This is a genomic window from Actinacidiphila epipremni, from assembly GCF_012034175.1.
Taxonomy (GTDB): domain Bacteria; phylum Actinomycetota; class Actinomycetes; order Streptomycetales; family Streptomycetaceae; genus Actinacidiphila; species Actinacidiphila epipremni.
The window spans coordinates 1-56,223 of record NZ_JAATEJ010000036.1 but is presented as its reverse complement, the minus strand read 5'-3'; the positions used below and the strand labels follow the sequence as shown (position 1 = coordinate 56,223).

Sequence of the window (56,223 nt, the reverse complement as noted above, 5' to 3'; positions counted from 1 at the left end):
CACCGACGGCCCGCTGCCCCGCTTCGCCGACGAATGGCACCCCGGCGACCGCCTCTACGCCCCCATGCACTCCACGCCGGGCGGCGGCGGCGAGCTCATCGGCGTCATATCCGTCGACAGCCCCTCCAGCGGACGCCACCCGGGACCGTGGGGCCGCGAGGCACTGCAGATGTACGCCTTCCAGGCCGGCATCGCCATCAGCAACGCCCGGCTGCGGGCCAACATGCAGCGCGCCCTGGTCCGGCTGGAACGCGACCAGCAGGCGCTGCGGGCCAGCGAGGAGAGCTTCCGGCAGGCCTTCGAGTACGCGCCCAGCGGCATGGCCATCGCCGAGATGGGCGGCGACCAGCACGGCAAGCTGCTGCGCGCCAACGACGCGCTGTGCCGGCTGCTGGGCCGCAACGCCTCCACCATGCGCCGCTACTCCTTCTCCGACCTCGTCCACCCCGAGGACGTCGGCACCCTGCTGCGCACCTCCGCCGAGGGCGGTCGCGCCGAGCTGCGGCTCGCCCGCCGCGACGGCTCCTACGTGTGGGTCTCGCTGCGCAACTCCGTCGTCGCCGACACCGCGGACGGGCCGCGCTTCCTGCTCACGCACGTCGAGGACATCGAGGAGCGCAAGGGCCGCGAGCTGCAACTCGCCCACCGCGCCAGCCACGACTCCCTCACGGGCCTGCCCAACAGCGCCGAGCTGCGCTCCCGGCTGTCGGCCCGGCTGTGCGGCCGGCCCGGCGACAAGGACGCCGCGGCCCTCGCCGCGGAGGCGCAGAGCCCCGACGAATTCGCCTTCAGCTACGGCTACGGGCCCGAGGAACTTGCCGCGCCGCTCGGCGCGATCGGCTACGACTCGCACGTCCACACCGTCGCGCCCGACGAGAACGACCCGGCGCCGGGCAAGGGCCTGGCGGTGCTCTTCTGCGACCTCGACGGCTTCAAGTCCATCAACGACCGCTTCGGCCACCACACCGGTGACGCCGTCCTCATTGAGGTGGCCCGCCGGCTGACCGGCGCGGTACGCGACGGCGACACCGTTGCCAGGCTCGGCGGCGACGAGTTCGTCGTCCTCGCCGACGGCCTCGCCCCCGCCGACGCGGCCGACCTCGCGATGCGCCTGCGCAACGCGATCATCCCGCCCATCCGCGTCGACGGCCGCGCCGTCCGCGTCGGCGCGAGCTTCGGCATCGGCTGGGCCGGCTGCGGCATGACCGCCGAGGAGGTCCTGCACTCCGCCGACCAGCGCATGTACATCGAAAAGCGCAGCCGCTCCGCCACCACCCGCTCCACCCCGCCCCGCCCCAGTCACCGCCGCGCGGGCTGAGGCCCGCCCGGAGGGCTGCGGGGAGCCCGGCGGCGTTAGGTTCGACGCATGAGCGACGACGACAAGGCCCGGCGGCTCGCCGCCCTCCGCGCGTGCACGCGCATCCTCGCCAACCCTCCCCGCGAGAACCTCGCGGAGCGCCTCGCGCGGCTCGTGAGCGAGAGCGCCGACGCCTACGACCTCACCGGCCCGCTGGACTTCTACGGCGACGAGGACGGCGTCGTCGGCGAGCTCGAACGCCGGGTCGCGGAGCTCCTGGGCACGCAGGCCGCCGCCTATTTCCCGAGCGGCACCATGGCCCAGCAAGTGGCCCTGCGTATCTGGGCCGCCCGCACCGGCAACCCGCTGGTCGCCCTGCACCCGCTCGCCCACCCCGAGCAGTACGAGCGCGACGCGCTCAAGGCGGTGAGCGGCCTGCGCACCGTCCACCCGACCAGGGACCCGCGCATGCCCAGCGCCGACGAAGTGCGCGACCTAGACGAGCCGTTCGGCACCCTCATGCTCGAACTGCCGCTGCGCGTCGCCGGTTTCGTGCTGCCCACGTGGGAGGAGCTGACGCAGACCGTCGCGGCGGCCCGCGAGCGCGACGCCGTCGTCCACTTCGACGGCGCCCGACTCTGGGAGTGCGCCCCGCACTTCGGCCGCTCCCTCGCCGACATCGCGGGCCTGGCCGACAGCGTCTACGTGAGCTTCTACAAGTCGCTCGGCGCCCTGTCCGGCGCCGCCCTCGCCGCCCCCGCGGACGTCGTCGCCGAGGCGAAGGCGTGGCGGCACCGCTACGGCGGCCAGATCTACCAGCAGTTCCCCGCGGCGCTGTCCGCGCTGGCCGGCCTGCGCAACGAACTGCCCAGGCTGCCCTCGTACGTCGCCCACGCCGCCCTCGTCGCACGGGCGTTGCGCGAGGGACTGGCGGAGGGCGGCGCGAACTGGCCGCGTACGTACCCGGACGTGCCGCACACCCATGAGTTCCAGGTGTGGCTGCCCTACCCCGAGGACGTGCTCAACGCCGCTGCGCTCGCGCAGGCCGAGGAGCGGGGCGAATCCCTCTTCGGCCGCGCCGAGTTCTTCGAGCCGCGGCTGCCGGGGCTGTCCATGACGGAGGTCTCGGTCGAGGCGGGCACGCTCGCCTGGACCGAGGCCGACATCCGCGCCGCCGCGGCCGACTTCGCCCGCCGCCTGCCGCCGGCGGCGTAACTCCCGTCAGGGGCGCAGCAGGAGCTTGCCGGTCGTCGTACGGGACTCCACCAGCCGGTGCGCCTGCGCCGCGTCGGTGAGGGCGAACTCCGCCGACACCGGCAGCTCCACGCCGCCGTCCACGACCGTGCGGAACGCCTCCTGGACCAGCTCCCGCAGCCGCTCGGGGTCCGCCGCGGCGAGCCCCATCAGCGAGAAGCCGGACACCGACAGCCCCGGCGGGTAGAGGTCGGCGGGCCCGATCTGCCAGGGCGCGGCCGAACCGGAGTTGCCGAACGACACCAGCCGCCCGAAGCGCGCGGTGACCGCGAGCGTACGGCGGAAGGTCTCGCCGCCGATCGGGTCGAGGGCGATGTCCACGCCCCGCCCGCCGGTCGCGGCGCGCACCTCCTCGTCGAAGTCTGCGGTGAGGAAGACCTGGTCGTAACCGGACTTCAGGGCGTGCGGCGCCTTGTCCATGCTGGAGACGACCCCGTAGACCGCGCTCGCCCCGCCGAGCCTGGCCAGTTGGCCCGCGACCGTGCCGACGCCGCCGGCCGCGCTGTGGACGAGCACGGTGTCGCCCTCGCGCAGCCGCGCTATGTCGTGCAGCAGCGCGTACCCGGTCGGCAGCACGCTCGGCAGCGTCGCCGCGGTCCGCAGGTCCAGGCCCTGCGGTACGGGGAAGGTCGTGGCGGCGGGCACCAGCGCGATCTCGGCGTAGCCGCCGCCGCGGACGAAGGAGGCGACCTCGTCGCCGGGTGCGAGTCCCGTGACGCCCTCGCCGACCGCCAGCACCCGGCCGGAGACTTCGAGGCCGGGGCGGAAGGGCAGCGAATCGACCCGGTAGCCCTGCGAACGGGCCAGGATGTCGGCGAAGTTGATGCCCGCGAAGGCGACGGCGACGGTGACCTCGCCGGGCCCGGGCACCGGATCCGGCAGGTCCACCGGGTGCAGCACCTCGGGACCGCCGAACTCGTCGAAGATCATTGCGCGCATGGCGCGTCCCCCTTGCTGGCCCGGTCCGGCGACCGCGGCCGACTGTTCAATGAGAAGCGAACACTCAACACTGTATGGTTTTGATCGAACACCCGGCAAGCCGGGTCCCATTCCGCCGCACCTCCGGGGAGACGCCATGACGGCACCGCGGGCGCACCACCGGGCAGCCCCGGATCACACCCACCCCGACGACGTACCCCTTCTGGCCGCGCTTAGTGCTCTTGCCGACCCCGTACGTCTGCGCCTGGTGCGCGAGCTCGCGCTGTCCGAGGAGTGGAGCCGCAGCTGCGGGTCCTTCGACGTGCCCGTCGGCAAGGCCGCGCTCAGCCACCACTTCGCGACGCTGCGGGCCGCCGGCCTGGTCGAGCAGCGCGACGCCGGGCCCCGGCGGCTCAACCGGCTGCGCCGCGCGGAGTTCGACGCGCGCTTCCCCGGGCTGCTGGACCTCGTCCTGGACGGGCCCGACCCGTCACGGCAGGAGCCGGCTCCACGGCAGGAGCCGGCTCACAGCCCGCCGCCGCCCGCCCGCACCAGCCCCGACTCGTAGGCCAGCACCACCGCCTGCACCCGGTCGCGCAGGCCCAGCTTGGTCAGGATCCGCCCGACGTGTGTCTTGACCGTCGCCTCCGACAGCACGAGCTTGCCGGCGATCTCGCCGTTCGACAGGCCCTGCGCCACCAGCATCAGCACCTCGCGCTCCCGCTCGGTCAGCCGCTCCAGCTCCTTGTGCCGCGGCTCCGCCTCCGGCGCCGGCAGCATCGGCGTGAACCGGTCCAGCAGCCGCCGGGTCGTACTCGGCGCGACCACCGCGTCACCGCTGTGCACCGCCCGGATCGCCGTCAGCAGCTCGTCCGGCGGCACGTCCTTGAGCATGAAGCCCGCCGCCCCCGCCTTGAGCGCGGCGAACGCGTACTCGTCCAGGTCGAAGGTCGTCAGGATCAGCACCCGCGGCGCCCCGTCCTCCCGGTCCCGCTCCCCGCCGCAGATCCGCCGGGTCGCCTCGACACCGTCCATCCGCGGCATCCGCACATCCATCAGCACCACGTCGACCCGGGTCGCCCGCAGCACCTCCAGCGCCTCCGCGCCGTCGCTCGCCTCCGCGACGACCTCCATGTCCGGCTGCGCCGCCAGCACCATGCGGAAACCGGTGCGCAGCAGCACCTGGTCGTCCACCAGCATGACCCGGATCCCCATCAGTACCCCATCCGCTCGGTGTCCCCGTCCTTCACGCTCTTACGTCCCGGCCCGCAGCGGCAGCATCGCGCTCACCCGGAAACCGCCGCCCGGCCGCGGCCCGGCCGTCAGCGTGCCGCCGACCATGCCGATCCGCTCCCGCATGCCGATCAGGCCCTGCCCGAGGCCGTCCCGGCCGCCCTGCTGGTACAGCCCGTCCGGGCCGCCCCGCCCGTCGTCCTCGATCAGCAGGTCCAGCGCGGCGTCCCCGAAGCCCAGCACGACGCTCGCGCTCGCCCCGTCCCCGCCGTGCTTGCGCACATTCGTCAGCGCCTCCTGCACGATGCGGTACGCCGTCAGCTCCACGCCGCTGGACAGGGGCCGCGCCTGCCCCGCGACCTCGAACCGCACCGGCAGGCCCGCGCCGCGCACCTGCTCGATCAGGTCGGCCAGCTGGTCCACGCCCGGCTGCGGCACGTACTCGCCGCCCGCGTCGTCGCCGGCCCGCAGCAGGCCCAGCAGCCGGCGCATCTCCGCCAGGGCCTGGCGGCCGGTGCTGGAGATCGTGCCCAGCGCCTGCCGCGCCTGGTCCGGGGCGGCGTCCAGGACGTACGCGGCGCCGTCCGCCTGCACGACCATCACCGAGACGTTGTGCGCCACGACGTCGTGCAGCTCCCGGGCGATCCGCGCCCGCTCGGCGGCCACCGCCGCCTTGGACTGCGCCTCGCGCTCCCGGTGCATGCGCTCGGCGCGCTCCTCCAGCTGGGCGTAATACGCCCGGCGGGTGCGCAGCCGGTCGCCGATCACCCAGGAGAGGGCGAAGATCACCGTCAGGAAGAACGTCTGGATCAGCGTCGTCCAGATCGTGGAGTATTCGCTGTCCGGGGGCCAGCGCACCATGGCGATCGGCGTCGCCAGCAGCCCCGCGGTCAGGGCCAGCCGGGAGGACCAGCGGGCGCCGTTCGAGGCGCACGTGTAGATGACCACGAGCATGGCGGCGTCGCCGGGGTTCGGCGCCTTGACGTTCAGCACGAGCTGGGCGACGCCCGTCGCGATCGCGACCAGCAGCATGCGCTCGGGCGCGCGGCGGCGCAGCGCCACGGTGACGGCCAGCGCGAAGGACACCGGGACGGCGGCGAGGCGCGCCGCGGGTGAGGGGGAGTGGTCCGCGGCGATCCACGCGGCGCACGCGGCGAGCAGGACGGCAGCCCATGAGCTGTCGACCCACGTCGGGTGTCGGCGGAAGAAGTCGTAGACGCGCTGCACGTAATTCAGCGTAAGCAGCGTGTCGCTCCGCGAGGTCCCCCCCGCGGCTGATCCCCCCTCCCCCTCCAGGTGGACCCCACCCCCGGGGCCGCCCCCGGGACCCCTCCCGCTCCGGGCTGCCCCGCCCTGCCGTCCCGCGATCGTCCGCTGGTGGTGGGCTGGTCGCGCAGTTCCCCGCGCCCCCTTTCGCTTCGGGGGATGCCCCCTCATGCCCGTGACGCGACCTTCTGCCGGTGGTGGGCTGGTCGCGCAGTTCCCCGCGCCCCCTTCGCTTCGGGGGATGCCCCCTCATGCCCGTGACGCGACCATCCGCCGGTGGTGGGTTGCTCGCGCAGTTCCCCGCGCCCCTGGTTTGTTGACCTCGCGCGTATGCGTGGCGTCTGGTGCTTGCCCTGCGCCGTAGGCGCGGGCTCTGACCGGCGAGGGCACGCATACCCAGGGGCTGCGTGGGGGTACCCCCAGGCGAAGCGCTGGGGGAGAACGGAGCGACCAGCCGAGATGGACGGGAGGTCGCGGGACGGCAGGACGGGGCACCCCGAAGCGAGGGGCGCGGGGAACTGCGCGCGCAACCCACCACCGGCGGATGGTCGCGTCACGGGCATGAGGGGGCATCCCCCGAAGCGAAAGGGGCGCGGGGAACGGCGCGAGCAACCCACCACCGGGGGAAGGTCCGGGGACGGCAGGACGGGGCAGCCCCCGGGGGCAGGGTGCGAGGAGAGAGGCTTCGCGTAGGATTGACGAAAACCCCGAGCGGGAGGCGACATGGTGGAGGAGCGGCCCGGCCGGCTGACCGTGGGGGTCGTCGGGGCCGGGCGGGTGGGGCCCGCGCTGGCCGCGGCGCTGGGGATGGCGGGGCACCGCCCCGTCGCCGCCTCCGGCGTGTCGGAGGCCTCCCGGCGCAGGGCCGAGGCACTGCTGCCGGGCGTGCCCATGCTGGAGCCCGGCCAGGTCATGGCCGCCGCCGACCTCGTCCTGCTCACCGTCCCGGACGACGCCCTCCCCGCCCTGGTCAGCGGCCTCGCAGAGACCGGCGCCGTCCGCCCCGGCCAGCTCCTGGTGCACACCTCGGGCCGCTACGGCACCGCCGTGCTGGATCCGGCGCTGCGCGCCGGGGCGCTGCCCCTGGCCCTGCACCCGGCGATGACGTTCACCGGCACCCCCGTGGACGTCCAGCGCCTGGCCGGCTGCACCTTCGGCGTGACCGCGCCCGGCGAGCTGCGGCTCGCCGCCGAAGCCCTGGTCATCGAGATGGGCGGCGAACCGGAGTGGGTCGAGGAGGACGCCCGCCCCCTCTACCACGCCGCCCTCGCCATCGGCTCCAACCACCTGGTCACCCTCGTGGCGCAGGCCATGGACCTGCTGCGTACCGCCGGCGTCCAGGAGCCCGGCCGGATGCTGGGCCCGCTGCTCGGCGCCTCCCTGGACAACGCCCTGCGCTCCGGCGACGCCGCCCTGACCGGCCCGGTCGCCCGCGGCGACGCCGGCACCGTCGCCGCCCACCTGCGCGAGCTGCGCGCCCACGCGCCCGAGACCGTGCCCTCCTACATCGCCATGGCCCGCGCCACCGCCGACCGCGCCCTGGCCAACGGCATGCTCAAGGCCGAGTACGCCGAGGCGCTGCTGGGCGCCCTGTCGGACGAACCCACCCACCGAGACGGGGGCACCGCATGACCGAGCTGGTCCACCACGCCAAGGAGCTGCCGCCGGCATCGGCCGTGGTCATGACCATGGGCGCCCTCCACGACGGCCACGCCTCGCTGATACGCGCCGCCCGCGCCCGCGCGGGCACCGGCCAGGTCACCGTCACCGTCTTCGTCAACCCGCTCCAGTTCGGCCCGCACGAGGACCTGGCCCGCTACCCGCGCACCCTCGCCGCCGACGTCGAGCTCGCCGCCGCGGCCGGCGCCGACACCGTCTTCGCCCCGGACGCCGACGAGGTCTACCCCGGCGGCGAGCCGCAGGTGCGGATCAGCGCCGGGCCGATGGGGGAGCGGTACGAGGGCGCGTCCCGCCCCGGCCACTTCGACGGCATGCTCACCGTCGTCGCCAAGCTGCTGCACCTGACCCGCCCCGAGGCCGCCGTCTTCGGCCAGAAGGACGCCCAGCAGCTCGCCCTGATCCGCCGGATGGCCACCGACCTGAACTTCCCCGTCGAGATCATCGGCGCCCCGACCGTCCGCGAGCCCGACGGCGTCGCCATGTCCAGCCGCAACCGCTACCTCGCGCCCGCCGAGCGCACCGCCGCCCGCGCCCTGTCCCGCGCCCTGTTCGCCGGCCGCGACGCCGCCCCCGGCGGCCCCGCCGCCACCGTACGGGCCGCCCGTACGGTCCTGGACGCCGCCGCGGCCGGCGAGCCGCCCGTCACACCGGACTACCTCGCCCTGATCGACCCCGCCGACTTCACCGAGGCCGCCCCCGGCCACACCGGGCCCGCCGTCCTCGCCGTCGCCGCGCGGATCGGGACGACCCGCCTCATCGACAACATCCCGCTGGAATTCGGAGCCGAGCAATGACCGCATCGGGAGCCGGCACCGCCGGCGCAAGCACCGGCATACGACTGCACGCCCCCGCCCCCGGCTGGGCCCTCGGCGCCGACGTCGTCGTCGTGGGCTCCGGCGTCGCGGGCCTGACGGTGGCGCTGCGCTGCGCCGCGGCCGGCGCGAAGGTCACCGTCGTGACCAAGGCCCACCTCGACGACGGCTCGACGCGCTGGGCGCAGGGCGGCATCGCCGCGGCCCTCGGCGACGGCGACACCCCCGAGCAGCACCTCGACGACACCCTCGTCGCCGGCGCGGGCCTGTGCGACGAGAACGCGGTACGCACCCTGGTCTCCGAGGGCCCCGGCGCGGTCCGCCGGCTCATCGCGACCGGCGCCCGCTTTGACACCGACCCGGCCACCGGCGAGGTCCTGCTGACCCGCGAGGGCGGCCACCACCGCCGCCGTATCGCGCACGCCGGCGGCGACGCGACCGGCGCCGAGGTCTCCCGCGCCCTCATCGAGGCGGTACGCGCCGCCCGGATCGAGCTGATCGAGAACGCGCTGGTCCTGGACCTGCTCGACGACGCGGAAGGCCGCACCGCGGGCGTCACCCTGCACGTCATGGGCGAGGGCCGGCGCGACGGCGTCGGCGCGGTCCACGCACCCGTCGTGGTGCTCGCCACCGGCGGTATGGGCCAGGTCTTCTCCGCCACCACCAACCCCGCCGTCTCCACCGGCGACGGCGTGGCGCTCGCGCTGCGGGCCGGCGCCGAGGTCAGCGACATCGAGTTCGTGCAGTTCCACCCCACCGTGCTGTGGCTCGGCCCCGACGCCGAGGGCCAGCAGCCGCTGGTGTCGGAGGCCGTCCGCGGCGAGGGCGCGTACCTCGTGGACGCCGACGGCACCCGCTTCATGGTCGGCCAGCACGAACTCGCCGAGCTCGCGCCGCGCGACATCGTCGCCAAGGGCATCACCCGCCGCATGCAGGAGACCGGCGCCGACCACATGTTCCTCGACGGCCGGCACTTCGGCGCGGCCATGTGGGAGCAGCGCTTCCCGACCATCCTCGCCGCCTGCCGCGCCCACGGCATCGACCCGGTCACCGGGCTGATCCCGGTCGCCCCCGCCGCCCACTACGCCTCCGGTGGCGTGCGCACCGACCTGCACGGCCGGACCACCGTCCCCGGGCTCTACGCGTGCGGCGAGGTCGCCTGCACGGGCGTCCACGGCGCCAACCGCCTCGCGTCGAACTCGCTCCTGGAGGGCCTGGTCTTCGCCGAGCGCATCGCCGAGGACGTCATGGCGGCGCTCGCGGCCCGCGCCGGGGAGCCGGCCGTACCGCTCGTGCCGCCGCCCGGCGGCGCCCCGCTGCTGGCCTCCGAGGCCCGCTACGAGGTGCAGCGCATCATGACCGCCGGCGCCGGCGTATTGCGCAGCGCCGCGTCGCTGACGCAGGCGGCGGGCGCGCTGGAGCGGCTGCACACCGCGGCCGTCGAGGCGTACGACCGGGAGGGCAAGACCGCCGAGCCCTGCGTGGAGACGTGGGAGGCCACCAACCTCGGCCTGGTCGCGCGGGTCCTGGTCGCCGCCGCCCGGCGCCGCGAGGAGACCCGCGGCTGCCACTGGCGCGAGGACCGCCCCGAGCGCGACGACCGCGCCTGGCGCCGCCACCTCGCCGTCCGCCTCACCCCGCACCGCACCCTGGACGTGCGGCCCACCGAGGGCCATGACTTCCCGCCGGTACGCGGCGCGCGGAGCGGGCCCGGCGTCGGGGATGATGGGGCGGTGGGAGCGCCCGCCGGCACCGGCCAGGCCCCGTATGCACCCCTGAAGGAGCAGCAGTGACCAGCCCCGACCGCCCCTCCGTCGCCCTCCCCCTGCCGACGATCGGCCCGCCCCAGGAAGCGGCCGGCGGCTGCGGTGACGGCTGCGGCTGCGGCGGCGGTGACGACTACGAGCTGGACCCGCTGGAGTGCGGCCTGGACCCCGACCTCGCGGCGCTGCTCGTCGCGGGCGGCCTGGACCCGGTGCTGGTCGAGGACGTCGCGCACCTGGCCATCGAGGAGGACCTCGACCAGGGCGTGGACATCACGACGGTCGCGACCGTCCCCGAGGACTCCTTCGCGGTCGGCGACTTCACCGTCCGCGAGGCCGGCACGGTCGCCGGCCTGCACATCGCCGAGGCGGTGCTGTCGGTGGTGTGCACCGACGAGTTCGAGGTCGAGCGGCACGTCGAGGACGGCGACCGCGTCACCGCAGGCCAGAAGCTGCTCACCGTACGCACCCGCACCCGCGACCTGCTCACCGCCGAGCGCAGCGCCCTCAACCTGCTGTGCCGGCTGTCCGGCATCGCCACCGCCACCCGGGCGTGGGCGGACGCGCTGGAGGGCACCAGGGCTCAGGTGCGCGACACCCGCAAGACCACGCCGGGCCTGCGGGCGCTGGAGAAGTACGCGGTCCGCTGCGGCGGCGGCGTCAACCACCGGATGTCGCTGTCGGACGCGGCGCTGGTCAAGGACAACCACGTGATCGCCGCCGGCGGTGTCGCGCAGGCGTTCGCGCTGGTGCGGCAGGAGTTCCCCGACGTGCCGATCGAGGTCGAGGTCGACACGCTGCACCAGGTGCGCGAGGTGCTGGACGCCGGCGCCGACCTCATCCTCCTGGACAACTTCACGCCCGCCGAGACCGCCGAGGCCGTCGCCGTCGTGGGCGGCCGGGCGTTCCTGGAGTCCTCCGGCCGGCTCACCCTGGAGACCGCCCGCGCCTACGCCGAGACCGGCGTCAACTTCCTGGCGGTCGGCGCGCTCACCCACTCCTCCCCGATCCTGGACATCGGCCTCGACCTGCGAGCGGAAAGCTAGAGCCGGATGCTGCTCACCATCGACGTCGGCAACACCCACACCGTCCTGGGGCTCTTCGACGGCGAGGAGATCGTCGAGCACTGGCGCATCTCCACCGACGCCCGGCGCACCGCCGACGAGCTGGCGGTGCTGCTCCAGGGCCTGATGGGCATGCACCCGCTGCTCGGCGACCTCGGCGACGGCATCGACGGCATCGCGATCTGCTCCACCGTCCCCTCGGTGCTGCACGAACTGCGCGAGGTGACCCGCCGCTACTACGGCGACGTCCCGGCGGTGCTCGTCGAGCCGGGCGTCAAGACGGGCGTGCCGATCCTGGTCGACCACCCCAAGGAGGTGGGCTCCGACCGGATCATCAACTCGCTGGCGGCCGTCCACCTCTACGGCGGCCCGTGCATCGTCGTCGACTTCGGCACCGCCACGACCTTCGACGCGGTCACCGCGCGCGGGGAGTACGTGGGCGGCGCGATCGCGCCCGGCATCGAGATCTCGGTGGACGCCCTCGGGGTGCGCGGCGCCCAGCTGCGCAAGATCGAGCTGGCCCGGCCGCGCTCGGTGATCGGCAAGAACACGATCGAGGCGATGCAGTCCGGCATCCTCTACGGCTTCGCGGGCCAGGCCGACGGCATCGCCGAGCGCATGGCCCGCGAGCTCGCCGACGACCCCGACGACGTGACCGTCATCGCGACCGGCGGGCTGGCCCCGCTGGTGCTGGGCGAGGCGTCGATCATCGACACGCACGAGCCATGGCTGACGCTGATCGGCCTGCGCCTGGTGTACGAGCGCAACGTCTCCTCGACCTGAGACACCCGGACCTGGGCCCCGCGCCCGCACCCCGCACCTGGGCCCCGCGCCCGCGCCCGCACCCGGGCCTTGCGCCCGCGCCCTGCACCCGGGCCTCGCGCCCGCCCCGCGCCCGGGTGGCGGGCGACGCACCACGCCGCGGCCATTGCGGGGTATTTGTCCGCTTAGCACTTAAAGTCCATGCATGCCTACGCCACACGGAACCCGAGGCGGGCTGGCGTTCAGCGCGGACGAGGTCCGCGTGCTGCGTCGGGCGCTCGCGGAGGTGCTGCACCCCAGCAGGACCGCCGCGCAGGTCCCGCCGGCCGCCCCGCCCGTACCGCGCCCGGCCCAGCCGCCCGGCACCCCGCCCGCGCCGCGCGCCGCGGGCACGCCGTACGCGCGGGACTACCTCAGGCTGGCCGAGGCCCTGGACGACGCGGCCCGCGAGTCCGGCCGGCTGCGCGCCTTCCTGCGGGCGGAGGTGCGCCGCTACCGCGAGGCGCTGCCCGGCGCCGCGGCCGGCTACCTGGAGCGCCTGACGGCCGCCGTGGCCGCCGGCGACCCGCCCGGCGCCGAGGACCTGGCGGCGCTGCGGAGCCTGCGCGCGCAGGCCACCGGGAGCGCCGAGCACCACCGCAGGGCCGCGCTGCTGGCCCTCTGCGAAGACCTCGCCCGGACCGCGGCAGACCCCTTCGCCGGCCCCTTCGCGCAGGACCCGGCAGAGGCCGCGGCAGAAGTCCCGGCAGAAAACCTGGCACACGCCGACGTACCCCCGCGTCTGGAGGCCCACATGCCCGCGCCGCGCCGCCTGTTCACCTTCCCGGGCCCGTCCGCCGCAGAACCGGACTCCGCGCCCCGGCAGCCCGCTCCCAAGCCGGGCCCCAAGCCCGCCCCGCCGGCCCCGGAGCCGGGCCGCCGCACCCCCACCCCGGCGGAGATCTGGCCGCCCAACCGCCGCCCCACCCCGCCGCCCGCCCCGCCCAAGGACCTGCTCGCCCCGCGCCGGGCCGGCTGACCCGCCCGGGGCGGGCGGCGGCGTCCCTTTCCCCGGATATTCCCGCCGTATTCCGCCCGCCCCGCCCCGCGGGAGCGAAGGGGGCGCCTGTGGGGGCGCGGGATTCGCGCCCCCGCCACCCCCTATGGCACCCGTAGGGGATCGGCCGGCTTCGTTAAGGCAACCCGTATGCACGGGCGCCGGGAGACGTGGCTACTCTGGCGGCATGGACTACGTTTCCGCGATCGTGCCGCCGCTGGTGATGGCGATCCTCTTCACCTGTGTGATCATCACAATGATCAAACACCAGGGTGGGGCCAACAAGAGGGAGGACGCCGCCGTCGACGCGGCGTTCGCGCAGGCCGAGGCCGCCCGCAGGGCCGCGGCGCAGGAGCGCTGAGCCCGCAATCACCCGCCCGGACCGGCCACCGGTTCGGGCGGCTCCCCGGCGCGCAGCGCATTCCGGGCAATCGGCCATACCAGCGCTTAGTATTCCGAGTGTGCCCCGGCCATTGGGAGACCTGGAAGACGCGGTCATGACCAGGGTGTGGGAGTGGAACCGGCCGGTTACCGTTCGTGAGGTTCTTGAGGACCTTGCGCGCGACCGGACGATCGCCTACACCACCGTGATGACCGTAATGGACAACCTGCGCCAGAAGGGCTGGCTCCGCAGGGAGGCCGATGGCCGCGCTTATCGCTATGAGGCGGTATCGACGCGAGCGGCATACTCGGCCGCACTGATGAACGAGGCGTGGGCGGCCAGTGACAACCCGGCCGAGGCCCTGGTGCACTTCTTCGGCATGATGTCGCCGGAACAGCGGGAAGCCGTGCGGGACGCATTGCGCATCATCCAGTCCGTCGACCCCTCCGGCCCGCCGGAAGCCGAAGGGCGATAGCGTCCGTCCATGCCCCTCGTGTCGAATGACGTCACCATCCGCAGGGCCCGCACCCCGGATGTGCCGGCCGTCCGCCGCTTGCTGGACGGGTATGTCCGCGACGGCATCCTGCTGGACAAGCCGACGGTGACCCTTTACGAAGACATCCAGGAGTTCTGGGTCGCGGAACGGGACGAGGACGCGTCGGTCGTCGCGTGCGGCGCGCTGCACGTCATGTGGCAGGACCTCGCCGAGGTCAGGACCCTTGCCGTGGACCCGGCGCTGCGCGGCTGCGGCGTCGGTCACCAGTTGCTGGTGAAGTTGCTGCAGACCGCACGCTGGCTGGGTGTGCGCCGCATTTTCTGCCTCACGTTCGAAGTCGACTTCTTCGCCAAGCACGGCTTCCGGGAGACCGGCGGCACCCCGGTCGACCGCGATGTCTTCGGGGAGCTGCTGCGTTCCAATGACGAGGGAGTCGCCGAGTTCCTCGACCTGGAGCGAGTGAAACCGAACACCTTGGGTAACAGCCGCATGCTGCTGCAACTGTGACGTTCCGGTTTGTCCGGATCGCACTGGTCTCGCGCCGCCGTCTTCGTGCAAGGGGTTTGTGTTTTTCCCGGAAAGGCGCTTTGCTTTTACCGTTAATCCGTTTTCGATGAAAGGGAAGCCGGTGGCACAGAAGGTTCAGGTCCTTCTCGTTGACGACCTCGACGGCGGTGAGGCGGACGAGACCGTGACGTTCGCACTCGACGGTGTGACGTACGAGATCGACCTCACCACGGCGAATGCCGACAAGCTGCGCGGGCTGCTCAACCCGTACACCGACAGCGGTCGCAGGACCGGGGGCCGGGCCGGGCGCGGGCGTACCAAGGCGGCGCGCGGGGCCGGGACGTCGGGGCCCGACACCGCGAAGATCCGCGCGTGGGCGAAGGAGAAGGGCTACGAGGTGAACGACCGCGGCCGGGTGCCGGCCACGATCCGCGAGGCGTACGAGAAGGCCCACAGCTGATCCTGCGCACGCGCCCGCAGCGTGATCCGGTGGCAGGCGGTCGCCGCGGCGGCGACCAGGGCCGGGAGGCCGATGGGAACCCCCGATCCATCGGCCCCGCCGGTGACACGGAGCGCGGGCACGGTGGTCTCGACGTCGACGCCCGGCCGAGGAGGCCGCAGCCACACCGGTGCCGACCGGTCGTATGCGGCCTCCCGGCGGCCCCACTCGGGGTGCGCCGGCGCCCGCATCCGCCCGCCGGCGCCGAGGGCCGTCACATCCAGCGGGATGCCGCCCCACTCCAGCCACTCCAGCAGCCCGGGCAGCTCCTCCGCGGCCCCGGCCGCGACCAGCAGCCGTACCCGGTGCCCGTCCAGCGCCACGGGCCCCAGCTCGCCGGGCCGCCCGAAGCGGCCGAGCAGCGCCTTGCCCACGGCCGCGGGCACGTCCAGCGCGTCGAAGCGCACACCGGTGACCAGCACCGGCGGCTCCGCGCCGGAAACCGGCCAGCCCAGCTCGTCCTCGTACCAGCCCATACCCAAGCAACTGCGCCGGGCGCCCGCGGTTACGTGCCCGTACGTGTCAGGTGGTGCTGCTGCTGCGCCCAGTGGTGCGCGCGGGGGGCGCGGACGGTCACGCAATGCCCCCGGACGGGCACACTGCGTGGCCGGCCGGTACGCTTCCAGGTGACCGGGGGGTGTCCCGAACTGTTCGCCGGACCGCAAGGTTGTTCGCCCGTAGCGCACACCTGTCGGACATCCGGTGTGGACTGTCGGTCGCGCAGGGTAAGAAGTACCTAGTGGGAAGGGTTGGTGTCCCGGCAGGCGCCGCAGGCGTTCGCCATGGGCGTATTGCGGAAAGAGGTATTCGCCTGGCCTGCGGGAACATCCTCTCGCACCATCGAGGTTGTGGGATTGACGTCAGCCGGTAGCGCAGCTTTCCCCGTCGCAGCGGGGGTGGATACGTGAGCGGCGCCGCTGTGCGGGACTAGCATGCGGAAGGACAGGGAGGGGACCGACCCCTCACTGCCCTACCGCTCTGAGGAGCGATTAACGATGTTCGAGAGGTTCACCGACCGCGCGCGGCGGGTTGTCGTCCTGGCTCAGGAAGAAGCCCGGATGCTCAACCACAACTACATCGGCACCGAGCACATCCTCCTGGGCCTGATCCACGAGGGTGAGGGTGTCGCCGCTAAGGCCCTGGAGAGCCTCGGGATTTCTCTTGAGGCGGTCCGCCAGCAGGTGGAGGAGATCATCGGGCAGGGGCAGCAGGCCCCGTCCGGCCACATCCCCTTCACTCCCCGGGCCAAGAAGGTCCTGGAGCTGTCGCTCCGCGAGGCTCTTCAGCTGGGTCACAACTACATCGGCACCGAGCACATCCTGCTCGGCCTGATCCGCGAGGGCGAGGGCGTCGCCGCCCAGGTCCTGGTGAAGCTGGGCGCCGATCTGAACCGGGTGCGGCAGCAGGTCATCCAGCTGCTGTCGGGATACTCGGGCAGCAAGGAGTCGGCCACGGCCGGCGGGCCGGCCGAGGGCACTCCCTCGACCTCGCTCGTCCTGGACCAGTTCGGCCGCAACCTGACCCAGGCCGCAAGGGAGACAAAGCTCGACCCGGTCATCGGGCGCGAGAAGGAGATCGAGCGGGTCATGCAGGTGCTGTCCCGCCGCACCAAGAACAACCCGGTGCTCATCGGCGAGCCCGGCGTGGGCAAGACCGCCGTCGTCGAGGGCCTGGCCCAGGCCATCGTCAAGGGCGAGGTCCCCGAGACGCTGAAGGACAAGCAGCTCTACACGCTGGACCTCGGCGCCCTGGTGGCCGGCTCCCGTTACCGCGGTGACTTCGAGGAGCGCCTGAAGAAGGTGCTCAAGGAGATCCGCACCCGCGGCGACATCATCCTGTTCATCGACGAGCTGCACACCCTGGTCGGCGCCGGCGCGGCCGAGGGCGCGATCGACGCGGCCTCGATCCTCAAGCCCATGCTGGCCCGCGGCGAGCTGCAGACGATCGGTGCCACCACGCTCGACGAGTACCGCAAGTACCTGGAGAAGGACGCCGCGCTGGAGCGCCGCTTCCAGCCCATCCAGGTCGCCGAGCCGTCGCTGCCGCACACCATCGAGATCCTCAAGGGCCTGCGCGACCGGTACGAGGCGCACCACCGCGTGTCGATCACCGACGAGGCCCTGGTGCAGGCGGCCACCCTGGCCGACCGCTACATCTCGGACCGCTTCCTGCCGGACAAGGCGATCGACCTGATCGACGAGGCCGGCTCCCGGATGCGGATCCGCCGGATGACCGCGCCGCCGGACCTGCGCGAGTTCGACGAGAAGATCGCCGAGGTGCGCCGGGAGAAGGAGTCCGCGATCGACTCGCAGGACTTCGAGAAGGCCGCGTCCCTGCGGGACAACGAGAAGCAGCTGCTCGCGGCGAAGGCCAAGCGGGAGAAGGAGTGGAAGGCCGGCGACATGGACGTCGTGGCCGAGGTGGACGGCGACCTGATCGCCGAGGTCCTGGCCACCGCCACCGGCATCCCGGTCTTCAAGCTGACCGAGGAGGAGTCCTCCCGGCTGCTGCACATGGAGGAGGAGCTCCACAAGCGGATCATCGGGCAGAAGGACGCCGTCAAGGCGCTGTCCCGGGCCATCCGCCGCACCCGCGCCGGGCTGAAGGACCCCAAGCGCCCCGGTGGCTCGTTCATCTTCGCCGGCCCGTCCGGTGTCGGTAAGACCGAGCTGTCCAAGGCGCTCGCGGAGTTCCTGTTCGGCGACGAGGACGCGCTGATCTCCCTCGACATGTCGGAGTTCAGCGAGAAGCACACCGTCTCGCGGCTGTTCGGCTCCCCGCCCGGCTACGTCGGGTACGAGGAGGGCGGCCAGCTCACCGAGAAGGTGCGCCGCAAGCCGTTCTCCGTGGTGCTCTTCGACGAGGTCGAGAAGGCCCACCCGGACATCTTCAACAGCCTGCTGCAGATCCTGGAGGACGGCCGGCTGACCGACTCCCAGGGCCGGGTCGTGGACTTCAAGAACACGGTGATCATCATGACCACCAACCTCGGCACCCGCGACATCTCCAAGGGCTTCAACCTGGGCTTCGCCGCCCAGGGCGACACCAAGTCCGGCTACGAGCGGATGAAGAACAAGGTCAGCGACGAGCTCAAGCAGCACTTCCGCCCCGAGTTCCTCAACCGTGTGGATGACGTCATCGTCTTCCCGCAGCTCAGCCAGGAGGACATCCTGCAGATCGTCGACCTGATGATCAGCGCGGTGGACGAGCGGCTGCGCGACCGCGACATGGGCATCGAGCTCAGCCTGGAGGCCAAGGAGCTGCTCTCCAAGCGCGGCTACGACCCGGTCATGGGCGCCCGCCCGCTGCGGCGGACGATCCAGCGGGAGATCGAGGACGCGCTGTCGGAGAAGATCCTCTTCGGCGAGCTGCGCCCCGGCCACATCGTGGTCGTCGAGGTCGAGGGCGAGGGTGACACGGCGACGTTCACCTTCCGCGGCGAGGAGAAGGTCACCGTGGCCGACGCCCCGCCCGTCGAGACGCCGAACCTGTCCAAGGAGGGCTGACGCCGCACGGCGTACGGCCCGGCACGACCCACCAGGGCCCCGGCCCCGGACCTCCGCTCGGAGGTCCGGGGCCGGGGTTTTCGCTGCCGTGACCCGGGGGGCGTCCGGGGCTCGCAGCGGGCTCCCGGGTGAGGTGCCGCACGTGACGCGGGCCACGTACGAAGGGGATTAGTGCTGGGCGGTGCCGCGGAAAGGCGGCGAATGCGCGGCGGAAAGCGGTGGTAAGTCCGCTTTGCTCGGATCTACGGCCTCCGGTAGGAGGTGGGGTGTTTGTCAGGCCCGGGACCGCCGGGTTACCAATGTGGGGCACGGACCGCTCCGGTCCGACCGCAAACCCCCACCAGTGAGGTTGTTTCCTGCATGCGTAAGAACTCGACGATGAAGAACCGCACCGCCAAGTCCGTCATCCGCGGCCGGGCGGCCGTGGTGACCGGCGGGCTGGTCGCGGCGCTCGCGCTGGGCTCGACCGCAGCGTTCGCCGCGAGCGGTAGCGGGCACGAGGCGGCGCCGGCTCCGGCTGCCGCCGCGAGCGCGAACACCGGCTCGGTCGCGGACGTCCTGCAGAAGCAGGCCACCGCGCAGAAGGACGCCGCCGCCCAGGCCAAGGCCAAGGCGAAGGCGGACGCCGAGGCCAAGGCGAAGGCCAAGGCGAAGGCGAAGGCCAAGGCCGCCGCGGATGAGAAGGCGAAGATCGCCGGCTGGGAGACCCCGACCACGCACTACGTGCTCGGCGCGGGCTACCACCAGGTCGGCAAGCACTGGATCAACACCCACTCCGGCCAGGACTTCGTCGTGCCGTCCGGCACCTCGGTCCGTGCCGCGCACACCGGCACCGTCGTGACGGCGGGCTGGGGCGGCGCGTACGGCAACAACATCGTGATCAAGCACGGTGCGCACCTGTACACCCAGTACGGCCACCTGTCGAAGATCGGCGTGCACCTCGGCCAGAAGGTCATCACCGGCCAGGAGATCGGCAAGTCCGGCTCCACCGGCAACTCGACCGGCCCGCACCTGCACTTCGAGGTCCGGACCACGCCGTACTACGGCTCCTCCGTCGAGCCGCTGCACTTCCTGAAGGAGCACGGCGTCAACGCCTGATCGTCGCCACGCAGCCGGAAGCGAGCGTCACCCCGCGAGGGGCGGCGCTCGCTTCGGCGTTCGGGGTTCGGCGCTCGGTGACCGGCGGCGTCACCCGGCGAGCGGGGAGCTCGTCTCGGCCTGGGCCACCAGGTCCAGGGCGACCTCCAGGATCGCCGCGCGCTTCTCCTCCGGGTCGCCCTCGACGTTCTGCGTCACGAACATCCCGGCGTGCATCGAGAACAGCGCCGTCACGCTGCGCACCTGCGCGGCCATCGGCGCCGACGGGTCCTTGAGCAGGTTGCCGAGCGCGGCCATGCTCGTACGGAACGTCTCGCCGATCGACAGCTCCCGTACCGTCGCCTGGTTCTCCTGGATGAAGCGGAAGAAGTCCGCCGAGCCCCACAGGATGTCGCTGTAGCGGCGCAGCATCTCCTGCTTGGTCTCCAGTCCGGCCGGCCGGCTCTCGGCCCAGTCGATGAGGTCCCGGATGGGCTGCGCCAGGTCCTCGGCGATGCTGGTGACGATGTCTTCCTTGGTCTTGAAGTGGTAGTAGAGCGCCGCCTTCGTCACGTCCAGCCGTTCGGCGATCTCCCGCAGCGAGGTCTTCTCGTACCCCTGCTCGGCGAAGAGCTCCAGGGCGACCTGCTGGATGCGGCCCCGGGTGTCGGTCCGGCGCGCGTGCGGGTGGTGCTGCGGTGTGTCCATGGGACTGTCGCTCTCCTGCTGTGCCGCCCTCACCGGGGAGGGGACGTGGGGACGTATGGCCCTAAGCGGGGGGCCTGACTACGAGGCTACGCACTTACTTGACGCCCGGCTAGTAAGCAACGTACCTTGCTCATGAGTCAATGTGCTAGCCGGGCGGCAAGTAAGTACCCTGAACAGACCGCCCTCGCAACGGGGGAGGAAACCCGGTCATGTCCCAGACCGCAGCCACGCCCTCCGCGTCCGGGCCGCAGCCCGGCGCCGGAGCCGACGTGAAGGACGGAGGGCCCCGTCAGCGCAGCGTGCGCGTGGTGATGGCGGGCCTGCTCATAGCCATGATGCTGGCGATGCTCGACAACATGATCGTCGGCACCGCCATGCCGACCATCGTCGGCGAGCTCGGCGGCCTCAACCACCTGTCGTGGGTCGTCACCGCCTACACCCTGGCCACCGCCGCCTCCACCCCCATCTGGGGCAAGCTCGGCGACATGTACGGCCGCAAGGGCATCTTCCTGACCTCGATCGTGCTGTTCCTGGTCGGCTCGGCGGCGTCCGGCGCCGCGCAGTCGATGGACCAGCTGATCGCCTTCCGGGCCTTCCAGGGCCTGGGCGCCGGCGGTCTGATGGTCGGCGTCATGGCGATCATCGGCGAGCTGATCCCGCCGCGTGAGCGCGGCAAGTACCAGGGCATGATCGCCGGTGTCATGGCCATCGCCATGATCGGCGGCCCGCTCGTCGGCGGCTCCATCACCGACAACTGGGGATGGCGCTGGAGCTTCTACATCAACCTGCCGATCGGCGTGATCGCCCTCGCGGTCGTCACGATCGTGCTGCACCTGCCGAAGAAGCGCAGCCAGGGCCGGATCGACTACCTCGGCGGCGCGCTGCTGACCGTCTCCATCACCTCGCTGGTGCTGCTCACCACCTGGGGCGGCACGCAGTACGCATGGGGCTCCGCGCAGATCATCGGCCTGCTGGTGCTGGGCCTGGTCACGCTCGCCGCGTTCGTATGGGCCGAGACCCGGGCGCCCGAGCCGATCATGCCGCTGCGGATCTTCCGCAGCGCCAACTTCTCCCTCATCTCGCTCATCGGCTTCCTCGTCGGCTTCACGATGTTCGGCGCGATGACCTTCCTGCCGCTCTACCAGCAGACCGTGCAGGGCGCGTCCGCGACGAACTCCGGCCTGCTGCTGCTGCCGATGCTGCTCGCGATGATGGTCGTCTCGATGATCGCCGGCCGGGTCACCACCGCGACCGGCCGCTACAAGATCTTCCCGATCATCGGCGGCGCGCTCATCACGGTGGGCCTGTTCCTGCTGTCCACGATGGACGTGCACACCACGCGCTTCATGTCCGGCGTGTTCATGGCCGTCCTCGGCGCCGGCATGGGCTTCATCATGCAGATCACCATGCTGGTCGCCCAGAACAGCGTGGAGATGCGCGACATCGGCGTCGGCTCGTCGTCCGCGACCCTGTTCCGTACGATCGGCGGCTCCTTCGGCGTCTCACTGTTCGGCGCGCTGTTCTCGCACAAGGTGCAGCACGGCATGGAGGCCACGTCCGGCGGCGCCGCGGCCACGAAGGGCGGCGCCCAGCTCGACCCGGCGACCATCGCGAAGTTCCCGCCGGCCCTGAAGGACGCGTACTTCCACGCGGTGTCGTCCGGCACGCATGTGGTGTTCCTGTGGGGCGCGATCGTCTCCGTCCTCGGCTTCCTGGCGGCCTGGTTCCTGATCGAGACGCCACTGCGCGGCTCGGCGGGCAAGTCCAAGCCCTCGGAGCAGCCGGCGACGGACGAGCCACTGCTGGCCGACGCGCTCTGAGGCTTCCGCCGCCCCACGGGCTTTCCGACCGCCCGGGCCCCTGCCTGCCGTTGCGACTGCGCGGCGGGCGGGGGCCTTTGCCATGGCGGCGGGGCGAGAACTGGTCGGCGAGCGTGCCCGAGGCCCTACCGAATTCGGTGGTCCGCGTGTTCAGGGCCTGCGATCATGCGGCGCATGCTCATGCTTGAGGATGAACTCGGACATCTGGCGTATGACGTCACCGGTGACGGGCCGCCCGTCGTGCTTGTGCATGCCGGGGTGGCGGATCACCGGATGTGGGACGGGGTCGTGCCCGGGCTCGTGGGGCGGTACTGCCTGGTGCGGTACGACCTGCGGGGGTTCGGTGAGTCCGCCGTGCCCAGGGGGGCGTTCCGGGAGGCGGATGACCTGGGGCGGTTGCTGGATCACCTCGGGTACGAGCGGGTCCGGCTCGTGGGGGTGTCGTGGGGTGGGCGGGTGGCGGTGGACTTCGCGTTGGCGTACCCCGAGCGGGTGCGGGCGCTCGCGGTGTTCTCCGCGCCCTGGCCGGGATACGCCTGGTCCGAGGAGATGCTCGGGTACGACGCGGCCGAGACCGCCGCGTTGGCGGCCGGCGACGTGGACGCCGCCGTACGGATCAACCTCGACATGTGGCTGCGCGGCCCCGCCCGCGGCTGGGACGCCGTGCCCGACGGGCTCGCCGACCGGCTCCGCGGCCCGCTGCGGACCTCGCTGGTGAACCAGGCGGAGGTCGGCCGCCACTCCCAGGGCCCCGCGACCGGCGACCTCACCGCCCTCCGCGTCCCCACCCTCGTCGGCGCCGGGCGCCTCGACCTCCCCGACTTCCGGGCCATCGCCCGCCGCTACGCCGCCGAGATCCCCGGCGCCGAACTCGTCGAATTCCCCACCGCCGCCCACCTCGTCCCCCTCGACGCCCCCGCCGAGCTCACCGACGCGCTGCTCCCCTTCCTCGCCCGCGAGGACGAGGCTCAGGGCGACGCCTCCAGCGCCTCGCGGAGGGCTTCCGCCGGGTAGGGGGTGGCGTGGGCGCCGTCCAGGACGGAGCCGTAGAAGGCGGTCATCAGGGCGGCCACCCGGGCGTAACGGGTGAGCAGGGCGCGGGCCGCCGGCGGGGCGGGGGGCGGGGGTGCGCCGGAGGCCAAGGCGCGGATGAGGGACTCGCGGGGGGCGCGACGGTGGCCCCAGAGGGTGGTGATGAGGCGGTTCACCAGCCAACTGCGGGTGTAGCAGGCGTCGTACGCCTCGTGCAGGGCGAGGAAGGCGGACTCCTCGGCGCTCAGCGCGAAGTCCGCGGAGAGCGCGAGGCCGAAGTCCGTGAGGTAGAGGCGGTGGCCGTCGGTCAGGACGTTGCCGAAGTGGGCGTCGAAGTGGTGGAGGCCGCGGGCGTTCAAGAAGGCCACCGCTGACGCCAGTTCGCGGTCGATCAACGACCAGGCCCCGTCCACCTCCTGGGGTCCGGCCGCCGCCCGCGCGGTGAGCCGGTCGTCGAGGGAGTACGGGACGTGCTCCAGGAAGAGCGTCAGGCTCGCGGGGGAGTCGCGCAGCGCCTCGATACGGCGGCGTACACCCGCAGCGCCGTCCCAGAACGCCACCGCCCGGCCCACGTCCGCCAGTTCGGGTGGCAGCGGCGGCGGGACCCGCTCCGGCAGGACCCGCCAGCCGTACAGCACCGGGAAGTTCGGGCACTCGCCCGCCAGCACCCACCCCGACGTCGCCTCGTGCGCGGCCAGTTCGCGCCACGCGCCGAAGCCGGGGGCGTAACCGACGCCGTACTGGCACACCATGGGGAGGCCGAAGAGATTCGCCGTCGAGCGGAAATGCTCCGGACGCAGTTCGAGTGACGTCAGGGGCACGCGCTTGACGAAGACCCGGGTGCCCGCGACCTCCAGCAGCGCCGAACGGCCGCCGATGCCGGTGCCGAGCGGGGTGGCCGCGGCCACCAGGCCGGCCAGCTCGCGGTCGCCGAGCCGGGCGAGCGCGGCGGAGACCGTGCCGTACGCCGCCCGGCGGGCGCTCAACGAGGCCGGTCCGTCGAGGGGTTGCATCCACCGACCCTACGTCCCGCGCTTACCGGACCCCGCGTCCCGCGCTCACTCCCAGCCGCGCAGCGACAGGGACGCGGGCGCCGACGCCAGGTGCGCGTCGAGCGCGGTACGCGTCGAGGGGACGAACTCCGCCGGGATCGCGGTGATCGGCGTCCAGACCACCGCGGAGTGCTTGGCCGGCTCTCGGTTCTCCGCCGTCCCCGACCAGCGCGTGGTCGAGAACACCAGGGTCAGGTAGCCGTTCGGCGCCTCCACGCCCCACGCGGCGTGCACGACGTGCGCGAGCCGCAGATCCTCGGGCGCGACCACCAGGCCCGTCTCCTCGCGCAGTTCGCGGACGGCCGTGGCCGTCACCGGCTCGCCCGGGTCCGACTTCCCGCTGGGCAGATCCCACAACCCGGGGCCGAACTTGCCCTTTTCGCCGCGCCGCAGCAGCAACACCCGCTGCGTGGACGGGTCGTGGACGATGACGGACGCGGCGAGCAGCGTCATCGCCGACAGGGCGGGCGGCAGGGCTTCGGGGCGGTGCTGCATGAGGCTCCAGATCGATACGCGCGGGGCGGGCCCCGGCACAGGCAGGTCACCCCTTCATAGCCGGTGGCTATGACAGCGGCTATTGGACAGCCCCGCACACCGGTCCGGAGGATGGCCGGGCAGGGAGCACAGAGGGGACCACGGAGGGGAGCGGGAACGTATGCGCGCGGTGGTGTACGACGGCGGAGCCGCAGGCGGCATCAGGCTCGGGACGGCACCCGAACCGGTGCCCGGCGAAGGGCAGTTGCTCATCGACGTCCGGGCGGTCTCGCTCAACTTCACCGACGTCGCCCACCTCGACGCCGCCACCACCCCCGCCGGCACCGTCCTCGGCCTCGACGCCGCGGGCGTCGTACGCCGGGCCGCCGCGGACGGCTCCGGGCCCGCCGAAGGGACCCGCGTCGTGTCGTTCGGCTGGGGGCGCGGCGCCTGGGCGCAGCGGCGGGCCGCCGACACCGGCCACGTGGCCGTGCTCCCGGACGGCGTCGGCTTCGCCGAGGCAAGTGCGCTGCCGGCCGCGGGAGTTACGGCGCTCCGGGCGCTGCGGCGGCTCGGGCCCGTCGAGGGGCGGCGGGTCCTGGTCACCGGCGCCTCCGGTGGCGTCGGGCGATACGCGGTCCAACTCGCGGCGCTCGCGGGGGCGTATGTCGTCGCGGCGGTCGGCAGCCCCGAACGGGGCGCGGGCCTGCGCGAGTTGGGTGCGAGCGATGTCGTCACCGACCTGCGCGAGGTCACCGCGCCCGTCTTCGGCGTGCTGGAGAACGTCGGCGGCGCGCTGCTCGGCCAGGCGTTCTCGCTGCTGGAGGACGGCGGTTGCCTCCAGGCCGTCGGTGCGGCCTCCGGCGAGCCGTCCACGCTCGACTTCGAGCAGGAGCGGCGGGCAGGCCCGCGCAAACGCCTGGAGGTCTTCATGGTCGGCACCCCCGACACCCCCTTCGGCCCGGACCTCGACCACCTCCTCGGCCTGCTCGCCGCCGGCCGCCTCGACCCGCAGATCGGCTGGCGCGGCCCCTGGACCCGCGTCACGGACGCCGCGCAGGCCCTGCTCACCCGCCGCGTCCAGGGCAAGGCGGTCCTCGACGTCACACCGGACGACTGAAGCCCCGACCGCAGCCCGGCCCCCGGCCCCCAGGGCGCCCGCAGCCCGGCCCCAGGGCCCCAGCCTCCGAGGTCCCCGCAGCCCGGCCCCGAAGCGCAACCGCAGCCGGCCACCCCCGCCGACCCCCGGGCGCCAGCTCACCGCGGCAGCAGCAGTTGCGCCACCGCCCCGCCCCCGTCCGCCGGCGGCGCGTTGCGGAAGGTGAGCCGCGCCCCCAGCACCCTCGCCTGCCCCGTGGCGATCGTCAGGCCGAGGCCGTGGCCCCCGGAGCGGTCCGTCGAGCCGGTGCGGAAGCGGCTCGGGCCCTCCCGGAGCAGGTCCGGCGGGAAGCCCGGGCCGTGGTCGCGGACCCGCACGTACGGGCCGTCGACCAGCACATCGATCGCCCCTGCCCCGTGCCGTGCCGCGTTGGCCAGCAGATTGCCCAGCACCCGCTCCAGCCGCCGCGGATCGGTCTGCACCACCGCCTCCTGCGCGACCGTCACCTGCGCGTCGGGCGCGAGCGCCGGCACCCTGCGCCGTACGAACTCGCCCAGCGCCACCTCCTGGAGGTCCGCCCGCTCGGCCGCGCCGTCCAGCCGGGCGACCTCCAGCACGTCCTCGACCAGCGTGCGCAGCGCGCGCACCCGGTCCCGTACCAGCTCCGACGGGCGGCCCGGCGGCAGCAGCTCGGTCGCCGTGACCAGGCCCGTCAGCGGGGTGCGCAGCTCGTGCGCGATGTCCGCGGTGACCCGGCGCTCGGCCTCCAGCCGGTGCTGGAGCGCGTCGGCCATCGCGTCGACGGCCCGCGCCAGCTCGTCCGTCTCGTCCCGGCCGCGCCTGCCGATGGCCTCCCGCACCCGTACGCCCGTGTCGCCGTCGGCGACCTTGCGCGCCGCGTTCGCCGCCTTGCGCAGCCGCCGCGACATCCGCCCGCCGACCGCGACGCCGATCGCCGTGCCGCCGAGCACGACCGCCGCCGAGCCGATCATCAGCGTGCGGTCGAGGTCGACGAGCACCGAGTAGCGGTCGGTGATGCCGGTCCGCAGCGACAGCACCTTGCCCCCGCCCGCCGGCGTCTCGGCCCACACCTCCAGGCCGCGCCCGGTGCGCTGCACATACGTCGCCCGCTGCCCCTTCGCCGCGTACGCCCTCAGCTCCGGCGGCAGCGCCGGGTCGTCGAGGGTGGCGTAGAAGACCAGGCGGCCGTTGGTCTCGTAGATCCGCAGCGCACTCTGCACCCGCTCGTCCTGCACGTCCCGGGCGCTGTTGATCATGCTGACCCGCGCCGCGTTGTGCACGACGAGGCTCAGCGCGACCACCACCAGCGCCGACACCGCCGCGATGGCGGCGCTCAGCTTCCACCGCAACGTCATCGTCGGCAGCGGCGGCAGGAAGCGGCGGGAACCGAAAGAGCGGCGGGAACGGAGCAGGCGCGCACGCATGAGCAGCAGCCCGTCACGCGCGCAGCTTGTAGCCGAAGCCGCGCACGGTCTCGATCCGGTCCTGGCCCACCTTCGCCCGCAGCCGCTGCACATGCACGTCCACCACGCGCGTGTCGCCGCCCCACTCGTAGTCCCACACCCGCGCCAGCAGACGGTCGCGCGACAGTACGGTCCCGGGCGCGGCGGCGAACTCCAGCAGCAGCCGCATCTCGGTCGGGGTCAGGGCGAGGCGTTCACCGGCGCGGGTGACCTCCATGCCCTCGGGGTCGATCACGATGTCGCCGAAGGACAGCAGCGCGCCCTGCTCGTGCGGGTCGTCCGCGGCGGCGGCCCGGAAGCGGCGCAGCACCGCGCGGATCCGGGCGACGAGCACCGCGCCGTCGAAGGGCTTGGTCACGTAGTCGTCGGCGCCCGCCTCCAGGCCCAGCACGACGTCGATCGCGTCGGCCCGCGCCGACACCATGATCACCGGCACCGTCGACTCGTCCCGGATCCGCCGGCACAGGCTCACCCCGTCCAGCCCCGGCAGCATCACGTCCAGCAGCGCGAGGTCGGGCCGCCGGGCCCGGAAGGCGTCCAGGCCGGTCAGGCCGTCGGGCGCGGCGGTGACCCGGAAGCCGTCGCGCTCCAGGGCGAGCGTCGTGGCCTCACGGATGACGTCGTCGTCCTCGACGAACAGCACATGCACCGGAGCCACCGCTCAGCCCCCGGACCCGGCCCCGGACCCGGCCCCGGACCCGGCCCCGGAACCCGCCCCCACCAGCGCGGGAGCCGAGACCGAGGGGGTCGCCGTCGGCAGGTCGGGGTCCAGCGGGTCGGAGTCGGGGCGCGGCGCCGGCTCCGTGGAGGTCGGCTCGGGCGAGACCGTCGGCGTACTCGACCCGAAGTCCGCGTACGCCCGCGCGACCTGCACGAAATGCCCGGCGCGCCACGCGTACACCACCGACTCCTGCCCGGTGGGCCCGTTGGGGACAAAACCCGGGTCGTCCACCCTGTACACCTCGTGAATGATCTCCAGCCGCCCGCCCTGCACGCTCCCGTACACCGGGGGCCGCTCGTCGGCGAAGACGTTCTGGTATTTCCCGTTCACCATACGGTAGACGTACGCGGCCACGCCCAGGCCGTTGCCGCAGGTCGTGACGTTGACCACCAGGTCCGGGCCGTCGCCGGAGGTGAGGTCGCCGGAGTCGGTGGCGACCGGGTAGTCGTCGCCCGCGCACGGCGTCAGGTCCTCGCGGACGTCCTCGCTCACGCTCGTGTCACGGCGGACCATCGTCGCCAGCGCCCGCTTGTCACGCGCGATCGCCGGGGCGAGCGAGGCGGGCGGCGTCGGGCGCACGCTCGGCGAGGGCGCCGGGCCCTCCTTGCGCGCACCCGTACCCGTGGCACCGCAGCCCGACACCACGACGCACGCGCAGGTCAGCGCGCCCATCGCGGTCGTCATGGGCCTCAGGCGGCGCACATCTCCTCCGTCTGCTCCGGCTGCGGGGCTGGGCGGGCCGGCGCCGGGGCGACCGGGCAGCGCCGGTAGCCGTACCCGCCGTGCTCCAGCTCGTGCCGCAGCCGGGCCAGCGCCCTGTGCAGGGTGCTCTTGACCGTGCCGGTCGACATGCCCAGCGCGCGGGCGGTCTCCTCGGTCGTGAGCTGCCCGTAGTGGCGCAGCATGACCACCTGGCGCTGCTTGGGGGCGAGCGCCGACATCGCGTCCAGCAGCATCTCACGGTCGGCGCGCTGCTCGGTCCCGTCGTCCACCACGGGCTCGGGCAGCTCGCCGGTGGGCACCTCGTCGAGCTTGCGGTTGCGCCACCACTCGGTCCTGGTGTTGATCATGACCCGCCGCATGTACGCGTCCGCGAGCGCCTTGTCGGCGATGCCCTCCCAGCGCGGGTACGTACGCACGAGGGCGGTCTGCACGAGGTCCTGCGCGTCGATGGGGTCGGGGACGAGGCGCCGGGCGCTGCGCAGCAGGGCGTCCTGCCGCGTCCTGACGTACTCCTCAAACTCCAGTACCCCGCCGCTCGCCGCCATCGTGCTTCTCCGCCCCTTGCCTGTGCGGCGGGATGGTCCGGCCCCGCCGCCACCGGGCGACCCCGGCTGCGACCGAACCTACGAGCCGGATGTCAGGCTTCCGCCACCACGAGCGCACGGCAAACGCACAGCGACCCATCGGTTGTGTAACAGCGGGGAGGAAGCGCATTTTCCGGGCGAGGCGGGGAGTACGGGGCAAGCCCCGTGCGGGAGCTCCGGCCCGGCGCAGGTGGCCCGGGCGCGGTCCCGCGCCCGGCCCGTGCGGGCGCTCGGCGTACGGTCCCGTCGGGCTCGGCGTCCCCGTTCCGCGGGCCGGCGGGCGCCCGCACGGGTGCGCGTACGGCCTCCGGCGGGCGTTCGGCGTCGTCCGGTGTACGCGTACTGCCTACGACGGCCGTCCGGCGGACGCGCGCCCGGGGTCCCCCCGAGCGCCCCCGGAGGGGTCAGTGGGGGAGGCGGTAGACGCCGTCGGCGAGCGGTTCGACGAGGCCGTCCTCGACCAGGCCGTCGAGGGCGCGGGCGCGCTGCACCGGCTCGTGCCACACCGCGTCCAGCGCGGCCTGCGGGACCGGCTCGCGCGAGGCGCGCAGCACCGCGAGCAGCCGGCCGCGCACCTGGCGGTCGGTGCCGGCGTACGACTGGCCGCGGCGCGGCGGGCCGGCGTGCGGCGGGCTGCCGGCCAGCCGCCAGGCGCACAGCGCCGCCACCGGGCAGCGCCCGCACTGCGGCGACCTGGCCGTGCACACCAGCGCGCCCAGCTCCATCGTGGCCGCCGCCCAGCGCGCCGCCGTCGCCTCGTCGGCGGGCAGCAGGCCCTCGGCGGTACGCCGCTCCGCCGCCGTCGTCGCGTTCGGCGGGTGCTCGACGCCGCCCACGACCCGGGCGAAGACCCGCCGTACGTTCGTGTCCAGCACGATGTGCCGCCGCCCGTACGCGAACGACGCGACCGCCGCCGCGGTGTACTCCCCGACGCCCGGCAGCGCCAGCAACTCCGCGTGCGAGCCCGGCACTTCGCCGCCGTGCCGGTGCGCTATCGCGCCCGCCGCGGCGTGCAGCCGCAGTGCCCGGCGCGGATAGCCGAGCCGGCCCCACGCCCGTACCGCCTCGCCGGGCGACTCGGCGGCCAGGTCCGCCGGGCGCGGCCAGCGGGCCAGCCACTCCGCGTGCACCGGCAGCACGCGGGCCACCGGGGTCTGCTGGAGCATGAACTCGCTGACCATCACCGACCAGGCGCCCGCGTCGGGGCGGCGCCAGGGCAGGTCGCGGGCGTGGGCGTCGAACCAGTCGATGACCAGCTCGTGCAGGGTCGCCACGGCCGCGGGCGTGAGCCCGGGCGGCGGCGGGGCGGCGGGATCGGCGGCGGACCGCGCGGCGGAAGCCGCGGACCGGGCGGACGTAGCGGAACGGATGGGCTCGGGGGCGTCGTGGAGGTCTGTGCTCATGGCATCGCGATCCTCGCACATGCCACTGACAGCGATCACGCGTGAACGTAAACGTGATCATCGGCAAAGAGCGCACACCGAGCGGCGGGTGTTGCGACGGCACACGGGTGATCTCCCCTAGAGTTCGGGTGTGGGCTCGTTGCGCAATCCCGTCGGACCTCTGCCGTCGTCCATCTACTGGCGCCGGCGTGTCGTCGCGTCCGCCCTGGTCCTGGTGATCGCCGCACTGGTGATCTGGGCCGTCACCCGGGGCAGCGGAGGTGGCGGCCACGGCAACGGGGCCTCGGGGCCGACCGGTTCGCACACCCCGATCGGCACGATCACCGCCGGCCCGACCCCCTCGGGCACCCACATCAGCGGGCGCCCCGGGGGCCGCGACACCGCCCCCTCCGACTCCGACGGCGGTACGGGCGACGGCACTTCGGCCGGCGACACGGGCTCCGCGGCCGGCGACACCGCGGGCTCCGCGGCCGGCGACACCGCGGGCTCCACGGCCGGCTCCACCGCGGGCGACGACTCCGGCGCCACGGCCGGCTCCGGTTCCGACGGCGGTACGTCGTCGGGTACGTCCGCCGGTACGGGCACGTCCGGCTCCGGCGGCGCCGGTACCTCCGCGGGCAGCGGCCCGAGCGGTGACCAGGTCCCGGCCGGCTCCACGCTGCCCAACTGCTCGCCCGGCACGGTGTCGCTGGCGCTGACCAGCGACCAGAACACGTACGCCGACGGCCAGACGCCGGTCCTGCGGCTGCGCGCCACCAACAGCGGCTCGGTCACCTGCAAGCTGGACTTCGGCCCGCGCAGCGCGGTCTTCACCGTCACCAAGAACCCCGAGGGCAGCCACGTCTGGGCGTCGAACGACTGCCCGGCGAACGCCTCGCCGTACCTGCTCCAGGTGCCGGCGCACGGCTCGACCACGTACACCCTGAACTGGAGCGCCAAGACCAGCTCCCCGCAGTGCGGTTCGCCCAGGAACACCCCGGCCGGCTACGGCAACTACCTGGCCCAGGTCTCGCTCGCCGGGTACGGGACGAAGAGCGTGCCCTTCCGGCTGTCGCAGGACTGAGCGGGGGCCGGGCGCGCGGCCGGATACGCGGCCGGGTGCGTACGTGTAGGGGGCTGGGCGTCGGGCGGTAGGGACCGCTGGACGTACCGCTAGACGTACCGCTCCAGGATGGAGGACTCCGCCAGCCGGGACAGGCCCTCGCGGACGGAGCGGGCGCGGGCCTCGCCGACGCCCTCGACGGCCTGGAGGTCGTCCACGCTGGCCGCGAGCAGCTTCTGCAGCCCGCCGAAGTGCTCCACCAGCCGCTCTATCACCGCGTTCGGCAGCCGCGGCACCTTCGCCAGCAGCCGGTAACCGCGCGGCGAGACCGCGGAGTCCAGCGATTCGGGGGAGCCGGTGTAGCCCAACGCCCGGGCCACCGTGGTCAGTTCGATGAGCTCGCTCTGCGGCAGCGCGTCCAGCTCGGCCAGCGCCTCGGCGACCGTGCGGCTGCGCTTGGCGGTCGGCTCGGGCACGTAGTCGTGCGCGACCAGTTCGCGCTCCGGCTCCACGCCGGCGATCAACTCGTCGAGCTGCAGCGTCAGCAGCCGGCCGTCGGTGCCCAACTCCACCACGTACTCGGCGATTTCGGTGGCGATCCGGCGGACCATCTCCAGGCGCTGCGCCACCGACGTGACGTCCCGCACCGTGACCAGGTCCTCGATCTCCAACGCCGAGAGGGTGCCCGCGACTTCGTCCAGGCGCAGCTTGTAGCGCTCCAGCGTCGCCAGCGCCTGGTTCGCCCGGGACAGGATCGCCGCGGAGTCCTCCAGCACGCGGCGCTGGCCGTCCACGTACAGCGCGATCACCCGCATCGACTGACTCACCGACACGACAGGGAAGTTGACCTGCTTGCTCACCCGGTCCGCGGTGCGGTGCCGGGTGCCGGTCTCCTCGGTCGGGATCGCCGGGTCCGGCACCAACTGCACGCCGGCGCGCAGGATCTTGGTGATGTCCTTGTCCAGGATCAGCGCGCCGTCCAGCTTGCACAGCTCGCGCAGCCGCGTCGGGGTGAACTCCACGTCCAGCACGAAGCCGCCGGTGCACAGCGACTCCACCGTCTTGTCCATGCCGAGCACGATCAGGCCGCCGGTGTTGCCGCGCACGATGCGCTCCAGGCCGTCGCGCAGGCCCGTACCCGGTGCCACGGCACTCAGCGACGCGCGCATCAGCCCGCCGCCGTCCGCTCCACCGCCGGACCTGCCGGCGGAGTCCGCCGCTGCCTTGCGGGCCGGGGCGGATCCTGCCCGGTCGTTGGCTGCCACTGCGTTCCTCCGGTCGGTGCGGTTTGGAGTGAGTTTACGTCGTCCGCGCCGCGAGCCGCCGATCACCGGCGTACGCCCCTGTCAGAGCTGCTGCTCGGCCCCGCGCCGGTCGCCCTCCGGGCGGTTGCCGCCCTGGCGGCTGCTCCCCGCCCGGTTGCCCTCCGTGCGCCTGGGGGTGCGGGCCGGGAGGGCGCGCAGGGCGTCGCCTATGTCCGAGACCTCGATCACCCGCATCCCCGGCGGGACCTTGCCCGGATCCGCCGGGACCAGCGCGTGCGTGAAGCCGAGCCGGGCCGCCTCCGACAGCCGGCGCTGCACTCCGGTGACCCGGCGCACCTCGCCGGCCAGGCCCACCTCGCCGATCGCCACGAGGTTCTTCGGGAGGGGCGTGTCGATCGCGGCGCTGGCCAGCGCGAGGGCCACCGCGAGGTCCGCGGCCGGCTCGGTGAGCTTCACGCCGCCGACCGTCGCGGTGTAGATGTCCTGCTTGCCGATCGCCTTGATCCTGCCGCGCTGTTCGAGCACGGCGAGCATCATCGACACCCGGGAGTTCTCCAGGCCCGAGGTCGTACGGCGGGGCGAGGGGATCTGGGTGTCCACGGTGAGCGCCTGCACCTCCGCGACGAGCGGGCGCTTGCCTTCGAGGGTGACCGTCAGGCACGTGCCCGGCACCGGCTCGTCGCGTCGGGTCAGGAACAGGCCCGAGGGGTCGGCGAGTCCGGTGATGCCCTCGTCGTGCAGCTCGAAGCAGCCGACCTCGTCCGTCGCGCCGAAGCGGTTCTTGACGCCGCGGATCAGGCGCAGGCGGGCGTGCCGGTCGCCCTCGAAGCTCAGCACGACGTCCACGAGGTGTTCCAGGAGGCGGGGGCCGGCGATCGTGCCGTCCTTGGTGACGTGCCCCACCAGCAGCGTCGCCATGCCGCGCTCCTTCGACGCCCTGATCAGCGCGCCGGCGACCTCGCGGATCTGCGCGACGCCGCCCGGGGCGCCGTCGATCTCCGGGGAGGCCACGGTCTGGACGGAGTCCAGCACGAGGAGGCCGGGCTTGACGTCGTCGAGGTGGCCGAGGACGGCGGAGAGGTCGGTTTCGGCGGCGAGGTAGAGGTGGTCGGCGAGGGCGCCGATCCGGTCGGCGCGCAGCCGCACCTGCGAGGCGGACTCCTCGCCGGTGACGTACAGCACGGGGCTGCGCTCGCTCGACGCCTTGGCGGCGACGTCCAGCAGGAGGGTGGACTTGCCGACGCCGGGCTCGCCGGCGAGCAGCACCACGGCGCCGGGGACGAGGCCGCCGCCGAGCACCCGGTCGAGCTCGGGGACGCCGGTGGAGCGGGCGGTGGCCTGGCGGCCGTCGACCTGGCCGATGGGCTTGGCCGGCGCGGTGACCCTGCCGGGAGCGGTGGTGCGTACGGCGGGGGCGCCGCCGTACTCCTCGACGGTGCCCCAGGCCTGGCATTCGCCGCAGCGGCCGAGCCATTTGACTGTCGTCCAGCCGCATTCGGTGCAGCGGTACGCGGGGCGGTCTTTAGCGGCGGGCTTGCGGGTGGCCATGCGCGCAACGGTAGCGGGCGGGTGTGACAGGGGGCTCTTTTGTGGGGGGCGCCTTCTGGGTGGGGGGTGGGGTGGTCGGGGGCGCTCCGGGGGGTACCTCCTCGGACTGCGCACATCAACTCCGTACGAGTCCGGCAACCTCTTGCCTGCGCAGTCCTGCGGGGGCACCCCCCGGATCACCCCCTCCCGCCCGTCCGCCGGCGGCTTTCCGTTCGGGGGGGGAGGTCTCGGCGGTCAGCTCCTGGCCAACCTTTGAGGGGTTGGTAGGCGGGGGAGTGGGGGTGGGGGTCACGGGTGACGGGGGGATTCACTCGTACGAATGGTGGAGGGGGTGCTTTTTGGGGGGCAAGGTTACCCATACGGGTTAATGGCAGCGGGGACGGCTGAAGAGGGGTGGCTTGCGGGCCTACCGTCAGCCGGTGATGAGCAGGCAGGAGACCCCCACCCCCGCACCCGCGCCCGCTGCCGGTTGGCAGGCGGCATCCGCACCCGCGTCCGCCGCCGTGCCCCCTGCCGGGAGGCAAGTGGCGTCCGCACCCGCGTCCGGTGCCGGTTGGCAGGCGGCGCCCGCACCGGTGTCCGCTGCCGCTAGGGAGGCGGCGTCCGCACCGGTGTCCGCTGCCGGGAGGCAAGTGGCGTCCGCAGCCGTGCCCCCTGCCGGGAGGCAGGCCGCACCTGTGACGCAGGCGACCGGTGCGCATCGAAGGCCGCGGGCCGGGGCGGCGGTTGGGCGGGGTGCGGCGCGGGAGGCCGGTGCGCGGCATCGGGGTGGGCGGGAGCGGGCGGGTGGGGTGGCTCGGCCGCAGGGGACGTTGCCGATGGTGCCGCCCGGGCATTACGAGCCGTATCTGGACGGCCTGTACACGTACTGCCTGTCGGTGCTGTGCGAGCACGACGCCGCGTCCGGGGCGCTCGGCGAGGTGCTGGCGCTGGCGGAGCGGCAGCGGGCCCGGTTGCGGGACCCGGCGTTGCGGCGGCCGTGGCTGTACGCGCTCGCGCGGTGGTGCTGCCTGCGGCGGTTGGCCGCGGGGCGGCCGGTCGCGCCGGTGCGGGCCGCGGCGGACGTGGCGGCCCAGCGCGGGGCGCAACTGGCCGCGCTGGCTTGGCCGGAGGCGGCCGGGACGACGCCGGAGCAGCGCGAGGCGCTGGAGTTGGCCGTACGGCACCAGCTCGCGCCGCATGAGGTCGCGGCGGTGCTCGGGCTGGAAACGGACGCCGCACGGGGGCTGTTGGCGCGGGCGGCATGCGAAGTGGAGCGGACACGGGCGGCGTTGGCGGTCGTGGACTCCGGGCAGTGCGCGGCGCTCGCGCAACTCGCCGGGGACAACCGGGTGTTGCTCGGGCCGGCGCTGCGGGACGAGCTGGTGCGGCATGTCGACGAGTGCACGGTGTGCCGGCGTACGGCGGAGCGGGCGGTCGCGGCGGAGGCGTGGCCCGGGTCGGCCGACGCGACGGCGGTGCTCGCGCTCATCGAGGCGCCGCGGGCGGCGGCGTGCGCGGCGCTGCTGCACGCGATGGAGAGCGGGGCGGGGCGCAACCGGGAGGCGACACCGCGGTTCGACCGGCGCGGATTTCCGCGGGACCTGCGGGACCAGGCGGCGCGGCGGGCGCAGTTGCGGCACCGGGCGGTGACGTCGACGGTCGTGGCGGCGGTGGTGGCCGCGCCGGTGCTGGCGATCTGGGCGGCGTACCGTGCGACACCGCTCGGCGGCGACGACGCGCAGGGTTCCGGCGGCGGGCGGGCGGCGGCGGGCGTGCCGGACGTGGCGGGGCTGCCGTACGAGAAGGCCGGCGCGGTCCGCCCCTCGGCGCCCGCCTCCGGCCCCACCACCTCGGACCCTGACGTCACGGCCGTGACGGTCACCCCGGCGGACTCCCCGTCCCCCGCGCCGGGCGCCGGCTACCTCACGGTCACCGCCACCCCGTCCGGCGGGCGCACCCTCGTGACCCTCACGGCCTCCGGCACGGGCGACGTCCACTGGTCCGCGACCCCCTCGGCCCGCTGGCTCCGCCTCTCCGCCACCTCGGGCGTCCTCCACCCCGGCGAGTCCACGACGGTCACCATCACCGTCCTGCGCTCCCTCACCCCCCACGGCCGCTGGACGGCGACCGTCGCCTTCACCCCCTCCAACGCGACGGTCATCCTCCACGGCACCACCCGCCGCTCCGCCCCCCCACCCACATCCCCTCCGCCGACGACGGAGCCCCCCACCTCGGCTCCCCCGACAACCCCCCCACCCACAACGGACCCCCCGACGTCCTCCGCCCCACCGACCGACTCCCCCACCCCCACGGAACCCACCCCCTGAAGCGCAACACCCTCCATGCGCACGGGGTCGGGGCCGCCCCGGGGGGCACCTCCTCGGCCTGCGCACCATGCCTCAGTACGAGTCCGGCCCCGTCCCGCCGCGCGCAGTCCTGCGGGGGTACCCCCCCCGAACCACACCCCCTCCCGGGTCTCATTGGCGGCTGCCCGTCGCCGTAACAGACAGCGAAGGCCCTCGCGGCAGCGCCAGTTGCGCCCCGAGCGGACCACTCCCGCCCCCCAAGAGGTCAACCAGCGGCTGAGGGAGGGCCGTACTCCCCCTCACCCCCACCCCCACCGGCGTGCGGACGCCGACGGACGTACGGGCGGGGGTGATCCGGGGGGTGCCCCCGCAGGACTGCGCACGACAAGAGGTCACCGGAGACGCAGCGAGGTCATGGTGCGCAGTCCGAGGAGGTACCCCCCGGAGCGCCCCCGACCACCCCACCCACCACCAGAACGCGCCCCCGCACGCCGGTAACAACCCCCCAAAAAAACCTACGCCGACATCCCCTCCGCCGCTTCCTCCCCCCTCCCGCACGCCAAAGCCAGCTCATCCAGCGAAACGCCCAGCGCCGCGCCCAACGCCGCCACAGTAAAGAACGCCGGCGTCGGCGCCCGCCCCGTCTCGATCTTGCGGAGCGTCTCCACGGAGACGCCCGCCGCCGCCGCGACCTCGACCATGCTGCGGTCCCCGCGCGCCGCCCGCAGCAGCGCGCCGAAGTGTTCGCCCCTGCGGCGCTCCCAGGGGCTCAGTGGAGTGCGAACCATGGACGTGATACTAATACCGGGATACAAATACCGGTATAAGAATCGGCAGCACAGGAGGAGCCCCGCCCATGGTGGAGATCAAGTCAGACGCCGCCCTCGACGCGATGCGCGAAGCCGGCCGCGTCGTGGCCACCGCACTCGCCGCCGCCCAAGACGCCGCAGCCGTCGGCGTATCGCTGCGCGAGCTGGACGACGCCGCCCGCGCCGTACTCGACGCGGCAAAAGCCCGCTCACCCTTCCTCGGCTACCGGCCCCCCTTCGCCCCGACCCCCTTCCCCGCCGTGATCTGCACGTCCGTCAACGACGCGATCGTCCACGGCATCCCCACCGACTACCGCCTGCGCGACGGCGACCTCGTGAGCGTCGACTGCGGCGCCGAACTCGACGGCTGGACCGGCGACGCCGCCGTCAGCTTCACCGTGGGGACGCCGCGCGAGGGCGACCGGGAGCTCATCGAAGCGACCCGGCGGGCGCTGGACGCCGGGGTCGCCGCCGCGGTCGTCGGGAACCGGATGGGGGACATCTCGCACGCCATCGGCCGGGTCGCCAAGGACGCCCGCTGCGGAATGCCCGCGGACTTCGGCGGGCACGGCATCGGGCGGCGCATGCACGAGGACCCGCACGTGCCCAACCGCGGGCGCCCCGGCCGCGGCTTCCCGCTCCGGCACGGCCTCGCCCTCGCGATCGAGCCGATGCTCATGTCGGGCGGGCGGGACGAATACCACGTGGCCGCGGACGGCTGGACCCTGCGGACGGTCGACGGCAGCCGCGCGGCGCACATCGAGCACACCATCGCCATCACCGAGCAGGGCCCGCGCGTGCTCACCGCGCTCTGACGGCCGGCTGTCGTACCCGGCCGCTAGCGTGCCCGGATGACCGACGAACCCGGCGCACAAGGCAGTTGGCTCGACGACACCCGGACCTCGTACGACACCGTCGCCGTCAGCTACGCGGAGCGGACCCGGCACCTGCTGGACGACACCCCCGAGGAGCGCGGCGTCCTCGCGCGGTTCGCGCAGGCCGTGGCGGACGGCGGGCCCGTCGCGGACGTGGGGTGCGGGCCCGGGCGGATCACGGCGTATCTGGGCGGGCTGGGGCTGGACGCCTTCGGGGTGGACCTCTCGCCGGGGATGGTCGCCGTCGCCCGCCGGGAGCACCCCGGACTGCGGTTCGCGGTCGGCTCGATGACCGGGCTCCCGCTGCGGAGCGGCTCGCTCGGCGGCCTCGTGGCCTGGTATTCGCTCATCCACGTGCCGGACGCCGCCGTCCCCGGCGTCCTCGCGCACTTCCACCGCACCCTGCGGCCGGGGGCGCCGCTGCTGCTCGGCTTCCACGTCGGCGACGAGTCGCGGCTGAAGACCGAGGGCTACGGCGGCCACCCCATGAGGGTGTACGTCCACCGCAGCCGCCCGCCCCGCCTCACGGCCTGGCTGACCGGCGCCGGCTTCACCGTCGAGGCCGACCGTACGCTCACGTCCGCCGAGAGCGCCCTCGGCGGCATCATCCTGGCCCGGCGGGCGACCGACTAGGCCGGGTCCGGGTGCGGGTCCGCCGGGTGCGGGGCGACCAGGGGGAGGGACGAGGCGAGGCGGGCCTCGCACAGCGCGGTGAGCTCGGCGTAGGCGGCGGGGCCCATCAGCTCGGTGAGCTCGGCGCGGTAGGAGCGGTAGACGGGCTCGCCGCCGCCGTGCGCGGAGGTCGCCGAGGTGCACCACCAGTGCAGGTCATGGCCGCCGGGGCCCCAGCCGCGGCGGTCGTACTCGCCGATCGACACGACCAGCACGCGCGTGTCGTCGGGGCGGTCGACCCAGTCGAAGGTGCGCCGGATCGGCAGCTGCCAGCACACGTCCGGCTTGGTCTCCAGCGGCTCGCGGTTCTCCCGCAGCGCGAGCGCGTGCAGCGCGCAGCCCTGCCCGCCGGCGAAGCCCGCGCGGTTGGAGAAGATGCACGCCCCGTCCACGACCCGGGTCTGCCGCTCGCCGTCCTCGTTCTCCTCGGCCCAGTAGCCGTCCGGGCCCGTACCGAGGTCGTGGTACTGCCACATCTCCGGCGTGAGCCGGGCCGCGTGCTTCGCCACCCGCTTCTCGTCGTCGTCATCGGAGAAGTGCGCCCCGAGCGAGCAGCACCCGTCCCCGGCCCGCCCGGCGACGATCCCCTGGCACCCCTGCCCGAAGACACACGTCCACCGCGACGTCAGCCACGTCAGATCGCACCGGAAGACCTGCTCCTCGTCCGCCGGGTCGACGAACTCCACCCACGCCCGGGCGAAATCCAACCCGGCCTCGTCATCCGCCGCCACCACACCCGTCTCCCCGCCCCTGCGGGCCCTCACCTTTGCCACGCCCCCACCCTAGGCCCGTAATGCACCGAATGCGCTCACCGCCCCACCCGATCATTTTCCGCCGAGTCACTCCACCTGCCGATGCCCGCCCTCCCCGGCTCGTACGGTGGCGGTACACATTGCGTACCGGGGGGTGGGGCGATGGCGGGGCTGCCGGCTGACTTGCAGGTCGTGGCCGACGGAATGCTCAGCGCGTCGATGGAGATGGTCGACAGCGTGATGATCGGCGTCCGGGACACCACACTTGCTGTTTTCCACGAGCTCGACCGGCAGGAAGGCATGGCCGGCGACGACGACGCGGGCCACGACTTCGCAAAGGTGTACACGTCGGCCGCGGCCGAGACGCTGGACCAGATGGGATTCAGCGCCTTCATGATGGGCGAGAGCGGGACGGGGCTGATGCGCAGCGCCCGCGAGTTCATCGCCCAGGAGGACGCGACCGCCGCAAGCTTCATGGCACGGCAGCCCGACCCGACCGTCCAGATGGGCGATCCGTCCCGCGGCTGCTCCGAGCGTTTTGTCGGTCTCGGCGAGGACTTGCCCAAGGTCGTCGGCAAGACCTCCTGGAACGACCAGTACCTGGGCACCGGCGACAGCGGGGGGCGCTTCCGCGGCTCACCGGAGAAGTTACGGGACGTCGCCGGTACGTGGACGCGGGCGGGAACGTTGCTGCAGCAGTTCCTCGTCGACGCCCAGGGGTGCGGCCACACCGCCGACAAGGCGCATTCAGGGCAGGCCGCCGACGCTTTCCGCGCGCATTTCAAGGCGTTCGTGGGCTTCGGCCCGGCGCCGGCACTCGCCCAGTCGGACGAACCTCTGGCCGCGAACCTCGTCGCAGCCTGCGACCAGCTCGCTCAGGCGTGCACGCAGTATGCGTCCCACATCGAGCAGGCGCTGTCCCGTATCCGTGAGAACACGCAGAATCCCTTTCACATGGACGCGCCCTGGCACGATCCGCTGTTCGGCGGCAACGGCGATGACGGCGGTCTGCGGGACCTGGTGGACGGGGACCCCTGGATACACGCGCTCGGCGATGTCGCCCACGCGCTGGACGCTTCACGCAGCCGTGTGAAGATCCCGGGCGCCGGGCGCCACCTGCCGTGGTACGACCCCTTCCCGCTCCTCCCTCTCCCCGTCCCGATCCCGGAGCCGGCTGTGCCGCCCCTGGTGCTGGCATCGGCGCCGGGCCTGCTTCCGGCGATCTACCGGCCGGTCAACCCGGCCATACCCTTCCGGCCTCCGATACCGGCGCTGCCGGGGACGACAACACCCTTGACGCTCGCCGAGCAGCAGGCCTTCACCGCCTGGGCGAACGGGCTGCAGCCGGCCGACTTCGGCGGCACCCCGAACCCGGCCGATCCGGCCAACGCGTATCAGCTGCGTGTCGCGGGTTATCCGGAGCGCATCGTTCCCTTCACCGAGCACGGCGTGCGCAGGACCATTGCCGCCGACGGTGTGCGCGCGACGGACGGATACATGGTGGACGCCAAGTACGTGGCGGACGACAACAGGTGCTTCCGTAAGCCGAGCACATTGCTCCTGGAACAGGAGTACAAGGCCGATGGAACGCCCAAGTGGAATCCGAACACGGTCCTGGTCGGCAAGGACCACGACGAGCTCGCCAAGTATCACGCGGCCATCGACCAGAACGATCAGGTCCGTGGCCTGGAGATCGTCACGAACTCGCGGGACGCCGTCGCCTATTGGCAGACCTTGATGAGCACCGACAACATCACCGGTACGGTTCAGTACCAGCCGTGAATTCACTTCCGGAGACCCTTGTGGACGATTACTACCAGACCCTTTTCCTCTTCTACCCGCCGCCCGAGACGCCGTTCGGCTGGGGGCTGGACCTCGTGGCGGTGCGGGAGGCGCTTGTCGCGGGGTTTCCCGAGGCGAGCGGCACGTTCGCCGGGGGTGGGACGCCGTTGTATCGGTTGAGCTTCTGGGCGCGGGCGGAGGACGGGGTCGAGTTCGAGGGGCTGGTGAGTGTGGAGGGGCGGGAGTGCGTCGCCGTCGGGGAGGCCACCGTGGCGGAGGCGGCGCGGTTCGTGGGGTGGATGCGGGCGGCGGTCGTGCCGCCGGGCGGGGAGATCAGGTTCAGCTCGCGGGCGGCGTTCGAGGGCGGGTTCGGGGAGCGGGAGTGGGGGGTTCCGCCGGGGGCGGGGGTGGTGGAGGTGCTGCGGGGGCATCTGGAGGAGGTGCTGGGGGGCTGAGTGGCCGGGGGTGGAGGGAAAGCGGCTGGTCGGGGGGGTGGAATACAGTGCTGCCCATGCGACTGGGAGTGCTCGACGTGGGGTCCAACACCGTTCATCTGCTGGTGGTGGACGCGCATCCCGGTGCCCGGCCGCTGCCCGCGTATTCGCACAAGGCGGAGCTGCGGCTCGCGCAGCTGCTCGACGCGGGCGGGGCCATCGGCGAGGACGGGATCGAGCGGCTGGTCGCGACGGTCGCGGACGCGATGCGGGTCGCCGAGGACAAGGGCGCTGAGGACGTCCTGCCGTTCGCGACGTCCGCGGTGCGCGAGGCCGTCAACGGCGAGCAGGTGCTCGCCCGGGTCGAGGCGGAGACCGGGGTACGGCTCACCGTGCTGTCCGGCGAGGACGAGTCGCGGCTGACGTTCCTGGCGGTACGCCGCTGGTTCGGCTGGTCCGCGGGCAAGCTGCTGGTCCTGGACATCGGCGGCGGCTCGCTGGAAGTGGGCTACGGCATGGACGAGTACCCGGACACCGCGGTGTCGCTGCCGCTCGGCGCCGGCCGGCTGACCGGCGGGTGGCTGCCCGGCGACCCGCCGTCCGCGCAGGACGTACGGGCGCTGCGGCGGCACGTACGCGCCGAGATCGCCAGGACGGTCGCCGACTTCGCCCGGCTCGGGCCCGCCGACCACGCCGTGGGCACGTCCAAGACCTTCCGGCAGCTCGCCAGGATCGCCGGGGCGGCGCGCAGCGCGGAGGGGCTGTACGTACAGCGGGTGCTGCGGCGCGGGGCGCTGGAGGAGTGGGTGCCGCGGCTGGCGGAGATGACCGCGCAGCGGCGCGCCGGGCTGCCCGGGGTGTCCGAGGGGCGGGCCGGGCAGCTGCTGGCCGGCGCGCTGGTCGCCGAGGGCGCGATGGATCTGTACGGCGTCTCGGAGCTGGAGATCTGCCCCTGGGCGCTGCGCGAGGGCGTGATCCTGCGCAAGCTCGACGTGATGGCCGCCGACACCGCGGGCGCCGCCTCCGCGGGCGGCCTCGCGGGGGAGGGCCACCCGGACGGCCATGCCGGCGGGCACGGGGGCCCGCAGGGCGCGGGCCACGGACCTGTGGTCAACGCCACAGGGCACCCCGGCAACCCCGGCGGGACCGGCGCTTCCGGGGCCACGGTGGCGCGTTGGCGCGGTTGAGCCGCCCGCGCGCACCGGACCCGGCCGTACGCTGGCTTGCGTGGCAGACGCAGCGGACCGGAGGAAGCGAGGCGGCACGGGCATGCCCGGAACACCGGGCGCACCCGGCCGCCCAGGCGCCCGCGGCGCGCATGACACCTCCGGCGCCCGCGGCGGCCCCGGCAGCCCCGGCATCCACGGCGTGCCCGGCGCCCTCGACACCCCAGGAGCCCCCGGCAGCCGCGGCGCCCACGACACCCCTGGCGCCCCCGCCGGCCACGCCACCCCCCGCCCCCCAGGAGCCCCCGGCGTGAAAGTCGCGCTGTCCACCGCCTCCGTCTACCCGGAGTCCACCGCGACGGCCTTCGAGATAGCCGCCCGGCTCGGCTACGACGGCGTCGAGGTCATGGTGTGGACCGATCCGGTCAGCCAGGACGTCGACGCGCTGCGCCGGCTCTCGGACTACCACGGCATGCCGATCCTCGCCGTGCACGCGCCCTGCCTGCTGATCACCCAGCGCGTATGGTCCACCGACCCGTGGGTCAAGCTCCAGCGGGCCCGCGCCGCCGCGGAACGCCTCGGCGCGTCCACGGTCGTCGTGCACCCGCCCTTCCGCTGGCAGCGCTCGTACGCGCGCGACTTCGTACGCGGGGTGTGGCGGATGGCCGACGAGACGGACGTCCGCTTCGCCGTCGAGAACATGTACCCCTGGCGCTACCGCGACCGCGAGATGGCCGCGTACGCCCCGGACTGGGACGTCACCAAGGAGGACTACCGGCACTTCACCGTGGACCTCTCGCACGCCGCGACCTCCCGTACGGCCGCCCTCGACATGGCCCGCCGGATGGGCGACCGGCTCGCGCACGTCCACCTCGGGGACGGCAACGGCTCGGCCAAGGACGAGCACCTGGTGCCGGGGCGCGGCACGCAGCCGTGCGCGGAGCTGCTGCACTCGCTGGCCGCCGCCGGCTACGACAAGCACGTCGTGATCGAGGTCAACACGCGCCGGGCGATGTCCTCGGCCGAGCGGGAGGCCGACCTCGCCGAGGCGCTGGCCTTCACCCGCCGCCACCTGGCCGCCGCGGCCTCCGCCCGCCCCTCGGTCCGCGCGTGACCCCGGGCGCCTCCGCCGGCCCCGGACGGGACACGTCCGGCGGTACGTCCTCCCGTACGTCCCCCACCGCCGCCGGCCCCGACGCCCCCCGGCGCCGCGGGCGCCCCGCGGGGTCCGGGAGCGGCGGGGCGGCCGGCACCCGGGAGCGGATCCTGGCGGCGGCCCGGGAGGAGTTCTCGGCCCGCGGCTACGACAAGACCTCCGTGCGCTCCATCGGCAAGGCGGCCGGCGTGGACGCCGCGCTGGTCCACCACTACTTCGGCACGAAGGAGCAGGTCTTCGCCGCCGCCATCGAGGTGTCCTTCGGCCCCGCGGCCCTGGAACTGCCCGCGGCGGTCTCCGCGGGCGGCCCCGAGGGCATGGGGGAGCGGATCGCCCGCTTCATGCTGGGCGTGTGGGAGGACCCGGCCACCCGCGGGCCGCTGCTGGCGATCGTCCGCTCGGCGGTCACCAACGAGCAGGCCGCGGCTGTCTTCCGGGGCATGGTCGGCCGCCGCGTCCTGGCCGGGGTGGCGGGCGAGCTGCGGGTCGCCGACCCGGAGTTCCGGGTGCAACTGGCCGCGGCCCAGCTCGTCGGCATCATCATGCTGCGGTACGTGGTGAAGGTGGAGCCGATCGCGTCGGCCTCCGCGCAGGAGCTGGTCGCAATCGTCGCCCCGACCCTCCAGCGCTACCTCACCGACCCGGCCGTACGCCGCTCCGACGCGCCGGACGCGCCAGACGAGCCAGGGACGCCGGACGCACCGCCGGAGGCACCCGCACCGGAAGGCCCGCGGCCCCCCGGCCCGGACCCCGCGGAGTGACCGCACACCCTTCCGTCATCCGGACGAGCTGTCCGGATGATGGTCCGCGGGCGTACCCTCGACGGCACGGCCGCGCGTCGCGGCTGCTCCCGTCGTACGAGGCCCGTCGTACGAGCTGAGCGAAGAACCAGGGAAACCAAGGGAGTGGACACCGTGCCCGAGCTGAGGTCACGTACGGTCACCCACGGCCGCAACATGGCAGGCGCCCGCGCGCTGATGCGCGCCTCCGGCGTGGACAACGCCGACATCGGCAAGCCGATCATCGCGGTCGCCAACAGCTTCACCGAGTTCGTACCGGGCCACACCCACCTCCAGCCGGTCGGCCGGATCGTCTCCGAGGCGATCAAGGCGGCCGGCGCGGTGCCGCGCGAGTTCAACACCATCGCGGTCGACGACGGCATCGCCATGGGCCACGGCGGCATGCTCTACTCCCTGCCCTCCCGCGACCTCATCGCGGACTCGGTGGAGTACATGGTGCAGGCGCACTGCGCGGACGCGCTGATCTGCATCTCCAACTGCGACAAGATCACCCCGGGCATGCTGATGGCCGCCCTGCGGCTGAACATCCCCACCGTCTTCGTCTCCGGCGGCCCGATGGAGGCCGGCCGGGCGACGCTCGTGGACGGCACGGTCCGCAAGCTGGACCTGATCAACGCGATCGCCGACGCGGTCGACGAGAAGGTCTCGGACGCCGACATCCTCCGTATCGAGGAGAACGCCTGCCCGACGTGCGGTTCGTGCTCGGGGATGTTCACCGCGAACTCGATGAACTGCCTGACCGAGGCGATCGGCCTGGCGCTGCCCGGCAACGGCTCGGTGCTGGCCACCCACACCGCCCGCAAGGACCTGTACGAGCGGGCCGGGCGCACCGTGGTGGAGCTGACCCGGCGCTACTACGAGCAGGACGACGAGAGCGTGCTGCCCCGGTCCGTCGCCGGCCCGGCGGCGTTCGACAACGCCATGGCGCTGGACATCGCGATGGGCGGCTCGACGAACACGATCCTGCACCTGCTGGCGGCGGCGCAGGAGGCCGGGCTGGACTACGGCCTGACCGACATCGACGCGGTCTCGCGCCGGGTGCCGTGCCTGGCCAAGGTCGCGCCGAACGTCGCGCCGACGGGCACGTACTACATGGAGGACGTGCACCGCGCCGGCGGTATCCCGGCGATCCTGGGCGAGCTGTACCGGGGCGGGCTGCTCAACGAGGACGTGCACACCGTGCACGCGCGGTCGGTCAAGGAGTGGCTGGACGCGTGGGACGTGCGCGGCGGCTCCCCGTCGGAGGAGGCCGTGGAGCTGTGGCACGCCGCTCCCGGGTGCGTGCGCTCGGCGGAGGCGTTCTCGCAGTCCGAGCGGTGGGAGACCCTCGACACCGACGCGGCCGGCGGCTGCATCCGCGACGTCGAGCACGCCTACTCCAAGGACGGCGGCCTCGCGGTGCTGCGCGGCAACCTGGCCGTGGACGGCGCGGTGGTCAAGACCGCGGGCGTGGACGAGTCGATCTGGACGTTCGAGGGGCCCGCGGTGGTGTGCGAGTCGCAGGAGGAGGCCGTCGAGAAGATCCTCCGCAAGGAGGTCACGCCCGGCGACGTCGTCGTGATCCGCTACGAGGGCCCGCGCGGCGGCCCGGGCATGCAGGAAATGCTCTACCCCACCTCGTACTTGAAGGGCCGGGGCCTGGGCAAGAGCTGCGCGCTCATCACCGACGGCCGCTTCTCCGGCGGCACTTCGGGGCTGTCGATCGGGCACGCCTCGCCGGAGGCGGCCTCGGGCGGCACGATCGCGCTCGTCCAGGACGGCGACCGGATCCGGATCGACATCCCGTCCCGGTCGATGGAACTGCTGGTCTCCGAGGAGGAGTTGGCGGCCCGCCGGGAGGCGCTCGGCGGGGTGTACGCACCGCGTGAGCCGCGTGATCGGCAGGTCTCGACGGCGCTGCGCGCGTACGCGGCGATGGCCACCAGCGCGGACCGCGGGGCGGTGCGCGACATCAGCCGGCTGGAGGGCTGAGCGCCCACGCAACGAGGCGTCCCCCGCGGGCAGTTGCCCGCGGGGGACGTGTGCGTACCGGGGGTGTCAGCCGAGGCCGAGGACCGCGGCGGTGCGGTCGGCCATCTTGGACTCGCCGAGCGCGTTGGGGTGGACGGGCACGAAGTTCGTGCCGAACAGCACCGGTTCGATCCACCGGGTGCCGATCGGCCGGCAGGCGTCGTGCCCGTCGGAGACGGCGGACAGGTCCACGTACGTGCTGCCGGTCTCGTTCGCGGCGCGCTGGACCGCGGAGTTGAGGTGGGTCTGGAGGTCGCGCAGGTAGGGGATGTCGCCCGAGGCGATGGGCAGTTGGACGAAGCAGCCCGGGACGGCGGTCGCGGGCACGATCCACGGATAGCCGAGGATGGCCACCCGGGCGTTCGGCGCCTTGGCGTGCACGGCCCGGAGCGCCGACTTCACCGCCTGGTAGGTGCCGTTGTCGACCTGGTCGACGAACGTGTCGCCGTACAGCGTCTTGCAGGGGTGGCCGAAGCCGGCGGTGACGATGCCGGCGGAGCCGCAGGCGAGGATCGCGTCGATGAAGGTGTTGTTGTCGTTGCCGCCGATCGTCATCGTCACCAGGTCGGTGCTCGCACTGAGCGCGTCCAACTGCGGGGCGACGCCCGGGTATTGGGAGCCGGCGAAGTCGGAGGTCTCGGCGCCGCCGCAGGTGACGTCCTTGAGCGCGAGGCCGGTCCGGGCGGCCAGCACATGGGGGTAGTTGGCGGTGGAGCGCACGCACAGCAGGGACGCGGACGGGTCGAGCGGCAGTACGCCGGAGGCGGCGCTGTAGCTGTCGCCCATCGCGACATACGAACCGGCGGCGGCCTGCGCGGTGTCGGGGGCGGTCAGGCCGAGGACGGCCAGCGCCCCGGCGGCGAGTGCGGCGGCCAGGCCGCGGGTGAGGACGCGCATCGACATCTGCTCTCTCCTCGATGTGTGGGGGGGTCGTGGGGAGTTCGCGGGGGAGTCCGGGGGAGCTCGTGGGGGGCTCCCGAGGGGATCCCGGGGTACTTCATACGGGTATGTGGCGAGATCGGATGAAGTCGGCGCTGCTCCGCAGAAGTTACTGACTGGTCAGTCGGTGGTCAATGCTCCGCGCACGCACCGGTCGCCGGCCGTTCACTTCTTCACCGTTTCGCCGCACGCGGGTCGCGTCCTCGCACCCGTTGCGGCAGGGGTCTTCCGCCAGGCTCACGGCGGACGATGCTGGAAGCGGAACGGCCCGTACGGGACCGGGTTCTCCGGCTTCCGGCTCCGGCGGGACACCTGAACTGGGGGGCGGCACGGTGGAGTTCACGATCGGCAGACGCGTCGGGCGGCGCGGCGCCGGCCTGTTGTGCGCGGCGGGCGCGGGCGCGGCGGCGCTGGTGGCGTGGCTGGTCCTGCACGGGGTGGGCGGCACGGACGGGGCGGCGGGGCCGGTGATCGCGGTGGCGGCGATCGTGCTCGTCGGCTGGCGCGGGGTGTGGGAGGTGCGGCGGGCCCGGCGGCCCTTCCGGCTGCGCGTCGACGGCTTCGGCATCACCCTGCACGACGCCGAGTTGAGCTGGGGGCAGATCGACCGGGTGGCGCTGCGCTACCGGTCGGCGGGCGACGACGAGTCCGCGCCGCCCAAGCCTCACCTGACGGTGTGGCTCGCGCCCGGCGTCACGCTGCCGCGCCGCCCCGACCGTACGCTCGGCACCGACACCCGCTACGCCCTCGTCGACACCGACGACCTCGACCAGGACCTCGGCGACCTCACCGCCGTCCTCGCCGCGTACGGCGGCGACCGCTTCGAGGCCGTCCCGCGCGCGGTCCGCCCGCCCATGCCGGTCACCGTCGCCGGCCCCGAGGGCCGGGTGCCGTACGGCGAGCGGGTCTTCCGCGAGACCGGCCCGGCCGGCCCGCTCGCGCTGCTGTGCGCGGTGGTCGCGGTCGCGGCGACCGCGCCCTTCGTCGCCGCGCTCGCCGCGCAGACGGTCGTGCTCCCGGTCATGGCCTTCCCGGCCCTCGTCGCACCCGCGGCGCTCGGCTGGTACGGGCTGCCGTACTTCTACGGCAGGTGGCGCCGGCCCCGCCAACTCGCGGTCGGGCCGCACGGGATCGGTGCCCGCGAGGCGGGCAAGACGGGCATCGACTTCGCCTGGGCGGACGTCGCGGCCGTCACGGTGGGCTCGCGCGCGGACTCCGCCGACAAGCGCCCCTGGCTCGTCGTCTGGCCGCTGCCCGGCACCCACCTCCCCGCCGGCTCCGCCCACCTGGCCGACGGCCACCTCGCCTGCCCCCTCATCCGCCTCGACCGCATCCCCGGCGGTCCCGACGCCGCCCTCCCGGCCCTGCACGCCTTCGCCGGCGAACGCTTCACGGCCGCGCCGACGCCGTGACGGGAGCCGTGACGCACGACGTCACGCATGCCGTAACGCCCCTGGGGAGAATCACCGGGAGTGACCGGCCTTCGAACGGGCAAGCGGACGATGGGCGTTCTACCAAGTCCCCAGCGCCCGGAAAGCGAGGCAGTGTCATGACAATCCTGTGGGCGATCATCGCTGGCCTGATCATCGGCCTGCTCGCCAAGCTCGTCCTGCCGGGCCGGCAGCCCATCCCCCTGTGGCTGACCGTCATCCTCGGCATCATCGGCGGCCTGGTCGGCAACGGCCTCGCCTCGGCCTTCGGCGTCGGCGACACCAACGGCATCGACTGGATCCGCCACGTCCTGCAGATCGGCGTCGCAGCGGTCCTGATCGCCGCGATCACCCCCATGTACGCCGGCCGCCACCACCGCCACCACCACCACATCTGACGCACCCCCCGAAGCCGCCCCGCCGCGCGAGCAGTGCCCCTCGCCCGGCGGGGCATCCGCATGCCGGGACGGCGCCCCCGGCCTCAGTGAGGTGAGCCAGTTCCAGCGGCGGACCGGGACACGGCCGTCGTCCGCCTCGACGACGGTCGTCGGCGTCACGACGACGGGGATGCCCTCGCGCCGGGCCGTAAGCTGCGCGGATGAGCAGGCACATACGGTTCGAGCGGCTGCACAACTTCCGTGACCTGGGCGGGTATCCGGCCGGGGGCGGAGAGTACGCCGTGCGGTGGGGGCGGTTGTACCGGGCGGACTCGCTCGGCAAGCTCGCGGGGGAGGACTGGGAGCGGTTCCTGGAGCTGGGGGTCGCGGGGGTCATCGACCTGCGGTACCCGTGGGAGATCGAGGCGAAGGGGCGGGTGCCCGAGCACGCCTCGTTCGCGTACCACAACCTCAGCATCGAGCACCGGCCCTACGACCAGCCCTCGCAGGCGCCGGACGTCGAGCCCGGGCCGTTCCTCGCGGGGAAGTTCATGGAGGTCGCCGAGGACGGCGTCAAGGAGCTGCGGCAGGCGCTCGACGTCATCGCCGGCACGGACGGCCCGGTCGTCTTCCACTGCGCCTCGGGCAAGGACCGCACCGGCCAGCTCGCGGCGCTGGTCCTCACCCTGCTCGGCGTCCCGGAGGACGTCGTGGTCGACGACTTCGCCCTCACCCGGCTGGCCACCCCGCGCCTGCTCGCCGACTGGATCGCCGAGCACGACGGCCGCACCCCCACCTGGCCGGCCTACCCCGATGCCCCCGCCGAGGTCATGCGCCTCTACCTCGCGGCGATGGCCGACACATACGGCTCCGTCAACGCCTACGCCGCCGAACGCCTCGGCGTCGACCCGGACCTCCTCGCCGCACTGCGCGCCCGGCTCCTCGAACCGGTGACATTGCCCGCATAACGGGCTGCTTGCCGCCGGGCCCGGACGCCTGCCCATAATGGACGGCGTGAGTGAGGACCAGCAGACCGCGATCGCCGACCCCGGCACGGACGGCAGGCCCGGCATCCCGAGCCAGGACTCCGGCCCGCGCCCCGAGCCGATCCGCTTCTTCGGCACGACATGGGTCGAGCACGACGGCGGCTACGGCTGGCGCCGGCTCGGCGTGTCCGTCGGCTCGCTGGCCGCCGCCGCGGCGGGCGCCTTCGTGCTGCGTATCGGCTTCCAGGGGCTCGGCGACGCCGACATCGGCACGTTCGTCACCGCCATAGCCTTCGTCGGCTTCGCCCTGTGCAGCGTCCTGGCCTTCCAGCGCACCTGGCGCGGCTTCTCCGCCCGCCGCCCGGCGGGCGACTCCGACGGCACGCAGGGCCTGTACGCGATCGGCTTCGTCGGCGCGCTGCTCGCCTACTTCGTCCGCTCGCTGTCCGAGGCCCCCGGCGAGGACCTGCGCCGTACCGAATACGCCGAGGCCCGCGCCCGGCACGCCGCCCGCGCCGAACGGTCCGGCAAGGCGGGCAGGGCCGGAAAGCCGAAGCCCAAGGGCGCCAAGCGCAAGCCCCGCCGCTGAGCCGCCCGCCGGGAGGACGGCGCCCGCAGGACCGGCGGGGCAGCGCCCCCGGAGAAATCCGCCGGCGCGGCAGCCGGCCCACTCGGCGTCGGGCCGCTCGGCGTCGGGCCGCTCAGCGCCGGGCCGCCCCCACCACGCCCACGCAGCCCACGACCGCCGCGACGACCGCGCCGTGCCACAGCCCGGTCCACACCGACCCGAAGAACCCCTGGCTGGTGAGCACCTGCCGCAGGACCAGGTCGGTGAAGAACATCAGCACCGCCGGCACCGCCGCCACCTGCCACGGATGCGACCGCGCCCACCGCCGGAACCGGCGGTCGCGGCTCGCCGAGCCGCGCGCGGAGTAGCCGAGCACGGCCCCCGAGCCGCCGACGCAGAAGAAGAGCAGCGCCGCGATCGAGACCGCGCCGGTCAGGATGCCGAGCCCGAAGTGGCCGTGGACCAGGTGCAGCGCCAGCGACACACCGCCGCCGAGCGCGCCGACGACGGCCGCGGGCCGCCATGGGCCGAGGGACGCGGAGGCCACGGCCAGCTGCCGTTTTTCCGCGCCGGTGAGAGCGTTTTCGCGGGATGCACGGTTCATACCGCTACGGTCCTCCCGGCCTGCCCGCAAACGCCATAGGGGATGACCCTGACGCTCCCCTCAGCCATGGCCATGCCCAGGGGTTGACGTGGCGCGCACCGCGGGTGTTTATTCATCACATGATGAATAACAACCCCGGGCCCGCCGTCGAGGCGGCAGGCCTCCGCGTCGTCCGCGGGGGCCGCACCGTCCTGGACGACCTGGCCTTCACGCTGCCCCGCGGGCGTATCACCGGCCTGCTCGGCCCCAGCGGCTGCGGCAAGTCCACCCTCATGCGCGCCCTCGCCGGCTCCCAGGCCCACGTCACCGGCACCCTCACCGTCCTCGGCCGCCCCGCGGGACACCGCGACCTGCGCCCGCGCGTCGGCTACGTCACCCAGGCGCCGTCCGTCTACGGCGACCTCACCGCCCGGCAGAACCTCGACTACTACGCCGCCGTCCTCGGCATCCCCCGCCACGACCGCGCCGGCCACGTCGACCACGTCCTGCACGACGTCGACCTCACCTCGCACGCCGACGCCCTCGCCGGCAACCTCTCCGGCGGCCAGCGCGGGCGCGTCTCGCTCGCCGTCGCCCTGCTCGGCGAGCCCGAGCTCCTCGTCCTCGACGAGCCCACCGTCGGCCTCGACCCCGTCCTGCGCCGCGACCTGTGGGCCCTCTTCCACCGCCTCGCCGACGACCGCGGCGCGACCGTCCTGGTCTCCTCCCACGTCATGGACGAAGCCGAACGCTGCCACCGCCTGCTCCTGCTGCGCGACGGCCGGCTCCTCGCCGAGGACACCCCCGACGCCCTGCGCGAGCGCACCGGCGCCGACACCGTCGAGGACGCCTTCCTCCGGCTGGTCGACCAGGCCGACGCCGAAGCAGCACAAGCAGCAGGTCAAGCAGCAGGTGAAGCAGCAGGACAAGCAAAGGAAGCGACCACGCGATGAACGCCGCCCGCACCCTCGCCACCGCCCGCCGCGTCCTGCGCCAGCTCAGCCACGACCCGCGCACCATCGCCCTGATGCTCGTCGTGCCCTGCGTCCTGCTGACCCTGCTGAAGTACGTCTTCGACGCCAGCCCCCGCACCTTCGACTCCGCGGGCGCCTCCCTGCTCGGCATCTTCCCGCTCATCACGATGTTCCTGGTGACCTCCATCGCCACCCTGCGCGAACGCACCTCCGGCACCCTGGAGCGGCTGCTCACCATGCCGCTCGGCAAAGCCGACCTCCTCGTCGGATACGCCCTCGCCTTCGGCGTCGTCGCCGTCGTCCAGGCAGCGCTCGCCACCGGCCTGGTCGTCGCCGTCCTCGGCCTCGACGTCGCCGGCTCCGCCTGGCTGCTGCTCCTGGTCGCCCTCGCCGACGCCTTCCTCGGCACCGCCCTCGGCCTGTTCGTCAGCGCCTTCGCCGCCAGCGAGTTCCAGGCCGTGCAGTTCCTCCCCGCCGTGCTGCTCCCGCAGCTCCTGCTGTGCGGCCTGTTCGTGCCGCGCGGCGACATGCAGCCCGTCCTGCACGCCGTCTCCGACGTGCTCCCCATGTCGTACGCCGTCGACGGCATGACCCAGGTCGTCCACCACACCGGCGTGACCGGCGACTTCGTGCGCGACCTCGCCGTCGTCGCCGGCTGCGCGCTGCTCGCCCTGGCCCTCGGAGCCGCGACGCTGCGCCGCAGGACCGCGTGAGTCCACCCTGTGGATAACTTCTGACCCACCCCCCACCGCACCGGGCATGATGGGGACCATGACCCAGCGACACGTGGCCGTCCTCGGCACAGGCAAGATCGGCGAGGCCCTGCTCTCCGGCATGATCCGGGCCGGATGGGCCCCCGCCGATCTGCTCGTCACCGCCCGCCGCCCGGAGCGAGCCGAGGAGCTGCGCGCCCGCTACGGCATCGAGTGCGTGAGCAACGCGGAGGCGGCCAAGACCGCCGACACCCTCATCCTCGCCGTCAAGCCGCAGGACATGTCCGCCCTGATCGACGAGCTCGCCCCGCACCTGCCCGCCGACCGGCTCGTCATCAGCGCCGCCGCCGGCATCCCCACGACGTTCTTCGAGGAACGCCTCGCCGAAGGCACCCCCGTCGTCCGCGTCATGCCCAACACCCCAGTGCTCGTCGACGAGGGCATGTCCGTCATCTCCGCCGGCCGGCACGCCGACGAGACCCACCTCGCCCGCACCGAGGCCATCTTCCAGCCCGTCGGCAAGACGCTGCGCGTCCCCGAGAAGCAGCAGGACGCGGCGACGGCCCTGTCCGGCTCCGGGCCCGCGTATTTCTACTACCTCGTCGAGGCCATGACCGACGCCGGCATCCTCCTCGGCCTGCCCCGCGCCCAGGCGCACGACCTGATCGTGCAGTCCGCGATCGGCGCCGCGGTCATGCTGCGCGACAGCGGAGAACACCCCGTCAAGCTGCGCGAAGCCGTCACCAGCCCGGCCGGCACGACCATCAACGCCATCCGCGAGCTGGAGAACCACGGAGTGCGCGCCGCCCTCCTCGCCGCCCTCGAAGCCGCCCGCGACCGCAGCCGCGAGCTGGCCTCCGGAACATGAGCCGCACGCACCTTCCGGCGCCCACCGCGAGGCCGGACCGTATGACGGCGTCCGGCCCCGCGGTGACGCCGACCGGCCCCGCGGCGGGGGCGGCGGCTCAGGCCGGCGGGAGCAGGCCCACCGCGCGGTAGGCCGCGTCCACCGTCGGCCGGGCCACCGCCCGGGCCCGCGCCGCGCCCTCCCGCAGCACCCCGTCCACGTACCCCGGATCCGCACTCAGCTCCGCATGCCGCGCCCGCACCGGCCGCAGCAGCTCCACCACCGCCTCGGCCACATCCTTCTTCAGCACCCCGAAGCCCGCCCCCGCCGCGTCGTACCCCGCCGCGAGCGCCGCCGCCTCCTTGCCCGTGCAGGCCGCCAGGATCTCCAGCAGGTTCGCCAGCCCCGGCCGCGCCTCCCGGTCGTACGTGACGCCCGCCTCGCTGTCCGTCACCGCCCGCATGACCTTCTTCGTGACGACGTCCGGCTCGTCCAGCAGATAGACGATCCCCGCGGTCGCGCCATGCGACTTCCCCATCTTGGTCGACGGGTCCTGGAGGTCCATCACCCGCGCCGCAGCCGCCGGCCGCGTCGCCCGCGGGATGACGAACGCCTGCCCGTACCGCTGGTTGAACCGCTCAGCCAGGTCCCGCGTCAGCTCCACATGCTGCGTCTGGTCCTCCCCGACCGGCACCTCGTCGGCCCCGTACGCCAGGATGTCCGCCGCCATCAGCACCGGATACGTCAGCAGCGACAGCCGTACGCTCTGCCCGGCCGCCTGCGCCCGCGCCGACTTCTCCTTGTACTGGATCATGCGCCGCATCTCGCCGTCCGTGGCGACGCACCCCAGCAGGTAGGACAGCCGCGCGTGCTCGTCCACATGGCTCTGCACGAACAGCGTGCACACCCGCGGATCCAGCCCCGTCGCCAGCAGCAGCCCGGCCGCCTGCCGGCTCAGCCGCCGCACCCGCGCCGGGTCGTGCTCGACGGTGAGGGCGTGCAGATCCGCCACGAAGAACAACGACTCCGCCCGGTGCTGGTCCTCCTCCGCCCACCGCCGCAGCGCACCGAGGTAGTTGCCGAGGGTCAGATGCCCGGTGGGCTTCACGCCACTGAGAGTGCGAGTGCGAGTCATCGCTGCCGTCTCCTGTTCGGTTCGTCCGGTTCCGTTCGGGAGACCGCCGCTCGGGACAGCGCGGCCGGCAAAACGACAACGGCCGCCAGAGCGGCGGCCGTGGGTGCGTACGTGAGTCCAGGGGCCGCCTCTAGGCGGCCCACCACTGGGAGCTGTGACACGTACGCGACGTCATGGCATCAGGGTAGCGCCCACCCCCGCGCTGTGAAGGGTCCCGCACGAAGTTGACACCCCCCGGTCAGATGCGTAATGTTCTCCGAGCTGTCCGACGTGAGCGCCGACCCTGGTCGGTCCCCGGACGGCCATCCCGCAACAAACACCGGAACGACCACGGCCGCACGGCCGGGGTTCGTCCGCGCGTGCGTTTTCGGAATGAGGGCACGGAAGCCAAAGCGGCCGATTTGGAACGGCCGGCGAACT

At 73.6% G+C, this 56,223-nt stretch carries 52 protein-coding genes and 2 pseudogenes (1 of these 54 only partly in view); 35 read left to right on the top strand and 19 right to left on the bottom strand.

The genetic code is table 11. The features are described from left to right. Positions 1–1,318, top strand: the 3' portion of a protein-coding gene (cdgB, locus tag HCN08_RS31570) for a diguanylate cyclase CdgB (RefSeq protein WP_167986740.1). 356 nt of this gene lie to the left of the window's left edge; 1,318 of the gene's 1,674 nt are visible here — the last part of the coding sequence; its start codon lies beyond the left edge, outside the window; its stop codon occupies positions 1,316–1,318. A 48-nt stretch (positions 1,319–1,366) separates the two neighbouring features. Beyond that, positions 1,367–2,512, top strand: a complete 1,146-nt coding sequence (locus HCN08_RS31565; RefSeq protein WP_167986739.1) for a threonine aldolase family protein — start codon at positions 1,367–1,369, stop codon at positions 2,510–2,512. 6 nt (positions 2,513–2,518) lie between these two features. On the opposite strand, the gene HCN08_RS31560 is transcribed toward HCN08_RS31565, so the two are convergent. After that, a complete protein-coding gene (locus tag HCN08_RS31560) occupies positions 2,519–3,490 on the bottom strand; it encodes a quinone oxidoreductase family protein (protein WP_167986738.1) in 972 nt (323 codons plus the stop codon). 136 nt (positions 3,491–3,626) lie between these two features. On the opposite strand from HCN08_RS31560, the pseudogene HCN08_RS31555 reads away from it, so the two are divergent. Beyond that, positions 3,627–3,944, top strand: a pseudogene (locus HCN08_RS31555) (ArsR/SmtB family transcription factor); the annotation flags it as partial. A gap of 50 nt (positions 3,945–3,994) precedes the next feature. On the opposite strand, the gene HCN08_RS31550 reads toward HCN08_RS31555, so the two are convergent. After that, positions 3,995–4,684, bottom strand: coding sequence for a response regulator transcription factor (locus HCN08_RS31550; protein ID WP_167986736.1), 690 nt, complete (start codon positions 4,682–4,684; stop codon positions 3,995–3,997). A 39-nt stretch (positions 4,685–4,723) separates the two neighbouring features. Beyond that, positions 4,724–5,929 (bottom strand): sensor histidine kinase, encoded by a 1,206-nt coding sequence (locus tag HCN08_RS31545; protein WP_167986735.1) that lies wholly within the window; start codon positions 5,927–5,929, stop codon positions 4,724–4,726. 762 nt (positions 5,930–6,691) lie between these two features. Between HCN08_RS31545 and HCN08_RS31540 the strand changes: the two genes are divergently transcribed. The 10 genes from HCN08_RS31540 (at position 6,692) to HCN08_RS31495 (ending at position 14,930) form a co-directional block, all read left to right on the top strand. After that, positions 6,692–7,600 (top strand): Rossmann-like and DUF2520 domain-containing protein, encoded by a 909-nt coding sequence (locus tag HCN08_RS31540; RefSeq protein ID WP_167986734.1) that lies wholly within the window; start codon positions 6,692–6,694, stop codon positions 7,598–7,600. Beyond that, on the top strand, positions 7,597–8,442 hold the full coding sequence (panC, locus tag HCN08_RS31535; protein ID WP_167986733.1) for a pantoate--beta-alanine ligase: 846 nt from the start codon (positions 7,597–7,599) through the stop codon (positions 8,440–8,442). Before HCN08_RS31540 ends, panC begins: the two co-directional genes overlap by 4 nt. Then, positions 8,439–10,253 carry an L-aspartate oxidase gene (locus tag HCN08_RS31530; protein WP_167986732.1) on the top strand — a complete coding sequence of 605 codons (1,815 nt, stop codon included), beginning with the start codon at positions 8,439–8,441 and terminating at the stop codon, positions 10,251–10,253. The genes panC and HCN08_RS31530 overlap by 4 nt, the downstream gene beginning before the upstream one ends. Beyond that, positions 10,250–11,269 (top strand): carboxylating nicotinate-nucleotide diphosphorylase, encoded by a 1,020-nt coding sequence (nadC, locus tag HCN08_RS31525; RefSeq protein ID WP_167986731.1) that lies wholly within the window; start codon positions 10,250–10,252, stop codon positions 11,267–11,269. Before HCN08_RS31530 ends, nadC begins: the two co-directional genes overlap by 4 nt. Positions 11,270–11,275: 6 nt before the next feature. After that, entirely contained in the window at positions 11,276–12,070 is a 795-nt protein-coding gene (locus HCN08_RS31520; protein WP_167986730.1) for a type III pantothenate kinase, read from the top strand. Between the two features lie 184 nt (positions 12,071–12,254). Continuing rightward, the gene (locus HCN08_RS31515) at positions 12,255–13,067 is read left to right on the top strand and encodes a hypothetical protein (protein ID WP_167986729.1); all 813 of its coding nucleotides are present in this window, start codon (positions 12,255–12,257) and stop codon (positions 13,065–13,067) included. A gap of 205 nt (positions 13,068–13,272) precedes the next feature. Beyond that, positions 13,273–13,446, top strand: a complete 174-nt coding sequence (locus HCN08_RS31510) for a hypothetical protein (RefSeq protein ID WP_167986728.1) — start codon at positions 13,273–13,275, stop codon at positions 13,444–13,446. A gap of 100 nt (positions 13,447–13,546) precedes the next feature. Beyond that, positions 13,547–13,942: a BlaI/MecI/CopY family transcriptional regulator gene (locus tag HCN08_RS31505; RefSeq protein WP_167986727.1), complete on the top strand. Its 396-nt coding sequence runs from the start codon at positions 13,547–13,549 to the stop codon at positions 13,940–13,942. Positions 13,943–13,951: 9 nt separating this feature from the next. After that, entirely contained in the window at positions 13,952–14,470 is a 519-nt protein-coding gene (locus HCN08_RS31500) for an amino-acid N-acetyltransferase (protein WP_167986726.1), read from the top strand. Positions 14,471–14,591: 121 nt separating this feature from the next. Continuing rightward, positions 14,592–14,930: a histone-like nucleoid-structuring protein Lsr2 gene (locus tag HCN08_RS31495; RefSeq protein ID WP_167986725.1), complete on the top strand. Its 339-nt coding sequence runs from the start codon at positions 14,592–14,594 to the stop codon at positions 14,928–14,930. On the opposite strand, the gene HCN08_RS31490 is transcribed toward HCN08_RS31495, so the two are convergent. Next, the gene (locus HCN08_RS31490) at positions 14,861–15,445 is read right to left on the bottom strand and encodes an SCO3374 family protein (RefSeq protein WP_167986724.1); all 585 of its coding nucleotides are present in this window, start codon (positions 15,443–15,445) and stop codon (positions 14,861–14,863) included. The two genes, HCN08_RS31495 and HCN08_RS31490, sit on opposite strands and share 70 nt — an antisense overlap. Positions 15,446–15,964: 519 nt before the next feature. Here HCN08_RS31490 and HCN08_RS31485 point away from each other — a divergent pair. Together HCN08_RS31485 and HCN08_RS31480 are read left to right on the top strand one after the other, a co-directional pair. Continuing rightward, on the top strand, positions 15,965–18,475 hold the full coding sequence (locus HCN08_RS31485; protein ID WP_167986723.1) for an ATP-dependent Clp protease ATP-binding subunit: 2,511 nt from the start codon (positions 15,965–15,967) through the stop codon (positions 18,473–18,475). 360 nt (positions 18,476–18,835) lie between these two features. Beyond that, positions 18,836–19,573: a M23 family metallopeptidase gene (locus tag HCN08_RS31480; RefSeq protein ID WP_167986722.1), complete on the top strand. Its 738-nt coding sequence runs from the start codon at positions 18,836–18,838 to the stop codon at positions 19,571–19,573. Between the two features lie 90 nt (positions 19,574–19,663). Here HCN08_RS31480 and HCN08_RS31475 read toward each other — a convergent pair whose 3' ends face one another. Beyond that, positions 19,664–20,260 (bottom strand): TetR/AcrR family transcriptional regulator, encoded by a 597-nt coding sequence (locus HCN08_RS31475; RefSeq protein WP_167986721.1) that lies wholly within the window; start codon positions 20,258–20,260, stop codon positions 19,664–19,666. 209 nt (positions 20,261–20,469) lie between these two features. Between HCN08_RS31475 and HCN08_RS31470 the strand changes: the two genes are divergently transcribed. Together HCN08_RS31470 and HCN08_RS31465 are read left to right on the top strand one after the other, a co-directional pair. Then, positions 20,470–22,080, top strand: a complete 1,611-nt coding sequence (locus HCN08_RS31470; protein ID WP_206319476.1) for an MDR family MFS transporter — start codon at positions 20,470–20,472, stop codon at positions 22,078–22,080. Between the two features lie 174 nt (positions 22,081–22,254). After that, positions 22,255–23,094: an alpha/beta fold hydrolase gene (locus tag HCN08_RS31465; protein ID WP_167986720.1), complete on the top strand. Its 840-nt coding sequence runs from the start codon at positions 22,255–22,257 to the stop codon at positions 23,092–23,094. On the opposite strand, the gene HCN08_RS31460 is transcribed toward HCN08_RS31465, so the two are convergent. Both HCN08_RS31460 and HCN08_RS31455 read right to left on the bottom strand, forming a co-directional pair. Next, a complete protein-coding gene (locus HCN08_RS31460; protein ID WP_167986719.1) occupies positions 23,049–24,125 on the bottom strand; it encodes a protein kinase family protein in 1,077 nt (358 codons plus the stop codon). The two genes, HCN08_RS31465 and HCN08_RS31460, sit on opposite strands and share 46 nt — an antisense overlap. A 45-nt stretch (positions 24,126–24,170) precedes the next feature. Next, positions 24,171–24,659: an NUDIX domain-containing protein gene (locus HCN08_RS31455; protein WP_167986718.1), complete on the bottom strand. Its 489-nt coding sequence runs from the start codon at positions 24,657–24,659 to the stop codon at positions 24,171–24,173. Positions 24,660–24,819: 160 nt separating this feature from the next. Here HCN08_RS31455 and HCN08_RS31450 point away from each other — a divergent pair, with 160 nt between their 5' ends. Further along, the gene (locus HCN08_RS31450; protein WP_167986717.1) at positions 24,820–25,758 is read left to right on the top strand and encodes a zinc-binding dehydrogenase; all 939 of its coding nucleotides are present in this window, start codon (positions 24,820–24,822) and stop codon (positions 25,756–25,758) included. A 137-nt stretch (positions 25,759–25,895) separates the two neighbouring features. Here HCN08_RS31450 and HCN08_RS31445 read toward each other — a convergent pair whose 3' ends face one another. The 5 genes from HCN08_RS31445 to HCN08_RS31425 form a co-directional block, all read right to left on the bottom strand. Continuing rightward, entirely contained in the window at positions 25,896–27,113 is a 1,218-nt protein-coding gene (locus HCN08_RS31445; protein WP_167986716.1) for a sensor histidine kinase, read from the bottom strand. 82 nt (positions 27,114–27,195) lie between these two features. After that, positions 27,196–27,879: a two-component system response regulator CseB gene (gene cseB / locus HCN08_RS31440; protein WP_167986715.1), complete on the bottom strand. Its 684-nt coding sequence runs from the start codon at positions 27,877–27,879 to the stop codon at positions 27,196–27,198. A gap of 3 nt (positions 27,880–27,882) precedes the next feature. Continuing rightward, the gene (locus tag HCN08_RS31435; protein WP_167986714.1) at positions 27,883–28,626 is read right to left on the bottom strand and encodes a hypothetical protein; all 744 of its coding nucleotides are present in this window, start codon (positions 28,624–28,626) and stop codon (positions 27,883–27,885) included. Positions 28,627–28,631: 5 nt separating this feature from the next. After that, positions 28,632–29,210: a SigE family RNA polymerase sigma factor gene (locus HCN08_RS31430; protein ID WP_167986713.1), complete on the bottom strand. Its 579-nt coding sequence runs from the start codon at positions 29,208–29,210 to the stop codon at positions 28,632–28,634. Between the two features lie 443 nt (positions 29,211–29,653). Then, complete coding sequence (locus HCN08_RS31425; RefSeq protein ID WP_167986712.1) at positions 29,654–30,652, bottom strand: A/G-specific adenine glycosylase; 999 nt, start codon at positions 30,650–30,652, stop codon at positions 29,654–29,656. 130 nt (positions 30,653–30,782) lie between these two features. Here HCN08_RS31425 and HCN08_RS31420 point away from each other — a divergent pair, with 130 nt between their 5' ends. Next, positions 30,783–31,715 (top strand): hypothetical protein, encoded by a 933-nt coding sequence (locus tag HCN08_RS31420; RefSeq protein WP_167986711.1) that lies wholly within the window; start codon positions 30,783–30,785, stop codon positions 31,713–31,715. An 89-nt stretch (positions 31,716–31,804) separates the two neighbouring features. On the opposite strand, the gene disA is transcribed toward HCN08_RS31420, so the two are convergent. Then, a complete protein-coding gene (disA, locus tag HCN08_RS31415; protein WP_167986710.1) occupies positions 31,805–32,959 on the bottom strand; it encodes a DNA integrity scanning diadenylate cyclase DisA in 1,155 nt (384 codons plus the stop codon). An 81-nt stretch (positions 32,960–33,040) separates the two neighbouring features. Further along, positions 33,041–34,507: a DNA repair protein RadA gene (gene radA / locus HCN08_RS31410; RefSeq protein ID WP_240970619.1), complete on the bottom strand. Its 1,467-nt coding sequence runs from the start codon at positions 34,505–34,507 to the stop codon at positions 33,041–33,043. Positions 34,508–35,298: 791 nt separating this feature from the next. Here radA and HCN08_RS36315 point away from each other — a divergent pair. Beyond that, positions 35,299–36,816 carry a BACON domain-containing protein gene (locus tag HCN08_RS36315; RefSeq protein ID WP_206319474.1) on the top strand — a complete coding sequence of 506 codons (1,518 nt, stop codon included), beginning with the start codon at positions 35,299–35,301 and terminating at the stop codon, positions 36,814–36,816. 494 nt (positions 36,817–37,310) lie between these two features. Here HCN08_RS36315 and HCN08_RS31400 read toward each other — a convergent pair whose 3' ends face one another. Beyond that, entirely contained in the window at positions 37,311–37,583 is a 273-nt protein-coding gene (locus tag HCN08_RS31400; RefSeq protein WP_167986708.1) for a helix-turn-helix domain-containing protein, read from the bottom strand. Positions 37,584–37,651: 68 nt separating this feature from the next. On the opposite strand from HCN08_RS31400, the gene map reads away from it, so the two are divergent. Both map and HCN08_RS31390 read left to right on the top strand, forming a co-directional pair. Next, positions 37,652–38,419, top strand: a complete 768-nt coding sequence (gene map, locus HCN08_RS31395; RefSeq protein ID WP_167986707.1) for a type I methionyl aminopeptidase — start codon at positions 37,652–37,654, stop codon at positions 38,417–38,419. Between the two features lie 36 nt (positions 38,420–38,455). Further along, positions 38,456–39,112, top strand: a complete 657-nt coding sequence (locus HCN08_RS31390; RefSeq protein WP_167986706.1) for a class I SAM-dependent methyltransferase — start codon at positions 38,456–38,458, stop codon at positions 39,110–39,112. Here HCN08_RS31390 and HCN08_RS31385 read toward each other — a convergent pair. After that, positions 39,109–39,924: a hypothetical protein gene (locus HCN08_RS31385; protein ID WP_322974799.1), complete on the bottom strand. Its 816-nt coding sequence runs from the start codon at positions 39,922–39,924 to the stop codon at positions 39,109–39,111. The two genes, HCN08_RS31390 and HCN08_RS31385, sit on opposite strands and share 4 nt — an antisense overlap. Before the next feature lie 141 nt (positions 39,925–40,065). Between HCN08_RS31385 and HCN08_RS31380 the strand changes: the two genes are divergently transcribed. The 6 genes and pseudogenes from HCN08_RS31380 (at position 40,066) to ilvD (ending at position 47,212) form a co-directional block, all read left to right on the top strand. Continuing rightward, positions 40,066–41,685 carry a restriction endonuclease fold toxin-2 domain-containing protein gene (locus HCN08_RS31380; protein WP_167986705.1) on the top strand — a complete coding sequence of 540 codons (1,620 nt, stop codon included), beginning with the start codon at positions 40,066–40,068 and terminating at the stop codon, positions 41,683–41,685. Between the two features lie 20 nt (positions 41,686–41,705). Continuing rightward, on the top strand, positions 41,706–42,140 hold the full coding sequence (locus tag HCN08_RS31375; protein ID WP_167986704.1) for a hypothetical protein: 435 nt from the start codon (positions 41,706–41,708) through the stop codon (positions 42,138–42,140). 56 nt (positions 42,141–42,196) lie between these two features. Further along, positions 42,197–43,117: pseudogene (locus tag HCN08_RS31370) on the top strand (Ppx/GppA phosphatase family protein); the annotation flags it as partial. A gap of 271 nt (positions 43,118–43,388) precedes the next feature. Then, entirely contained in the window at positions 43,389–44,399 is a 1,011-nt protein-coding gene (locus HCN08_RS31365; RefSeq protein WP_240970618.1) for a TIM barrel protein, read from the top strand. Beyond that, positions 44,396–45,202, top strand: coding sequence for a TetR/AcrR family transcriptional regulator (locus HCN08_RS31360; protein ID WP_167986702.1), 807 nt, complete (start codon positions 44,396–44,398; stop codon positions 45,200–45,202). The genes HCN08_RS31365 and HCN08_RS31360 overlap by 4 nt, the downstream gene beginning before the upstream one ends. Before the next feature lie 153 nt (positions 45,203–45,355). After that, positions 45,356–47,212, top strand: a complete 1,857-nt coding sequence (gene ilvD / locus HCN08_RS31355) for a dihydroxy-acid dehydratase (RefSeq protein ID WP_167986701.1) — start codon at positions 45,356–45,358, stop codon at positions 47,210–47,212. Positions 47,213–47,278: 66 nt separating this feature from the next. Here ilvD and HCN08_RS31350 read toward each other — a convergent pair whose 3' ends face one another. Then, the gene (locus HCN08_RS31350) at positions 47,279–48,154 is read right to left on the bottom strand and encodes an SGNH/GDSL hydrolase family protein (RefSeq protein WP_167986700.1); all 876 of its coding nucleotides are present in this window, start codon (positions 48,152–48,154) and stop codon (positions 47,279–47,281) included. 368 nt (positions 48,155–48,522) lie between these two features. Here HCN08_RS31350 and HCN08_RS31345 point away from each other — a divergent pair, with 368 nt between their 5' ends. The 4 genes from HCN08_RS31345 (at position 48,523) to HCN08_RS31330 (ending at position 51,572) form a co-directional block, all read left to right on the top strand. Then, a complete protein-coding gene (locus tag HCN08_RS31345) occupies positions 48,523–49,602 on the top strand; it encodes a hypothetical protein (protein ID WP_167986699.1) in 1,080 nt (359 codons plus the stop codon). A 137-nt stretch (positions 49,603–49,739) separates the two neighbouring features. Next, positions 49,740–50,018: a GlsB/YeaQ/YmgE family stress response membrane protein gene (locus HCN08_RS31340; RefSeq protein ID WP_167986698.1), complete on the top strand. Its 279-nt coding sequence runs from the start codon at positions 49,740–49,742 to the stop codon at positions 50,016–50,018. A gap of 200 nt (positions 50,019–50,218) precedes the next feature. Then, entirely contained in the window at positions 50,219–50,965 is a 747-nt protein-coding gene (locus tag HCN08_RS31335) for a tyrosine-protein phosphatase (RefSeq protein ID WP_167986697.1), read from the top strand. Positions 50,966–51,002: 37 nt separating this feature from the next. Beyond that, positions 51,003–51,572: a hypothetical protein gene (locus tag HCN08_RS31330; RefSeq protein ID WP_407648915.1), complete on the top strand. Its 570-nt coding sequence runs from the start codon at positions 51,003–51,005 to the stop codon at positions 51,570–51,572. Positions 51,573–51,684: 112 nt separating this feature from the next. On the opposite strand, the gene HCN08_RS31325 is transcribed toward HCN08_RS31330, so the two are convergent. Then, positions 51,685–52,155: a hypothetical protein gene (locus HCN08_RS31325; protein WP_167986696.1), complete on the bottom strand. Its 471-nt coding sequence runs from the start codon at positions 52,153–52,155 to the stop codon at positions 51,685–51,687. 119 nt (positions 52,156–52,274) lie between these two features. Here HCN08_RS31325 and HCN08_RS31320 point away from each other — a divergent pair, with 119 nt between their 5' ends. The 3 genes from HCN08_RS31320 to proC are packed head-to-tail and all read left to right on the top strand — an operon-like array spanning position 52,275 to position 54,689. Further along, positions 52,275–53,087 (top strand): ABC transporter ATP-binding protein, encoded by an 813-nt coding sequence (locus tag HCN08_RS31320; RefSeq protein ID WP_167986695.1) that lies wholly within the window; start codon positions 52,275–52,277, stop codon positions 53,085–53,087. Continuing rightward, positions 53,084–53,821, top strand: coding sequence for an ABC transporter permease (locus HCN08_RS31315; RefSeq protein ID WP_167986694.1), 738 nt, complete (start codon positions 53,084–53,086; stop codon positions 53,819–53,821). The genes HCN08_RS31320 and HCN08_RS31315 overlap by 4 nt, the downstream gene beginning before the upstream one ends. A 58-nt stretch (positions 53,822–53,879) precedes the next feature. Then, the gene (proC, locus tag HCN08_RS31310) at positions 53,880–54,689 is read left to right on the top strand and encodes a pyrroline-5-carboxylate reductase (protein ID WP_167986693.1); all 810 of its coding nucleotides are present in this window, start codon (positions 53,880–53,882) and stop codon (positions 54,687–54,689) included. 97 nt (positions 54,690–54,786) lie between these two features. On the opposite strand, the gene trpS is transcribed toward proC, so the two are convergent. After that, the gene (trpS, locus tag HCN08_RS31305; protein ID WP_167986692.1) at positions 54,787–55,803 is read right to left on the bottom strand and encodes a tryptophan--tRNA ligase; all 1,017 of its coding nucleotides are present in this window, start codon (positions 55,801–55,803) and stop codon (positions 54,787–54,789) included. Between the last annotated feature and the right edge of the window lie 420 nt (positions 55,804–56,223).

Bases quoted from the DNA above. Each gene is read 5' to 3' on its own strand.
- HCN08_RS31430 (WP_167986713.1), bottom strand. From the start codon at position 29,210: ATGGCGGCGAGCGGCGGGGTACTGGAGTTTGAGGAGTACGTCAGGACG.
- HCN08_RS31340 (WP_167986698.1), top strand. From the start codon at position 49,740: ATGACAATCCTGTGGGCGATCATCGCTGGCCTGATCATCGGCCTGCTC.
- HCN08_RS31510 (WP_167986728.1), top strand. From the start codon at position 13,273: ATGGACTACGTTTCCGCGATCGTGCCGCCGCTGGTGATGGCGATCCTC.
- HCN08_RS31490 (WP_167986724.1), bottom strand. From the start codon at position 15,445: ATGGGCTGGTACGAGGACGAGCTGGGCTGGCCGGTTTCCGGCGCGGAG.
- HCN08_RS31365 (WP_240970618.1), top strand. From the start codon at position 43,389: ATGCCCGGAACACCGGGCGCACCCGGCCGCCCAGGCGCCCGCGGCGCG.
- HCN08_RS31520 (WP_167986730.1), top strand. From the start codon at position 11,276: ATGCTGCTCACCATCGACGTCGGCAACACCCACACCGTCCTGGGGCTC.
- map (WP_167986707.1), top strand. From the start codon at position 37,652: ATGGTGGAGATCAAGTCAGACGCCGCCCTCGACGCGATGCGCGAAGCC.
- HCN08_RS31315 (WP_167986694.1), top strand. From the start codon at position 53,084: ATGAACGCCGCCCGCACCCTCGCCACCGCCCGCCGCGTCCTGCGCCAG.
- HCN08_RS31400 (WP_167986708.1), bottom strand. From the start codon at position 37,583: ATGGTTCGCACTCCACTGAGCCCCTGGGAGCGCCGCAGGGGCGAACAC.
- HCN08_RS31320 (WP_167986695.1), top strand. From the start codon at position 52,275: ATGATGAATAACAACCCCGGGCCCGCCGTCGAGGCGGCAGGCCTCCGC.
- HCN08_RS31480 (WP_167986722.1), top strand. From the start codon at position 18,836: ATGCGTAAGAACTCGACGATGAAGAACCGCACCGCCAAGTCCGTCATC.
- HCN08_RS31565 (WP_167986739.1), top strand. From the start codon at position 1,367: ATGAGCGACGACGACAAGGCCCGGCGGCTCGCCGCCCTCCGCGCGTGC.
- trpS (WP_167986692.1), bottom strand. From the start codon at position 55,803: ATGACTCGCACTCGCACTCTCAGTGGCGTGAAGCCCACCGGGCATCTG.
- HCN08_RS31335 (WP_167986697.1), top strand. From the start codon at position 50,219: ATGAGCAGGCACATACGGTTCGAGCGGCTGCACAACTTCCGTGACCTG.
- HCN08_RS31550 (WP_167986736.1), bottom strand. From the start codon at position 4,684: ATGGGGATCCGGGTCATGCTGGTGGACGACCAGGTGCTGCTGCGCACC.
- HCN08_RS31425 (WP_167986712.1), bottom strand. From the start codon at position 30,652: ATGAGCACAGACCTCCACGACGCCCCCGAGCCCATCCGTTCCGCTACG.
- HCN08_RS31530 (WP_167986732.1), top strand. From the start codon at position 8,439: ATGACCGCATCGGGAGCCGGCACCGCCGGCGCAAGCACCGGCATACGA.
- HCN08_RS31515 (WP_167986729.1), top strand. From the start codon at position 12,255: ATGCCTACGCCACACGGAACCCGAGGCGGGCTGGCGTTCAGCGCGGAC.
- HCN08_RS31330 (WP_407648915.1), top strand. From the start codon at position 51,003: ATGGACGGCGTGAGTGAGGACCAGCAGACCGCGATCGCCGACCCCGGC.
- HCN08_RS31455 (WP_167986718.1), bottom strand. From the start codon at position 24,659: ATGCAGCACCGCCCCGAAGCCCTGCCGCCCGCCCTGTCGGCGATGACG.
- panC (WP_167986733.1), top strand. From the start codon at position 7,597: ATGACCGAGCTGGTCCACCACGCCAAGGAGCTGCCGCCGGCATCGGCC.
- HCN08_RS31390 (WP_167986706.1), top strand. From the start codon at position 38,456: ATGACCGACGAACCCGGCGCACAAGGCAGTTGGCTCGACGACACCCGG.
- HCN08_RS31475 (WP_167986721.1), bottom strand. From the start codon at position 20,260: ATGGACACACCGCAGCACCACCCGCACGCGCGCCGGACCGACACCCGG.
- HCN08_RS31560 (WP_167986738.1), bottom strand. From the start codon at position 3,490: ATGCGCGCAATGATCTTCGACGAGTTCGGCGGTCCCGAGGTGCTGCAC.
- HCN08_RS31485 (WP_167986723.1), top strand. From the start codon at position 15,965: ATGTTCGAGAGGTTCACCGACCGCGCGCGGCGGGTTGTCGTCCTGGCT.
- HCN08_RS31460 (WP_167986719.1), bottom strand. From the start codon at position 24,125: ATGCAACCCCTCGACGGACCGGCCTCGTTGAGCGCCCGCCGGGCGGCG.
- HCN08_RS31470 (WP_206319476.1), top strand. From the start codon at position 20,470: ATGTCCCAGACCGCAGCCACGCCCTCCGCGTCCGGGCCGCAGCCCGGC.
- HCN08_RS31445 (WP_167986716.1), bottom strand. From the start codon at position 27,113: ATGACGTTGCGGTGGAAGCTGAGCGCCGCCATCGCGGCGGTGTCGGCG.
- HCN08_RS31350 (WP_167986700.1), bottom strand. From the start codon at position 48,154: ATGTCGATGCGCGTCCTCACCCGCGGCCTGGCCGCCGCACTCGCCGCC.
- HCN08_RS31500 (WP_167986726.1), top strand. From the start codon at position 13,952: ATGCCCCTCGTGTCGAATGACGTCACCATCCGCAGGGCCCGCACCCCG.
- HCN08_RS31325 (WP_167986696.1), bottom strand. From the start codon at position 52,155: ATGAACCGTGCATCCCGCGAAAACGCTCTCACCGGCGCGGAAAAACGG.
- HCN08_RS31435 (WP_167986714.1), bottom strand. From the start codon at position 28,626: ATGACGACCGCGATGGGCGCGCTGACCTGCGCGTGCGTCGTGGTGTCG.
- HCN08_RS31380 (WP_167986705.1), top strand. From the start codon at position 40,066: ATGGCGGGGCTGCCGGCTGACTTGCAGGTCGTGGCCGACGGAATGCTC.
- radA (WP_240970619.1), bottom strand. From the start codon at position 34,507: ATGGCCACCCGCAAGCCCGCCGCTAAAGACCGCCCCGCGTACCGCTGC.
- HCN08_RS31465 (WP_167986720.1), top strand. From the start codon at position 22,255: ATGCTCATGCTTGAGGATGAACTCGGACATCTGGCGTATGACGTCACC.
- proC (WP_167986693.1), top strand. From the start codon at position 53,880: ATGACCCAGCGACACGTGGCCGTCCTCGGCACAGGCAAGATCGGCGAG.
- HCN08_RS31450 (WP_167986717.1), top strand. From the start codon at position 24,820: ATGCGCGCGGTGGTGTACGACGGCGGAGCCGCAGGCGGCATCAGGCTC.
- HCN08_RS31540 (WP_167986734.1), top strand. From the start codon at position 6,692: ATGGTGGAGGAGCGGCCCGGCCGGCTGACCGTGGGGGTCGTCGGGGCC.